The 55138-nt window shown below is 64.1% G+C and carries 58 protein-coding genes and 1 pseudogene (1 of these 59 cut by a window edge); 28 read left to right on the top strand and 31 right to left on the bottom strand.

What is annotated here, in order from left to right:
- Positions 1-824, top strand: partial view of an ATP-binding protein gene (locus AAG821_RS09800; RefSeq protein ID WP_341915392.1) — the 3' portion only. The gene continues 517 nt to the left of window position 1, outside the view; only the last 824 of its 1341 coding nucleotides appear in the window; its start codon lies off the left edge, out of view; the stop codon is at positions 822-824.
- 3 nt (positions 825-827) lie between these two features.
- Here the strand turns inward: AAG821_RS09800 and AAG821_RS09795 are convergent, their stop codons facing one another.
- From AAG821_RS09795 to proC, 5 genes are all read right to left on the bottom strand, one after another.
- Positions 828-1337, bottom strand: a complete 510-nt coding sequence (locus tag AAG821_RS09795; protein ID WP_341915394.1) for a DUF2914 domain-containing protein — start codon at positions 1335-1337, stop codon at positions 828-830.
- On the bottom strand, positions 1318-1656 hold the full coding sequence (locus AAG821_RS09790) for a tRNA-binding protein (protein WP_341915395.1): 339 nt from the start codon (positions 1654-1656) through the stop codon (positions 1318-1320). Before AAG821_RS09790 ends, AAG821_RS09795 begins: the two co-directional genes overlap by 20 nt.
- A gap of 83 nt (positions 1657-1739) precedes the next feature.
- Complete coding sequence (phaP, locus tag AAG821_RS09785) at positions 1740-2177, bottom strand: TIGR01841 family phasin (RefSeq protein WP_341915396.1); 438 nt, start codon at positions 2175-2177, stop codon at positions 1740-1742.
- 122 nt (positions 2178-2299) lie between these two features.
- Positions 2300-2965, bottom strand: coding sequence for a TetR/AcrR family transcriptional regulator (locus AAG821_RS09780; protein ID WP_341915397.1), 666 nt, complete (start codon positions 2963-2965; stop codon positions 2300-2302).
- A 63-nt stretch (positions 2966-3028) separates the two neighbouring features.
- The gene (proC, locus tag AAG821_RS09775; RefSeq protein WP_341915399.1) at positions 3029-3829 is read right to left on the bottom strand and encodes a pyrroline-5-carboxylate reductase; all 801 of its coding nucleotides are present in this window, start codon (positions 3827-3829) and stop codon (positions 3029-3031) included.
- 142 nt (positions 3830-3971) lie between these two features.
- Here proC and AAG821_RS09770 point away from each other — a divergent pair, with 142 nt between their 5' ends.
- Positions 3972-5552 carry a glycosyltransferase family 39 protein gene (locus tag AAG821_RS09770; protein WP_341916259.1) on the top strand — a complete coding sequence of 527 codons (1581 nt, stop codon included), beginning with the start codon at positions 3972-3974 and terminating at the stop codon, positions 5550-5552.
- Positions 5553-5582: 30 nt separating this feature from the next.
- On the opposite strand, the gene AAG821_RS09765 is transcribed toward AAG821_RS09770, so the two are convergent.
- Both AAG821_RS09765 and AAG821_RS09760 read right to left on the bottom strand, forming a co-directional pair.
- Positions 5583-6086, bottom strand: a complete 504-nt coding sequence (locus AAG821_RS09765) for a YbjN domain-containing protein (RefSeq protein WP_341894194.1) — start codon at positions 6084-6086, stop codon at positions 5583-5585.
- A 278-nt stretch (positions 6087-6364) separates the two neighbouring features.
- Positions 6365-6604 carry an accessory factor UbiK family protein gene (locus AAG821_RS09760; RefSeq protein ID WP_341915401.1) on the bottom strand — a complete coding sequence of 80 codons (240 nt, stop codon included), beginning with the start codon at positions 6602-6604 and terminating at the stop codon, positions 6365-6367.
- Positions 6605-6820: 216 nt separating this feature from the next.
- Here AAG821_RS09760 and lysS point away from each other — a divergent pair, with 216 nt between their 5' ends.
- The 12 genes from lysS (at position 6821) to AAG821_RS09700 (ending at position 17201) form a co-directional block, all read left to right on the top strand.
- Complete coding sequence (lysS, locus tag AAG821_RS09755) at positions 6821-8356, top strand: lysine--tRNA ligase (protein WP_341915402.1); 1536 nt, start codon at positions 6821-6823, stop codon at positions 8354-8356.
- The gene (gene lgt / locus AAG821_RS09750; protein ID WP_341915403.1) at positions 8356-9171 is read left to right on the top strand and encodes a prolipoprotein diacylglyceryl transferase; all 816 of its coding nucleotides are present in this window, start codon (positions 8356-8358) and stop codon (positions 9169-9171) included. Before lysS ends, lgt begins: the two co-directional genes overlap by 1 nt.
- Entirely contained in the window at positions 9144-10259 is a 1116-nt protein-coding gene (locus tag AAG821_RS09745) for an SAM-dependent methyltransferase (RefSeq protein WP_341915404.1), read from the top strand. The genes lgt and AAG821_RS09745 overlap by 28 nt, the downstream gene beginning before the upstream one ends.
- Positions 10256-11050: a peptidoglycan editing factor PgeF gene (pgeF, locus tag AAG821_RS09740; RefSeq protein ID WP_341915405.1), complete on the top strand. Its 795-nt coding sequence runs from the start codon at positions 10256-10258 to the stop codon at positions 11048-11050. The genes AAG821_RS09745 and pgeF overlap by 4 nt, the downstream gene beginning before the upstream one ends.
- A 58-nt stretch (positions 11051-11108) precedes the next feature.
- The gene (locus tag AAG821_RS09735; RefSeq protein ID WP_341915407.1) at positions 11109-11993 is read left to right on the top strand and encodes a hypothetical protein; all 885 of its coding nucleotides are present in this window, start codon (positions 11109-11111) and stop codon (positions 11991-11993) included.
- 97 nt (positions 11994-12090) lie between these two features.
- Positions 12091-13023 carry a ribose-phosphate pyrophosphokinase gene (locus AAG821_RS09730; protein WP_341894201.1) on the top strand — a complete coding sequence of 311 codons (933 nt, stop codon included), beginning with the start codon at positions 12091-12093 and terminating at the stop codon, positions 13021-13023.
- Between the two features lie 93 nt (positions 13024-13116).
- Positions 13117-13818: a 50S ribosomal protein L25/general stress protein Ctc gene (locus AAG821_RS09725; RefSeq protein ID WP_341894202.1), complete on the top strand. Its 702-nt coding sequence runs from the start codon at positions 13117-13119 to the stop codon at positions 13816-13818.
- 82 nt (positions 13819-13900) lie between these two features.
- Entirely contained in the window at positions 13901-14494 is a 594-nt protein-coding gene (gene pth / locus AAG821_RS09720) for an aminoacyl-tRNA hydrolase (RefSeq protein WP_341915097.1), read from the top strand.
- A 1-nt stretch (position 14495) separates the two neighbouring features.
- A complete protein-coding gene (ychF, locus tag AAG821_RS09715) occupies positions 14496-15596 on the top strand; it encodes a redox-regulated ATPase YchF (RefSeq protein ID WP_341915098.1) in 1101 nt (366 codons plus the stop codon).
- Positions 15597-15604: 8 nt separating this feature from the next.
- Positions 15605-16048, top strand: a complete 444-nt coding sequence (locus AAG821_RS09710) for a MaoC family dehydratase (protein WP_341915100.1) — start codon at positions 15605-15607, stop codon at positions 16046-16048.
- Positions 16049-16059: 11 nt separating this feature from the next.
- On the top strand, positions 16060-16512 hold the full coding sequence (locus tag AAG821_RS09705; protein ID WP_341915102.1) for a MaoC family dehydratase: 453 nt from the start codon (positions 16060-16062) through the stop codon (positions 16510-16512).
- A 23-nt stretch (positions 16513-16535) separates the two neighbouring features.
- Positions 16536-17201 (top strand): dienelactone hydrolase family protein, encoded by a 666-nt coding sequence (locus AAG821_RS09700; RefSeq protein WP_341915103.1) that lies wholly within the window; start codon positions 16536-16538, stop codon positions 17199-17201.
- Between the two features lie 7 nt (positions 17202-17208).
- Here AAG821_RS09700 and AAG821_RS09695 read toward each other — a convergent pair whose 3' ends face one another.
- The 6 genes from AAG821_RS09695 to petA form a co-directional block, all read right to left on the bottom strand.
- A complete protein-coding gene (locus tag AAG821_RS09695) occupies positions 17209-18063 on the bottom strand; it encodes a VOC family protein (protein WP_341915105.1) in 855 nt (284 codons plus the stop codon).
- Positions 18064-18081: 18 nt separating this feature from the next.
- Complete coding sequence (locus tag AAG821_RS09690) at positions 18082-18612, bottom strand: adenine phosphoribosyltransferase (protein ID WP_341915107.1); 531 nt, start codon at positions 18610-18612, stop codon at positions 18082-18084.
- 20 nt (positions 18613-18632) lie between these two features.
- The gene (locus tag AAG821_RS09685) at positions 18633-19673 is read right to left on the bottom strand and encodes an S-methyl-5'-thioadenosine phosphorylase (protein ID WP_341915109.1); all 1041 of its coding nucleotides are present in this window, start codon (positions 19671-19673) and stop codon (positions 18633-18635) included.
- Between the two features lie 118 nt (positions 19674-19791).
- Positions 19792-20553, bottom strand: a complete 762-nt coding sequence (locus AAG821_RS09680) for a cytochrome c1 (RefSeq protein WP_341915111.1) — start codon at positions 20551-20553, stop codon at positions 19792-19794.
- 25 nt (positions 20554-20578) lie between these two features.
- Entirely contained in the window at positions 20579-21829 is a 1251-nt protein-coding gene (locus AAG821_RS09675) for a cytochrome b N-terminal domain-containing protein (protein WP_341915113.1), read from the bottom strand.
- An 18-nt stretch (positions 21830-21847) separates the two neighbouring features.
- Positions 21848-22381: a ubiquinol-cytochrome c reductase iron-sulfur subunit gene (petA, locus tag AAG821_RS09670; protein ID WP_341915115.1), complete on the bottom strand. Its 534-nt coding sequence runs from the start codon at positions 22379-22381 to the stop codon at positions 21848-21850.
- Positions 22382-22581: 200 nt separating this feature from the next.
- Between petA and AAG821_RS09665 the strand changes: the two genes are divergently transcribed.
- Both AAG821_RS09665 and hemF read left to right on the top strand, forming a co-directional pair.
- The gene (locus tag AAG821_RS09665) at positions 22582-23061 is read left to right on the top strand and encodes a tRNA (cytidine(34)-2'-O)-methyltransferase (protein ID WP_341915117.1); all 480 of its coding nucleotides are present in this window, start codon (positions 22582-22584) and stop codon (positions 23059-23061) included.
- A 13-nt stretch (positions 23062-23074) separates the two neighbouring features.
- On the top strand, positions 23075-23929 hold the full coding sequence (hemF, locus tag AAG821_RS09660) for an oxygen-dependent coproporphyrinogen oxidase (RefSeq protein WP_341915119.1): 855 nt from the start codon (positions 23075-23077) through the stop codon (positions 23927-23929).
- A 560-nt stretch (positions 23930-24489) separates the two neighbouring features.
- Here the strand turns inward: hemF and AAG821_RS09655 are convergent.
- From AAG821_RS09655 to AAG821_RS09640, 4 genes are read right to left on the bottom strand one after another with little or no spacing between them, the layout of a single operon-like run.
- On the bottom strand, positions 24490-25758 hold the full coding sequence (locus AAG821_RS09655; protein WP_341915120.1) for a CCA tRNA nucleotidyltransferase: 1269 nt from the start codon (positions 25756-25758) through the stop codon (positions 24490-24492).
- Between the two features lie 10 nt (positions 25759-25768).
- Positions 25769-26023 carry a hypothetical protein gene (locus AAG821_RS09650; protein ID WP_341915122.1) on the bottom strand — a complete coding sequence of 85 codons (255 nt, stop codon included), beginning with the start codon at positions 26021-26023 and terminating at the stop codon, positions 25769-25771.
- A complete protein-coding gene (locus AAG821_RS09645; RefSeq protein WP_341915124.1) occupies positions 26020-26691 on the bottom strand; it encodes a CoA pyrophosphatase in 672 nt (223 codons plus the stop codon). Before AAG821_RS09645 ends, AAG821_RS09650 begins: the two co-directional genes overlap by 4 nt.
- Complete coding sequence (locus AAG821_RS09640; RefSeq protein ID WP_341916257.1) at positions 26688-27272, bottom strand: DUF1285 domain-containing protein; 585 nt, start codon at positions 27270-27272, stop codon at positions 26688-26690. The genes AAG821_RS09645 and AAG821_RS09640 overlap by 4 nt, the downstream gene beginning before the upstream one ends.
- Positions 27273-27319: 47 nt before the next feature.
- On the opposite strand from AAG821_RS09640, the gene AAG821_RS09635 reads away from it, so the two are divergent.
- From AAG821_RS09635 to AAG821_RS09620, 4 genes are read left to right on the top strand one after another with little or no spacing between them, the layout of a single operon-like run.
- Positions 27320-28318 carry a MoxR family ATPase gene (locus tag AAG821_RS09635; RefSeq protein ID WP_341915127.1) on the top strand — a complete coding sequence of 333 codons (999 nt, stop codon included), beginning with the start codon at positions 27320-27322 and terminating at the stop codon, positions 28316-28318.
- A complete protein-coding gene (locus AAG821_RS09630; RefSeq protein ID WP_341915129.1) occupies positions 28315-29232 on the top strand; it encodes a DUF58 domain-containing protein in 918 nt (305 codons plus the stop codon). The genes AAG821_RS09635 and AAG821_RS09630 overlap by 4 nt, the downstream gene beginning before the upstream one ends.
- Before the next feature lie 2 nt (positions 29233-29234).
- Positions 29235-32012 (top strand): DUF4159 domain-containing protein, encoded by a 2778-nt coding sequence (locus tag AAG821_RS09625; protein WP_341915131.1) that lies wholly within the window; start codon positions 29235-29237, stop codon positions 32010-32012.
- Between the two features lie 5 nt (positions 32013-32017).
- Positions 32018-34120: a hypothetical protein gene (locus tag AAG821_RS09620; RefSeq protein ID WP_341915133.1), complete on the top strand. Its 2103-nt coding sequence runs from the start codon at positions 32018-32020 to the stop codon at positions 34118-34120.
- Here the strand turns inward: AAG821_RS09620 and AAG821_RS09615 are convergent.
- The 3 genes from AAG821_RS09615 to AAG821_RS09605 form a co-directional block, all read right to left on the bottom strand.
- Complete coding sequence (locus tag AAG821_RS09615; protein ID WP_341915135.1) at positions 34117-34500, bottom strand: hypothetical protein; 384 nt, start codon at positions 34498-34500, stop codon at positions 34117-34119. The two genes, AAG821_RS09620 and AAG821_RS09615, sit on opposite strands and share 4 nt — an antisense overlap.
- 1 nt (position 34501) lies before the next feature.
- The gene (locus AAG821_RS09610) at positions 34502-35023 is read right to left on the bottom strand and encodes an N-acetyltransferase (protein ID WP_341915137.1); all 522 of its coding nucleotides are present in this window, start codon (positions 35021-35023) and stop codon (positions 34502-34504) included.
- A gap of 294 nt (positions 35024-35317) precedes the next feature.
- Complete coding sequence (locus AAG821_RS09605) at positions 35318-36289, bottom strand: LysR substrate-binding domain-containing protein (RefSeq protein ID WP_341916255.1); 972 nt, start codon at positions 36287-36289, stop codon at positions 35318-35320.
- A gap of 95 nt (positions 36290-36384) precedes the next feature.
- Here AAG821_RS09605 and wrbA point away from each other — a divergent pair, with 95 nt between their 5' ends.
- Positions 36385-36984 carry an NAD(P)H:quinone oxidoreductase gene (gene wrbA, locus AAG821_RS09600; RefSeq protein WP_341915141.1) on the top strand — a complete coding sequence of 200 codons (600 nt, stop codon included), beginning with the start codon at positions 36385-36387 and terminating at the stop codon, positions 36982-36984.
- A gap of 55 nt (positions 36985-37039) precedes the next feature.
- Positions 37040-37771 (top strand): pirin family protein, encoded by a 732-nt coding sequence (locus AAG821_RS09595; protein WP_341915142.1) that lies wholly within the window; start codon positions 37040-37042, stop codon positions 37769-37771.
- Between the two features lie 12 nt (positions 37772-37783).
- Here AAG821_RS09595 and AAG821_RS09590 read toward each other — a convergent pair whose 3' ends face one another.
- Complete coding sequence (locus AAG821_RS09590; RefSeq protein ID WP_341915145.1) at positions 37784-40225, bottom strand: DUF3772 domain-containing protein; 2442 nt, start codon at positions 40223-40225, stop codon at positions 37784-37786.
- 125 nt (positions 40226-40350) lie between these two features.
- Between AAG821_RS09590 and AAG821_RS09585 the strand changes: the two genes are divergently transcribed.
- From AAG821_RS09585 to AAG821_RS09570, 4 genes are all read left to right on the top strand, one after another.
- Entirely contained in the window at positions 40351-41826 is a 1476-nt protein-coding gene (locus AAG821_RS09585; RefSeq protein ID WP_341915147.1) for an FAD-dependent oxidoreductase, read from the top strand.
- A gap of 21 nt (positions 41827-41847) precedes the next feature.
- Positions 41848-43275, top strand: coding sequence for a HAMP domain-containing sensor histidine kinase (locus AAG821_RS09580; RefSeq protein WP_341915149.1), 1428 nt, complete (start codon positions 41848-41850; stop codon positions 43273-43275).
- 171 nt (positions 43276-43446) lie between these two features.
- Positions 43447-43911 (top strand): hypothetical protein, encoded by a 465-nt coding sequence (locus AAG821_RS09575; protein WP_341915150.1) that lies wholly within the window; start codon positions 43447-43449, stop codon positions 43909-43911.
- A 111-nt stretch (positions 43912-44022) separates the two neighbouring features.
- Complete coding sequence (locus AAG821_RS09570) at positions 44023-45864, top strand: adenylate/guanylate cyclase domain-containing protein (protein ID WP_341915152.1); 1842 nt, start codon at positions 44023-44025, stop codon at positions 45862-45864.
- On the opposite strand, the gene AAG821_RS09565 is transcribed toward AAG821_RS09570, so the two are convergent.
- Positions 45861-47399, bottom strand: coding sequence for a 3-hydroxyacyl-CoA dehydrogenase (locus AAG821_RS09565; protein ID WP_341915153.1), 1539 nt, complete (start codon positions 47397-47399; stop codon positions 45861-45863). The two genes, AAG821_RS09570 and AAG821_RS09565, sit on opposite strands and share 4 nt — an antisense overlap.
- 104 nt (positions 47400-47503) lie before the next feature.
- Between AAG821_RS09565 and AAG821_RS09560 the strand changes: the two genes are divergently transcribed.
- Both AAG821_RS09560 and AAG821_RS09555 read left to right on the top strand, forming a co-directional pair.
- Complete coding sequence (locus AAG821_RS09560) at positions 47504-47968, top strand: Hsp20 family protein (protein ID WP_341915154.1); 465 nt, start codon at positions 47504-47506, stop codon at positions 47966-47968.
- Between the two features lie 24 nt (positions 47969-47992).
- Positions 47993-48241, top strand: coding sequence for a DUF1150 family protein (locus AAG821_RS09555; RefSeq protein WP_341915156.1), 249 nt, complete (start codon positions 47993-47995; stop codon positions 48239-48241).
- 37 nt (positions 48242-48278) lie between these two features.
- On the opposite strand, the gene ptsN is transcribed toward AAG821_RS09555, so the two are convergent.
- The 9 genes and pseudogenes from ptsN to AAG821_RS09510 all read right to left on the bottom strand — a co-directional run.
- The gene (gene ptsN, locus AAG821_RS09550; protein ID WP_341895860.1) at positions 48279-48743 is read right to left on the bottom strand and encodes a PTS IIA-like nitrogen regulatory protein PtsN; all 465 of its coding nucleotides are present in this window, start codon (positions 48741-48743) and stop codon (positions 48279-48281) included.
- Positions 48744-48797: 54 nt separating this feature from the next.
- Positions 48798-49124, bottom strand: coding sequence for a ribosome-associated translation inhibitor RaiA (gene raiA / locus AAG821_RS09545; protein ID WP_341915157.1), 327 nt, complete (start codon positions 49122-49124; stop codon positions 48798-48800).
- Positions 49125-49306: 182 nt separating this feature from the next.
- Positions 49307-49954, bottom strand: a complete 648-nt coding sequence (gene can, locus AAG821_RS09540; protein ID WP_341915159.1) for a carbonate dehydratase — start codon at positions 49952-49954, stop codon at positions 49307-49309.
- A 15-nt stretch (positions 49955-49969) separates the two neighbouring features.
- Positions 49970-51535 carry an RNA polymerase factor sigma-54 gene (rpoN, locus tag AAG821_RS09535; protein ID WP_341915160.1) on the bottom strand — a complete coding sequence of 522 codons (1566 nt, stop codon included), beginning with the start codon at positions 51533-51535 and terminating at the stop codon, positions 49970-49972.
- Positions 51536-51548: 13 nt separating this feature from the next.
- The gene (gene lptB, locus AAG821_RS09530; RefSeq protein WP_341915162.1) at positions 51549-52337 is read right to left on the bottom strand and encodes an LPS export ABC transporter ATP-binding protein; all 789 of its coding nucleotides are present in this window, start codon (positions 52335-52337) and stop codon (positions 51549-51551) included.
- On the bottom strand, positions 52337-53008 hold the full coding sequence (locus AAG821_RS09525; RefSeq protein ID WP_341915163.1) for an LptA/OstA family protein: 672 nt from the start codon (positions 53006-53008) through the stop codon (positions 52337-52339). Before AAG821_RS09525 ends, lptB begins: the two co-directional genes overlap by 1 nt.
- Positions 53005-53688, bottom strand: coding sequence for an LPS export ABC transporter periplasmic protein LptC (lptC, locus tag AAG821_RS09520; RefSeq protein ID WP_341915164.1), 684 nt, complete (start codon positions 53686-53688; stop codon positions 53005-53007). Before lptC ends, AAG821_RS09525 begins: the two co-directional genes overlap by 4 nt.
- Before the next feature lie 11 nt (positions 53689-53699).
- On the bottom strand, positions 53700-54707 hold the full coding sequence (locus AAG821_RS09515) for a KpsF/GutQ family sugar-phosphate isomerase (RefSeq protein ID WP_341915166.1): 1008 nt from the start codon (positions 54705-54707) through the stop codon (positions 53700-53702).
- Between the two features lie 249 nt (positions 54708-54956).
- Positions 54957-55138, bottom strand: a pseudogene (locus AAG821_RS09510) (ribonuclease D); the annotation flags it as partial.

The raw sequence follows: 55138 nt of genomic DNA, 5'->3' as shown, positions 1-55138 counted from the left end.
CCTGGATGGGTGCAGCCACCATCGTACTGATGGGTATCGCCGTGCTGTTCCTGCGCAATCAGATCAAACCGATCCGCCGGCTGGCCGAGGCTGCGGATGCCTTCGGCAAGGGCCGCGAGATTGCCGATTTCCGCCCCACCGGCGCCGAAGAAGTGCGCGCTGCCGCGCGCGCCTTCCTCGCCATGCGCGACCGCATCCGGCGCCATATCCGCGAACGCACCGACATGCTGGCAGGTGTGAGCCATGACCTGCGCACACCGCTGACCCGGATGAAACTGCAGTTATCGCTGATGCCGCAGGATGCAGAACTGGACGAACTGAAGCGCGACATCGACGAGATGGAGAAGATGGTCGGCGCCTATCTCGCCTTTGCACGCGGCCAGAGCGAACAGCCGGCAGAGCCGACTGATCTAAGCAATCTGCTGAGTGAACTGGCCGATGACGTGCGCCGGCGCGGCCGCGAGTTGCAGATCGATATGGAGCAAAGCCTCACCTTGCCGCTGCGCCGACTAAGCTTCAAACGCGCCTTGGCAAATCTGATCGAAAATGCCTTGCGGTTTGGCCGTAAAGTTCGCCTGAGTGTGATCCGGCAGGCCAACCGTGTGGAAATCCGCATCGAGGATGACGGCCCGGGGCTGCCCGAGAAAGAACGCCACAAGGTTTTCCGGCCGTTCTATCGCCTCGACCAGGCCCGGCATGGCAGCGGCAATGTTGGCCTCGGCCTGACGATTGCCCGCGATGCCGTGCTGGCCCATGGCGGCGAAATCGCCCTGGGTGAGTCCCCCCTCGGCGGCCTGATGGTAACGATCAGATTACCGACCTGACGATCAGTTTTCGCCAGCCGGTTTGGGCGGTTCGGCAACGGTGAATCGGCGCTCGGCCTGCAAGCGACCGTCGCTATCCTTCAGCTGCAAGCTCCACTCGCCGGGAAAAATCCGCGACTGTGACCAGATCCGCCAGTTGCGGCTGACATCGACGCGCGCTTTGGATCGGCCAACTTCCTGATCGTTGCGCACCCAGTAGAACCAGAAGGTCTCGCCCGCCCGCACCTGCGTGCAATCAAGTCGGGCAAAACCATAGGCGCGCTCGGTGCCGACGGGGTAATTCGCCTCGATCACCCCCTGCGGCTCAAGATTGCTGACCTGGCTGGTCAGAATGAACTGACGCACCACACAATCATGATCCTGTGCGGCGGCGGGGCCGGCACCGGCAATACCTGCGAAAGCCAGAAGCAGCAGGGCAGTCTTTGCGAAACGCTGATATTTTGTCATTGGGCTGGTCCGTTGGCCGGATTGTCGGCCGAGGCTCGGGCTCGGGTCAATACATACGTCCGCCATTCGGCACTGGCAGGTCAGGTGCAAGCAGCACAACCTGTCCATCCGAATCAGGCAGACCGAGTACCAGAATCTCCGACATGAAGGAGCCGATCTGGCGCGGCGGGAAATTCACCACGGCAATCACCTGGCGGCCGATCAGCTGCTCCGGCACATAGTGCCGGGTGATCTGCGCCGAGGATTTCTTGACCCCGAGAGATGAGCCGAAATCGACCCATAGTTTAATCGCCGGCTTGCGCGCTTCCGGAAAGGCTTCGGCGCGAGTCACGGTGCCGACGCGAATATCGACCTTGTGAAAATCATCGAATGCAATTTCGGCCATCCCGGCCTCCGGCGATCAAAACAAAACGGGCGGGGTTTTGTACCCCGCCCGTCGCCAGTCTGGCAAATCGCCGTTGGCTGTCGTTACTTCGGCATGCCGGCGGGAATGTGCTTCTTGATCTCTTCCATGTTTTCCTGGAGGCGCTTGTTGATCAGCTCGAAGGCCTCGGTATTGGTCTTGGTCATCATCTCGGAGAGTTCGCGCAGATTGGCGAGCGCCTTCTCGGCGGCCTGGCGCACGAAGTCAGCCGACTTCGCCGGGTTGAGGTCCGCTGCAGCCGCCGGCGAGGCGTTCTTCAGCAGGCCGGCCAGCTGTTCCATATTCTCCTTGAAGATCTCGCCCTGGCGCTTGGCCAGTGCCTGGTAACCCTCATAAGCGCGCTTATTGGCGGCGGTCAGGGCTTCCATGTTCTTCTGCTGGGTGGCTGCCAGCGATGCGGGGTCGATACCCGGCAGCTTCATGTCGGCGAACATCTTGCTGAGGTCGAAAGAGGCGAACGGATTGTCAGTGGCTTTGGTCATTTTTGGCTCCCGGGCGTCGGTTTTGGCTGTGTTTAGGATGGGTAAGGCGCCGGCAAAGTAGCGGGGATGATAGCCGGCGTCAATGGATTTTTGTGCAATGCACAATCATACTTTTCAATATGTTAAGAGGTATTCGCGACTTTCTCTCGCATCTGCGAGATGGGGCCGCGGGCGGTGAGCCAGCGCAGGCCCTGGCTCAGTCGCTTGTCAAGGTGAGCCATGGTGGCGGCAAGGTCGCTGCTGTCATCCTTGAGCCAAACCCGCAGAGTGTCGAGATATATTCCACCCAGCAGTTTGCGCCGCACCACCCCCGGCAGACCGCCGGTATCCAGTTCCGCCGCGGCCAGAACCCAGTCGAGCCCCTGGCCCAGCCCGCGATGCAGGAAACAGGCGAGGGCCACCGGATCCGCCGGCAATTCCCGCATCAGGACGCGAATCGCCGGTTTGTGCGGTGTGAGCGCGTCAAAGCGGGCCATGATCACCTCGAACAGCCGGTCCTTTACCCCGATCGCATCGGCAGGCGCCGGGGCCGGCCCGCCCAGGGCTGTCAGCATGGCGGCATCGATCCGTCGGGCATAGGCGGTCAGTAAATCGACTTTGGAGCCATATTGTCCGTAGAGCACGCTGAGCGGCAGGCCGCTGGCCTCGGCGATCCGCCCCAGAGTGACCGCGCGCCAGCCCTGAGCGGCCACCAGGTCCAGCATTACCGCCACCGGATCAACTGACGTGGTGCCAGATGCAGCCTTTGCCGATGCCTTCCCTGTGGCCTTCTTCCCGGTCTGCGCCATGATCGGTCTCCCTATGCTGACCGGACTGATTTGGGGCCCGGACGGCTGAGAACAAGGTTTGACTCAGCCCGCGAGTTCCCGGGAGCGCCTGGTTGCTGCGGCAATCGCCCGTTGCATCAGCGGCTCGACACCATCCGCGGCCATCAGCACATCCAGTGCGGCCTGGGTGGTGCCATTCGGGCTGGTGACATTCTTACGCAGTTGGGCCGGGCTCTCGCTGCTCTGTTTCATCAGTGCGCCTGAGCCAATCACCGTGGCACGCGCCAGACGTGCCGCCAGATCGGCCGGCAGGCCGGCAGCCGTACCCGCAGCGGCCATGCACTCGGTGAGGAGAAAGACATAGGCCGGCCCGGAACCGGATACAGCGGTGACTGCGTCGATCAGGCCTTCATCTTCGACCCAGCCAACCTCGCCAACCGCAACCAGCAGGCTTTCACAGAGCGCGCGCTGCTCTGCCGTCACCGACGGGCTGGCGCAGGCGATGGTAATCCCCTCGCCCACTGCAGCCGGCGTATTGGGAATACTGCGCACCACGGCAGCCGTTCCGCCCAGCAGACCGTTCAGCGTCGCAATCGTCTTGCCGGCAGCAACAGAGAGGAAGCAGGCCCCCGCCTTGGCATACCCGACATAGGCCGGCGCCACGGCATCCATCAACTGCGGCTTCACGGCCAGCAGCACCAGCGCCGGTGCAAAATCTTTAGGCACGGCAGCGGCATCAGCAGCCTGACGCACACCGGCGGGCAGACCGGCAACCGGGGTGGGCTCAACCACCACAACATCGTGCGCGGCAACGCCGCGCTGCAACCAACCGGCGAGCAGCGCGCCACCCATCTTGCCGCAACCAACCAAAAGTATGCCGTTCATGCATCCTCACAGAAATAAATGATAACCCGCCGCAGCAATGTTGCAGATTTATATTGCTGTCGAGGGCGTCACCAACAATAGTCCCGACACTGATAACCGCCTGGGGCAACGGGTAAGGCGGCAGGCTGACTATAGGGGCATCGTGAGCGATAAAAAATATGAATGGCTGTTTGCGGGCGTGGTGTGCCTGCAGGCGGGGGCATGGATTCTGATTCCGTATTTTACCCTGCCGAACCCACCCATTGACGTTCTGGAAGGCTTCGTCTGGAGCCAGAATATTGCGCTCGGCTATCTCAAAGGCCCGCCGCTATTTGCCTGGCTCCTCGGACTCGGCGACGCCCTGCTGCCGGGTAGCCTGCTGCCGCCACTGATCCTCAGCCAGGTCGCCATCGCCATCACCTATTGGGCCGTCTGGCGGCTGGCCAAACGTCTGCTGGGACAGCGCGACGCGCTCGCCGTGCTTGGCCTCACGACGACGATCTACTATTTCGGATATCCATCCCCGGAATTCAATCCAATCATCCTGCAGATGGCCTTTTCGGCGATCACGTGCTCCTTCTACTACACGGCTCTGATCGAGAATCGCCAGCGTGATTGGATCATCGTTGGCCTGGCTGTCGGTGTCGGCGTGCTGTCCCGGTATTCCATCGCCCTCTACCTGTTGCCGATGGCGATCTTCACCCTGCTGCATGCCGAGACCCGCTGGCGCTGGCTAACACCGAGTTTTGCCGCTGGAGCGGTGATCGCCACAGCGATTGCCGCCCCGCATGTCTGGTGGGTATTGCAAAATGAATTGAGCCCCCTGCATTACATCGACCAGCGTGCCGATGTTGTCGAAGGTGCCGGACGTTTAATACGGCCGTTGCGCTTTGCAGGCGCGCAGCTCGCAGCACTGGCGCCGGCACTTATCGTCTTTGTCCTGGCGATCCTGCCGCTGCACCGCAGCCCCCCAGTCTACGCCGGATCGGCAAAACTGCCGCCGTTGTCGCGCAATTATCTGATTGCCATTGCCATTGCACCGGCACTGTTCGTGATCGTGATGGCGATCATTCTGGGCCGCCAGCCGCGCGCCATGTGGGGGGCTGGATTGTGGATATTCACACCGCTGCTCGGTGTTGCCCTGCTGCGCGAATTCTCGTTCACCATTTATCGCCGGCGTCTGATGGCGATCTGGGCCGTTGTCTTCGCACTGCCGGCAGTGGCCTTTGTCATCGCCATGACTCTGTGGCCGACTCTGTCTGGTCGCAACAAGCGCACACATTTCCCCGGTCCGGCATTGGCTGAAACCGTGACCCAGCGCTGGCATGAGATGACCGGCCGTCCACTCACCTATGTCGTGGGCGAGATGTGGTTGGCCGGCAGTACCGGCTACTACTCCATCGACCGCCCACAGGTTTTCCAGAATGGTAGCCAGCGCGAAGCACCATGGATCAGCCTTAACCACCTGAAATCCTGTGGTGCCGTTGTGCTGTTCCACGCCGGCGTTGACGGCGAGTATTTCACTAAAATCTTCACCGAGCTTGGTATGCGATACGAGGAGCAACCGGCAATACAATTGCCGAAGCCGCACTTCGCAGTGGCGTCACAGGCCTATACGGTGAGCTGGGCAATCGCCTGGCCATCGGAAGAGTCCGCTCCGTCAGCCGAGGCTTCCTGTGGGAGGCAATCGCGCCTGCAGAAGATTACCCAAGCCCTGAAAATGAAAACGGGCCGGCCTGTTTAAAAGCCGGCCCGCGGTCGAACTGGGAAGAGATCAGGCTTCGCCCATACATTCAAACATGGCGGCAGCCACGGCATCTTCCGGCGTCCGCCCGCCCCAGACCAGGAACTGGAAGGCCGGATAGAAGCGCTCGCATTCCGACAGGCCGATTTCCATCAGATCCTCGATCTGCTCGGTGGTGGCACCCAGACCGCCACGCAGGAGCAGGGCCTGGCGGAAAACAACCATGCCCTCCTCGACCCAGTAGTCGAAATGGCCGATCAAGGCCTTCTCATTCACATAGGCGAGCAACGAGTGGAGGTCGCGGCGGCGATTGGCCGGCACCTTCATATCGAAAGCGCAGGTGTAACTCAGCGCCCCGAGTTCCTCGCGCCAGGAAAACCACATCTGATGTTCACAGTAGCGGCCGGAAACGCCGACGGTCAGTTCATCCTGGCCCTGGCGGTCGAAGGGCCACTCATGCTCACCGACAATCTGTTCAACAAGGTCGAGCGGGTTGAGACGGCCAGTGGTCTCGCTTTCAATCAGAGTCCGCATGCGTTAACGCTCCCCCTTGCGGTAGGCCGGTCCTCGGCTCGCTAATCCGGAATGGCTCATCTGGTTGGGAATTTGGCCCCATGAGGTGACAGCATCGGCCTTGGCCGAGAATGCCCCCATCGCCTCGGCTGACCATATATGTAGGTGTCGCGACACAGGACACGCCATAGATTTAGAGTATGCGGGGGACATGGGGCACGCAAGGACAGATTTACGAAAAATTCATGAAATTCGCCTGATCCGGGCATGGGTTAGACCGGAACATCGAATCCGCTGTTCTACTTGGATTCGAGGGCGGCCAGGCGCTCGGCGAGGCGGATATTCTCCTCGCGCGCGGCCTCGGCCATGGCCTTCACGGCCTCGAATTCCTCGCGGCTGACCAGTTCCATTTCGGCCAGGGCCCGTTCCAGGCGTTGGCGGAACGCCTGCTCCACCTCGCCTTTGACACCCTGCAGGGCACCGAGGGCACCGGTTGCAATACGGCTGAGATCGTCGAGCAGGCGGTTATCAGTCTGCATGGCGCGACTCCAAGCTGGAAACCCTTATCCGATATGGCCGTGCTATCCGCCACCCGCAAGCACTGCAGACAGGCCAAAACCGCCTTTTCCACAGCTATTGCGCCGCGACTCCGGCCTGTCCACAGGTTAGTGCAGACCAGCCCCGAGCGGTTGGAAAGCCGGGGGGCGGGTGCTAGGGTCCGGCCCCGATATTTCCGTCCTGCCAAGCGAAGTGCCGTGACCGATCAGACCCCTGCCCAGACCGCGCCCGATACCTCCGGAGAGCGCGCCAACCGCGAAGCCAAGCTGCAGCAGCTGCGCCAGCTCGGCCTGGATCCCTATCTGGCGCCAAAATTCCCCAAATCGCACAAGAATGCCGCGGTGCATGAGGCCTTTGCCCATCTGCAGCCCGATGAGCGCGCCGCGGAAACCGTGGCCGTGGCCGGCCGCGTGATGGCGATCCGCAACAGCGGCATGTTCATCGACCTGGTCGACGACACCGTGAAGCTGCAGGTCTACACCGGCAAGGAAGACGTGCAGGGCCGCTTCGCCCCTGTCATGAAGGCGCTTGATCTGGGCGACATCATCGGCGTGCGCGGTCCGGTCCGCCGCACCAAGCGCGGTGAGATCACGGTGGATACGGCAGAGATCGTCGTGCTGGCCAAGGCGCTGGAGCCGCCGCCGGAAAAATGGCACGGCCTGAAGAATGTCGAACAGCGCTATCGCCATCGCGAATATGACCTGATCGGCAACGAGGAAAGCCGCACCACGCTGCGGGCCCGTTTCCGTGTCATCCAGGCCGTGCGCCAGTTCCTCAACGGTGAAGGCTTCCTGGAAGTCGAGACGCCGATGCTGCACAGCATCCCCGGCGGCGCTATCGCCCGGCCGTTCCAGACCCATCACAACGCGCTGGATATCCCGCTGTACATGCGCATCGCACCCGAGCTGCATCTCAAGCGCCTGGTGATCGGCGGCCTCAGCGAAAAAGTATTCGAGATCAACCGCTGCTTCCGCAATGAAGGCATCTCGCCGCGCCATAATCCCGAATTCACCACCATGGAACTCTATCAGGCCTATGCCGATTACGAGGACATGATGGATATCGCCGAGCGCACCATCGCACAGGCGGCGATCACCGCCACCGGCAGCACCAAGGTGAAGTTCGGCGAGCAGGAAATCGATTTCACCCCGCCGTTCCGCCGCGCCACCATGCTTGGCCTGATCGAGGAGCATGGCAAGGTGAAGCTGGAGGGCCTGGACGACGCTGCTGCGCGCCAAGCCGCCAAGCAGGCCGGCGTCGCCGTCGCGCCGGGCGCCAGTTGGGGCAAGGTAGTGGAAGCCTGTTTCGAGCATTTCGTCGAACCGAATCTGATCCAGCCGACCCATGTGGTGGCACTGCCCAAGGCGATCTCGCCGCTGGCCAAGGCCAATCATGCCAATCCCGCCATCGCTGAACGCTTTGAGACTTTCTGCAACACCTGGGAAATCGCCAACGCGTTTTCCGAGCTGGCCGATCCGCAGGAGCAGCGCGCCCGCTTCGAGGACCAGCAGAGCCAGCGCGATGGCGGTGACGACGAGGCCCATCGCATTGACGAGGATTTCCTCAAGGCCCAGTCGGCCGGCATGATGCCCATGGGTGGCCTCGGCATCGGCATCGACCGTATCGTGATGCTGCTGACCAACTCGCCGACCATCCGCGAAGTGATCGCCTTCCCCACCCTGCGCCCCCGTTCCGATGAACCGGGCGGCGCCGGCGACGCTGCGGACGAGTGATGCTGTTCACCACCCTTCCGGTGCTCGCATTCCCGGTGATCGACCCGGTCATCATCGAGATCGGGCCGTTCGCCATCCGCTGGTATGCGATGGCCTATATCGTCGGCCTCGTGCTGGGCTGGCGTATGGCCATGCGCATTGCCGGTCGCCCTGGCAGCACGGTGACGCCGATGCAGGTCGACGGCTTCCTGCTGTGGGCCACGCTCGGCGTCGTGCTGGGTGGGCGGCTGGGCTATGTGCTGTTCTACAATATCGGCTACTACCTGCAGCATCCGCTGGAGGCGCTTGCCGTGTGGCAGGGCGGCATGTCTTTCCACGGCGGCATGCTGGGTGTCATCTTCGCCATGCTGGCCTATTGCCGGCTCAGCGGCATCCGCTTTCTCGCCTTCACCGATGTGATCGCCTGCGTCACCCCGATCGGGCTGTTCTTCGGCCGCATCGCCAATTTCATCAATGCCGAATTGTGGGGCCGCGCCGCGCCGGACTTTGCGTTTGCCATGGTGTTTCCGCATAGCGATGGCGTGCCGCGCCATCCCAGCCAGCTGTACCAGGCCTTCATGGAAGGCATCGTGCTGTTCCTGCTGCTCAACCTGCTGCGCTGGAATACCCGCGCGATCCACCAGCCTGGTACGCTGTCGGGTGTATTCCTGATCGGCTACGGCATGGCGCGTATCATCGGCGAGCTGTTCCGCGAGCCCGATCGGCAGATCGGCTATCTGATCGGTGGCACCACGATGGGGCAGTGGCTGTCACTGCCGATGGTGGTGTTCGGCCTGGGAGTGGTGTGGTGGTCGCGCCGGCAAAAAGCGGCGTAAGCGCCGCGCCGCTGCTCGATATCCTGCGCCGACGGATCGCGGCGGAGGGCCCGATCACGGTCGCCGCCTATATGGCCGATTGCCTGCTGCATCCAGAGCACGGCTACTACCGCAGCCAGGAAGCCATCGGCCTGCACGGCGATTTCATCACCGCACCGGAAATCAGTCAGATGTTCGGCGAGCTGCTTGGTCTGTGGGCGGCCGACTGCTGGCAAAGCCTGGGCGGCCCAGACAAATGCTATCTGGTTGAACTGGGGCCTGGTCGCGGTACGCTGATGCGCGATGCGCTGCGCGCCACCCGCGCCCTGCCGCAGTTCCGCGCCGCACTCACGCCGGTGATGATCGAGGCTTCTACGCGATTGCGTGGACTGCAGGAAGCGGCACTGGCTCACGAGGGCGCCATCTGGCATGAGCAGATTGCTGCGATCCCGAAGGATGCGCCGCTGCTGCTGCTTGCCAATGAATTCCTCGATGCCCTGCCGGTACGCCAGTTCCAGCGCGGCGATGACGGGGCCTGGCATGAACGCTGCGTCGGCCTGGACGAAGCGACCAACGAGTTGCGCTTCCTGCTCGATCCACGCGCCCTGCCCTTCGACGACCTGCTGCCGCAGATCCTGCGCGATTCACCGCCGGGCTCCATCGTGGAATCCAGTCCGCCGGTGCGCGCGGTTGCCGTCGAGATCGCCGCACGCCTCAAACAGCAGGGCGGGGCGGCGCTGTTCATCGATTATGGCTATGCCAGTGCCGGCGTGGGCGAAACACTCCAGGCTGTATGGCGCCACACCTATGCCGATCCGCTGCAGAATCCCGGACTTGCCGACCTGACTGCCCATGTCGATTTCGGCTCGTTTGCACTGGCGGCAAAACGCGCCGGCGCCGCTGTGCATGGCCCGGTCGGCCAGGGCGTGTTTCTCGAGCGGCTGGGCATCGCCGCGCGGGCAGCGAAGCTGAAGCAGAGCAACGCCACCCAGGCCGGCGATCTCGACCAGGCCTTGCGGCGGTTGACCGCCCCGGAGGCGATGGGCACCCTGTTCAAGGCTCTGGCCCTGACCCCGCCGGAGTCGCCGAAACCCGCAGGCTTTGCATGACCGTTCATGTCGCACGTCCTGAAACTGGACCGATCGCGCCCGTCACCGCGGCCGGCCTTGCCGGCCTGCCGCATGGCTTTTTCACCCGGCGCGGCGGCGTGTCGAACGGCCTCTATGCGCAGCTGAACTGCGGACCCGGATCGTCCGACGACCCGGCCGCCGTACAGGAGAATCGCCGCCGGGTGGCAGCGGTGCTGGGTGCACCCCATGGCCTGGTATCGCTCTATCAGGTGCATGGCCGCGAGGTCGTCACCGTGGCAGAGGACTACGACATCACGCAGCGCCCGAAGGCCGATGGCCTGGTGACGCGCCGGCGCGGCATTGCGCTGGGCATTCTGTCGGCCGACTGCGCGCCGGTGCTGTTTGCCGATGCGGCAGCCGGCGTGATCGGTGCCTGCCATGCCGGCTGGCGCGGTGCGCTGGCGGGGGTGACCGACGCCACCATCACGGCCATGGAAGCCCTCGGGGCCCGACCGGCACAGATCCGGGCCGCCATCGGGCCCTGCATCGGCCAGGTTTCCTATGAGGTCAGCGCCCCGTTCCGGGATGAATTCCTCGCTGCCGATGCTGGCAATGCAGCCTTTTTCGCCATCGGCCGGCGCGATGGCCATTGGCAGTTCGATCTGCCGGGCTATCTGTTGCAGCGGCTGCAGCGCAGCGGTATTGCAGCCGAGAATCTTGCACTGGATACCTGCAGCGATCCGGACCGTTTCTTCAGCTATCGTCGCATGACCCTGGCGAAGGAAACCGATTACGGCCGGCAGGTTTCGGCCATCGCCCTGCCGCTGTAGGCCATGCCGCACCTGTTCCTGTTACTCGTCTTTGCGATTCTCTGTCTGATGGTGAGCTGTGTTTTCGGTTAAGCGTTTCCCTCTCCTGATCCTGGCTGCCGCCATCATCGCGGCCTGTCAGCCGTTGCCGCAGCCCTTCCAGGCCGACAGCCGCATCAAGGCCAGCGACACCCTGATCCGTCCGATCGGCGAAGCCAGCCTTTTCATCCCGCCGGTGGGCGGTCTGCCCGATGGCGCCGATGCGGCGCTGGCCGAGGCGCTGGCCAAGGCCCTGAACGCCAAGGACGTGCCGGCAAGTGCCAGTGGCCGCAACCGACTGACCACGCTGCTCAGCGTCCGCCTGGAACCACGCGGCAGCAGCACCGCCTGGCGCTGGGACCAGCGCCTGCCCGACGGCACGGTGCAGGCCGGTGACAGCAGCACGGTAGCGGTAGCGCCCGCCTTGCTGGCGGCCGGAGATGCCGCCGCCCTGAAGCAGGCCGCTATTGCCATGGCCGAGGCGATCGCCGCCCGGCTGAATGAATCCGCCATCGAAACCGTCCAGATCGACACCACGCCGGCCAAGCTGGCGGTCAGGGAATGCGAAGGTGCGCCCGGGGATGGCAACCGGTCCCTGCGCCAGGCGATGCGCGAAATCCTCATCCTGGGGGGCAAAAACCCGCTGCCCGACACGGCCGGCGCCGATTTCGTGATCGGCTGTGTGGTCAAGGTCTGGCAGGACAGCCCCGATTCCGAACGGGTGACCATCGAATGGGTGCTGCTGGCCGCCGATGGCAGCCGTCTGGGCGACGTCAAGCAGGCCAATCGCATCCCCCGTGGCCAACTCGCCCGGGCCTGGGGCACCACCGCCCATATCATCGCCCAGGGCGGCTGGCAGGGACTCAGCGAGATCCTTGAGAGCCGGTCGCGTGCCAGACCCGCGGTTCGACCCGCAAAATCCTGAATTTATTAGATTTTTCGCGGTTTACAGGGGGCACCCCGGCGGCTATAGTCCGCGCGGTTTTTCTCCCCCTGTCCGGCGCATCCACAGAGCTCAGTCCATGAAGGTTTTGGCGGGTAATTCCAATCGTCCGCTGGCGGAAGCCATTGCGGCTTATCTGTCGGTGCCGCTCGCCAAAGCCAGCGTGCGTCGCTTCTCCGATATGGAAGTTTTCGTGGAAATCCATGAGAACGTCCGTGGCGAAGATGTGTTCGTGATCCAGTCGACTTCCTACCCGGCAAACGATCACCTGATGGAACTGCTGGTCTGCATCGATGCGCTCAAGCGCTCGTCGGCCCGCCGCATCACCGCCGTGCTGCCCTATTTCGGCTATGCCCGCCAGGATCGCAAACCGGGTCCGCGCACGCCGATCTCGGCCAAGCTGGTCGCCAACCTGATCACGGCCGCCGGTGCCAACCGCGTGCTGACGCTGGACCTGCATGCCGGCCAGATCCAGGGCTTCTTCGATATCCCGACCGACAACCTGATGGGCGGCCCGGTGCTGACCGCCGACATCAAGCAGCAGCTGCAGGGTGATGACCTCATGGTGGTCTCGCCCGACGTCGGCGGCGTGGTGCGCGCGCGCAACATTGCCAAGCGTCTGGATGCCGATCTCGCCATCGTCGACAAGCGACGCGAAAAGGCTGGCGTGTCGGAGGTGATGAATATCATCGGTGACGTTGAAGGCCGCCGCTGCATCCTCGTCGACGACATCGTCGATTCCGCCGGCACGCTGTGCAACGCCGCCGAGGCGCTGAAGAAGCATGGCGCCAAATCCGTTTATGCCTATGTGACCCATGGCGTGCTGTCGGGCGGCGCGGTCGCCCGCGTAACCGCCAGCCAGCTGGAAGGCCTGGTGATCACCGACTCGATTCTGGCAACCGAAGCGGTCCGCCTGGCGCGCAATATCCGCCAGGTGTCGATTGCCCCGCTGGTTGGCGAAGCCATGCGCCGCATCAGCGAGGAGGCTTCGGTCTCCAGCCTGTTCGATTAAGTTTCAAAGTTTCGGCGCGCGGCACCCCTGGAGGCCGGCGTCGGAAACGGACCCGACATGGTGTTGGGGCCGTATCCAAGCAAGGAGCGCATCATGCGTGAAGTAACCACCATCGCCGCTGAGGCGAGGTCGAGGGCCGGCAAGGGGACCGCCCGTGCAACGCGACTGAAGGGTCGTGTGCCGGGGGTCATCTATGGCGAAAAGCAGACCCCGGAACTGATTTCGGTTGAGAGTCGCGAACTGCTGAAGGAGATGCACAAGGGTAACTTCTTCTCGCGTCTGTTTACTGTTGCTGTCGGCAGCAAGACCGAGCGCGTTCTGGCGCGCGACGTGCAGCTCGACCCGGTCACCGACCGGCCGATCCACGTCGACTTCCAGCGTATCGGCAAGGACTCGAAGGTCCGCATCTTCATTCCGATGCACTTCAAGGACCAGGACCAGTCGCCCGGCATCAAGAAGGGCGGCGTGCTGAATATCGTGCGCCACGAAGTCGAATTCTTCGTCCAGCCCGACAACATCCCCGAGAGCCTGACGATCAGCCTGGCTGGCATGGATATCGGTCATTCGATCCATATCTCTGCCTTCACGCTGCCGGAAGGCATCAAGGCCGTGATCCAGGATCGTGACTTCACCGTTGCGACCATCGCAGCCCCGACCAAGGAAGAAGAAGCCGCACCGAAGGCCGAAGCTGCTGCCGCCGCTCCGGCCGCTGCGGCTGGCGCCAAGGCTGCCGCTCCGGCGGCGGGTGCCAAGGCGGCTCCGGCCGCTGCGGCCAAGCCGGCTGCCAAGAAGTAAACCCTGCTGCAGGCGGCGCATCGCTGGTGCGCCGCCTGTCACTGCCGCCCCTCCTCTTCTCACTGCCGGACGCTGAAACGCCATGCTGCTTCTCGTCGGACTGGGCAACCCGGGCAGCGAGCATAAGCGGCAGCGGCATAATGTCGGCTTCATGGCCATCGATGCCATCGCCGACCGCCACAATTTCCAGCCGTTCAAGAAGCGCTTCCACGGCGAAATCGCCGAGGGTGTCCTGGATGGCATCAAGACCCTGCTGCTCAAGCCGCTGACCTATATGAACCTGTCAGGCAAGTCGGTTGGCGAAGCGGCGCATTTCTACAAGCTGCCGCCGGCCCAGGTGGTGGTGGTGCATGACGAACTGGATCTGGCCGCCGGCAAGATCCGCATCAAGACCGGTGGCGGCAATGCCGGCCATAACGGGCTGCGTTCGGTCGATGCCGCCATCGGGCCGAACTATCGGCGCCTGCGCATCGGCATCGGGCATCCCGGCAAGGACCGTGTGCTTGGCTATGTGCTGCAGAATTTCGCCAGCGACGAACATGACTGGCTCGATCCCCTGCTGGCGGCCATGGCGGCCGAGGCAGGCTTTCTGGCCCGCGATGACGACGCCGGCTTCATGACCAAAGTGGCGCTGGTGCTCCAGCCGCCGAAACCGACCAAACCGAAGGACGCGTAACATGGGTTTCAAATGCGGCATTGTCGGCCTGCCCAATGTCGGCAAGTCGACGCTGTTCAATGCGCTGACGCAGACCGCCGCCGCGCAGGCAGCCAACTATCCCTTCTGCACCATCGAGCCGAATACAGGCCTGGTCGGCGTGCCGGATGAACGGCTCGACGTGCTGGCCAAGATCGCCGGCTCACAGAAGATCATTCCGACCCAGCTCACCTTCGTCGATATCGCCGGCCTGGTGCGCGGCGCCTCGAAGGGTGAAGGCCTGGGCAACCAGTTCCTCGCCCATATCCGCGAGGTGGATGCGATCTGCCATGTGCTGCGCTGCTTTGAGGATGGCGATATCACCCATGTGGAAGGCAAGGTCGATCCGATTGCCGATGCCGAGACGGTCGAAACCGAGCTGATGCTGTCTGACCTCGAAAGCCTGGAGCGCCGCGCCGAACAGACGGCAAAGCGCGCCAAACAGGGCAATGAGGAAGAAAAAGCCCGGTTGGCCGTAATGGAAAAGGTGCTGGTGGCGCTGCGCGAAGGCAAGCCGGCCCGTACCGTGGTGCCGACCGAGGACGAGAAAAAGCTCTATACCGAGCTGATGCTGATCACCGCCAAGCCGGTGCTATATGTCTGCAATGTCGAAGAGGCTTCTGCCGCCGAAGGCAATGCCTTCTCCGAACGGGTGAAGGCCAAAGCCGCCGCCGAGGGCGCCGCCATGGTGGTAATTTCCGCCGCCATTGAGTCCGAAGTGGCCCAGCTCGACAGCGACGAGGAGAAAGCCGCCTTCCTCGCCGATCTCGGCCTCAAGGAAACCGGCCTGACCCGGGTCATCCGCGCCGGCTACGGGCTGCTGGGCCTGCTCACCTTCTTCACCGTTGGACCCAAGGAAGCCCGCGCCTGGACCGTGCGCAAGGGCGCCAAGGCCCCTGAATCGGCCGGCGTCATCCATACCGATTTCGAGAAGGGCTTCATTCGCGCCGAAACCATCGCCTATGCCGACTATGTCGCCGGCAAGGGTGAGGCCGGCGCGCGCGACGCCGGAAAATTGCGTCTGGAAGGCAAGGACTACATCGTGCAGGATGGCGATGTGATGCATTTCCGGTTCAATACCTAAGAGCGGCTATGAAATATCTGGAAGACTTCATCGTCGGACAGGTCGTGGACTATCCGCCCCGCACGGTGAGCGAAGAAGAGATCATCGCCTTCGCGCGGGACTACGATCCGCAGCCCTTCCATCTCGACAAGGAGGCCGCCAAGCAGTCGCTGTTTGGCGGCCTTTGTGCGTCCGGCTGGCATACGGCAGGCCTGATGATGCGCATCCTGGTCGACAACATGATCGGCCAGTCTGCCAGCATGGGGTCGCCCGGCGTCGACCAGCTGCGCTGGGTCAAGCCGGTTTTCCCCGGCGACACGCTGCATCTGCGTGGTGAAGTGGTGGAGGCACGGGTCTCGCAATCCAAACCGGATCGCGGCGTCATCACCTCGCGCTACGAGATGCGCAATCAGAAGGGCGAAACCGTGCTGACCATGCAGGCCAAGGGCATGTATGCCCGCCGGCCGGCGTGACCGGAGCCATCATGCAGTATTACGAGGATATCGAGATCGGTGCGGTGCGCGACTTCGGCAGCCGCACATTCACCGAAGAAGCGATCATCGCCTTTGCCCGACAGTTCGATCCACAGCCCTTCCATATCGACCCGGAAGCCGCCCGCAAGACTGCATTCGGCGGTCTGATCGCCTCTGGCTGGCACACGGCTGCAGTCGTGATGCGCCTGCTGGTCGATTCCGCCATCGATCTGGAGGCCAGCCTGGGCTCGCCCGGCTTCGACGATCTTGCCTGGCTGAAGCCGGTGCGGCCCGGCGACACCATTCGCGGCCGCATGACCTGCATCGACAAGACACCATCGCGCAGCCGGCCCGGCATCGGCTCGGCCCGCTTCATGGTGGAAGCCATCAACCAGAATGACGAGCTGGTGATGCGCTTCACCAGCATCGGCATCATGCGTTTCCGCAATCCTGCCCAGACCTGAAGCCAAGACCCGAGGAGTCCATCATGGGTGCCATGACCAGCCTGACCGCCGCCGACGGCCATCGCCTTGCCGCCTATATCGCCGAACCGAAGGGCACGCCCAAGGGCGGCGTCGTGGTGATCCAGGAGATCTTTGGCGTCAACGGCCATATCAAGGCGGTTGCCGATGGCTATGCCGCCGATGGCTACTATGTCGTGGCGCCCGCCCTGTTTGATCGCGTGCAGGCCAATGTCGATCTTGGCTACAGCGCCGATGACGTGGCTGCCGGTCGCGAGATTCGCGGCAAGATGGTCTGGGATACCGTGATGCAGGACGTGACCGTGGCCTTTGCCGCTGCCGCCCGCGCCGGCCGCGTCGGCACCGTGGGTTACTGCTATGGCGGCGGCGTCACCTGGAAGATGGCGACCAGCCTGCCCGGCCTGGCCGCCTCAGTGGGTTATTACGGCGGCCCGTGGAGCGAATTGAAGGACGAGACGCCGAAGGCACCCTGCTTGCTGCATTTCGGCGCCCTGGACAAGATGATCCCGACCAGCCTGGCCGATGAGCTGAAGGCCAAGCACCCCTTCATCACCACGCATATCTACGATGCTGATCATGGCTTCAACTGCGACCAGCGCGCGACCTATAACGCTACCGCCGCCGTGACAGCGCGACGCAGAACGCTAGCCTTCTTCGAGGCCCTGCTCTGATCGTTTTTTAGGCGCGGCTGGAAAATTCCAGGAAGCAGCCATGGGCCGCCGAGGCTGGTACCAGCACGGTGCCGTCCAGGCTGCGCGCATGCTCGACGCCGGCCGCCCTGAAATACGCCGCGGCCGCTTCCGTGTTGTGAACGCGGAAGCGCAGGCCGGCCACGTAGGGCGCCGGCCGCGACGGATGGGCGAGATCGGGGAACAGGGTGTCGAGATCGTCAGGGGTGACGAACAGGATCGTCTCGCCACCGCTGCGCACCGCCAGCATGCGATCGGTGCGAACGGTATTGCCGGCGCCGACCAGTTTTTCGTAAGCCAGCTCCAATGCCACCGGATTATCGGTCACCACGATCACCGTGCTGATCTGCTCGGCCCCATTGGGATGCACCAACCATTCCGGCTTACGCAGCAGTTCCGGCGTCAGATGCTGGCAGAGGAACATGGACAGCTGCGGTGTCGCCTCGGGTGGCAGATGCACCAGGCTGAAAGCCGGCAGCACGGTGCCCTCGGGCAGTTCCAGTTCGCGCTTCAGATCCTGCGGTGCGGACGGGTTCAGTCCCGAAGCCTTAAGCTCGGCAACCGCCGTGGCGGCATCGTCGATCCCCAGCACCACCTTGTGCACGCCCTCACCCTTGAGCCTGAGCGTGTCTTCCAGTCCGGCGGTATAGCCGCCCGGCTCGGCGATCCCGAGCAGTTCGTGATAGGTGCGCGGGAACATGATGCAATAGTTGCCGGTGGCCCAGCCGATATGGCGGCCGCGCGGTGTGATCGTGAAGCCGAGCCTGCGGTAGGTTTCGCGCGCCGCTTCAAGATCCGTCGTTGCCAGAACCGTATGGTCGAGCCCGGTAATCCGATGTGCCACTGCTCTGCTCCGACGGGCTCAGTGCCCGTCAAACTCGCAAAGCGACAACACCTGCACGCCCAGCGCCTCAAGCCGCTTGCGCCCGCCCAGTTCCGGCAGGTCGACGATGAAGGAACAGCCGACCACATTGCCTTTATGGGCGCGGATCAGCTTGATTGCCGCTTCGGCAGTGCCGCCGGTGGCGATCAGGTCATCAACGATCAGGATATTCTCATTCGGCTGGATGGCGTCGATGTGGATTTCCATCGAGTCCGTGCCGTATTCCAGCTGGTATTCCTGCGACATGGTCTTCCACGGCAGCTTGCCGCGCTTGCGCACCGGTACGAAGCCGATGGAGAGCTGATGCGCGATGGCGCCGCCCAGGATGAAGCCGCGTGCCTCGATGCCCACCACCTTGTCGATGCGGGTGCCAGCCAGCGGCTGCACCATTTCGTCGACCGTCTTGCGGAAGCCGCGTGCGTCCTGCAGCAGCGTGGTGATGTCGCGGAACATGATTCCCGGCTTCGGATAGTCGGGGATGGCGCGGATCTTTTCCTTGATACCCTGCATGGCAGGTCTGTCCTTTATCTTTAGGCTCTAAACATGCGGCCGGCGACCGCATCGAGTTTCTTCTTCATCTTCGGATCGCGCTTTTCCGGCGCGGTGATCAGTGCCGTGTCCAGCACGCGATCACAGCCCTGCGGGCAAAGCTCGGGACGATGACGCAGATGCGGCACCGCCTTGGCGACCAGGCTCTGGCCTTTTTCAGCATTGTCGAGCAGCACGCGGATCACCGCGGCAACATCGACATGATCATGGTCGGGGTGCCAGCAGTCGTAGTCGGTGACCATGGCAACCGAAGCGTAGCAAAGCTCAGCCTCGCGGGCGAGCTTGGCCTCAGGCGCATTGGTCATGCCGATCACGTCGCACCCCCAGCTCTTGTAGAGGAAGCTTTCCGCCTGGGTGGAGAATTGCGGACCTTCCATGCAGAGATACGTACCGCCGCGCTGCACAGTGATGCCGGCATCCTTCGCTGCCGCTTCCAGCGCATCGCCCAGGCGATGGCAGACCGGATGACCGGCGGAAACATGCGCAACAAGCCCGGTACCGAAGAAACTCTTCTGTCGCATGAAGGTGCGGTCGATAAACTGGTCAACGATCACGAAAGTGCCCGGCGCCAGATGCTCCTTGAACGAGCCGCAGGCCGAGACGGAGATCACGTCATGGCAGCCGACGCGTTTCAGGGCATCGATATTGGCGCGATAGTTCACTTCCGACGGCGAATGGACATGGCCGCGACCATGGCGCGGCAGGAAGACCAGTTCGGCACCATCCAGCGTACCGAACAGCAGTTCGTCGGAGGGATCGCCCCAGGGGGTCGAAACCTTGCGCCATTTGGTGTTCTTCAGCCCGGCCATGCCGTAGATGCCGCTGCCGCCCAGCACGCCGATGCGCACCGGATCGCCTGGCTTGGCGACATGCGGCTTGGGGATGCCTGCCCTGGCCGTGGCCGGGCGAGTCGTCTTAGCCGGCTGGCGCTTGGTAGCGATCTTCTTCACGGTCTTTTTGACGGCCTTCTTTACAGGCGTCTTCACAGCCTTCTTCGCCGCTTTTTTCTTCGCTTTTGCCATGAATGATGTCCCCCGGACTCGGGCCGAATGCCGCGCGACTTAAGCAAACCCCCTGTAGCAGTGCAACAAAAAAGGCCGCCCGGACGGCGGCCTTTTCCGTGTCTCGATCAGCTCAAGCCTAGTGCAGCTTGGCCCAGATGCGCTTCTTGGCCATGAAGAACAGGCCGGTCAGCACGACCAGGAAGATCATCACCTTGAAGCCCATGCGCTTGCGCTCTTCCAGCTTCGGTTCGGCGGTCCACATCAGGAAGGCCGAAACGTCATGCGCCATCTGTTCGACCGTTGCCTTGGTGCCGTCGGCATAGGTCACCTGGTCCGCATTCAACGGCTGCGGCATGGCGATCTGGTTGCCCGGGAAATAGGCGTTGTAATGCAGGCCTTCGCCCAGGGCGAAGCCGGCCGGGGCAGCGGTATAGCCGGTCAGCAGGGCCTTGAGGTAATCCGGGCCGTTCACGCGCGCCTTGGCGATCAGCGACAGGTCGAGCGGATACGCGCCGCCGTTCGAGGCCCGCGCCGCCTTCTCGTTGGCGAAGGGCGACGGGAACTTGTCGGACGGCAGGGCCGCGCGCTTGAACATATCGCCCGCATCGTTCGGGCCGTCGGTCACCTCGAAGGTGGCCGCCAGCGCCTTCACTTCGGCCGCAGTGAAGCCCGGGCCGCCCGGATCGGCGAGGTTGCGGAACGCCACATACTTCATGGCGTGGCAGGCCGCGCAGACTTCCTTGTAGACCTGATAGCCGCGCTGCAGCTCGGCACGGTCAAAGGTGCCGAAGGGGCCGTTGAAGCTCCACTTCTGCGCCGGCGGCGTTGCGGTATCGCCCGCAGCCAGGGCCGGGGCGGCAAAGCCAATCACCACCGCGGCAAGGATCGTACGCATCATTGTCGTCTTCATGGTCCGATCCCCCTTACGCCTTGCTGCCGGCAGCGCCGGGCTCGGTCTTGAGCACAGCCTCACTGATTGAGGCAGGCAGCTTCAGCGGCTTCTCGAACCAGCCGACCAGCGGCATCAGGATCAGGAAATGCGCGAAGTAATACACCGTGCAGACCCGGCCGATCACCAGGGCCAGGCCCTCCGGCGGCAGGCCGCCGGCATAGGTCAGGCCGACGCAGGCGAGCAGGAAGACCCAGAACAGCTGCTTGTAGATCGGGCGGAACTTGGCCGACCGCACCTTGCTGGTATCCAGCCAGGGCAGCAGGAACAGGATCAGGATGGCGCCGAACATCAGCAGCACGCCGCCCAGCTTGTCGGGCACCGAGCGCAGGATCGCGTAGAACGGCAGGAAATACCATTCCGGCACGATATGCTCCGGCGTCACCAGCGGGTTGGCCGGAATGTAGTTATCCGGATGGCCCAGGAAGTTCGGGGCGTAGAACAGGAAGAAGCTGAAGAAGATGAGGAAGGCGCCGACGCCGACTGCATCCTTGATGGTGTAGTAGGGATGGAACGGGATGCGGTCCTGCGGGCCCTTGGTATCGATACCCAGCGGGTTATTCGAGCCATGCTGGTGCAGGGCGAGAATATGCAGGATGACGATGCCGACGATCACGAACGGCAGCAGGTAGTGCAGCGAGAAGAAGCGGTTGAGCGTCGGGTTGTCGACGGCGAAGCCGCCCCACAGCCAGGTCACGATCGGCTCGCCGACCACCGGAATGGCCGAGAACAGGTTGGTGATCACGGTGGCACCCCAGAAGCTCATCTGGCCCCAGGGAAGCACGTAGCCCATGAACGCGGTGGCCATCATCAGCAGGAAGATGATGAGGCCGAGGAACCACAGGATTTCGCGCGGCGCCTTGTAGGAACCGAAATACAGGCCGCGGAAGATATGGATGTAGACCACGATGAAGAACATCGAGGCGCCGTTGGCATGCATGTAGCGCAGCAGCCAGCCGTAATTCACGTCGCGCATAATGTGCTCGACCGCATCGAAGGCCATCGAGGTATGCGGGGTGTAATGCATCACCAGCACGATGCCGGTGATGATCTGGATCACCAGGCAGAGGCCGGCCAGCGAGCCGAAGTTCCACCAGTAGTTCAGGTTCTTCGGCGTCGGATACTGGGAACCGACCATATGGTCGAGCGTGGAGAAGACCGGCAGGCGGTATTCGATCCACTTGACGAGCGGGTTGCTCATGAAACCGGAATTGTTGTCAGCCATGGGTGCTGGTCCTTAGCCTTAGCCGATACGGATGCGGGTATCGTTGAGGAAGGCGTATTCCGGAACCGGAAGATTCGCCGGCGCAGGGCCTTTGCGGATGCGGCCCGAGGTGTCGTAGTGCGAGCCGTGGCAGGGGCAGAACCAGCCGCCGAACTCACCCTTCTGGCCGAGCGGCACGCAGCCAAGATGGGTGCACACGCCCATCATCACCAGCCATTCCGGCTTCTTCACGCGATCGGCATCCTTGGCCGGATCCGGCAGCGTCGCGGCGTCGTCCTTCTGCGCCTGCTCGATCTCGGCGGCCGTACGATGGCGCACGAAGACCGGCTTGCCGCGCCATAGGATGGTGACGCTCTGGCCCGCGGCGATCTGGCTCAGATCGACTTCGGTGCTCGACAGCGCCAGCACATCGGCCGACGGGTTCATCTGATGAATGAACGGCCATACCGCCGCCGCCGCTCCCACCGCGGCGAAGGCACCGGCGGCGACGACGATAAAGTCGCGCCGGGTCGGCTCGGTCGTACCGGCCGGTTGGGTCGCTGTCCCTGCCATAGATCCCTCGAAGATAATAAGACTTGGAAACGTGTCGCGATATTTCTCACTATATGTTGGCGAAGTCCAGCACTTAGCCCGACGGATGCGACAGGTTGCCGCAGGGGTCTTGTCCTTGGAATCACCTCGGGAAACCGCGAAAAAAATGCCCCTCTTGCCCCCTGCCCGGTAACCCGATTCAGAACCCCCATTGGAAGGCCATGCGGCTCGCGCTTTTTGAACCTGACATCCCGCCGAACCTGGGCACGATTCTGCGCCTGGGCGCCTGCCTGGAAACGCCGGTCCATGTGATCGAGCCCTGTGGTTTCCCCTTCTCGGTGCAGGCCGTGCGCCGCAGCGCCATGGATTATCTCGAGCATGCCGAGATCCACCGGCACTTAAGCTGGGAGCATTTTCTGGCCGAACGGCCAGTCGGCCGCCTGGTGCTGATGACCACCCGCGCCGCCGTTCCCTATACGGAGTTCCGTTTCGCCCCCGACGACATCCTGCTGTTCGGCCGCGAGAGCAAAGGCGCGCCGGATTACGTCCATGCCGCCGCCGATGCGCGGCTGCTGATCCCGATCCGGCCCGGCCTGCGCTCGATCAATGTCGCCACCGCCGCCGCCATCGTCCTTGGCGAAGGCCTGCGACAATGCGATGCCTTTCCACGCAGCGCCGCTGCCGCGCCGCCGGCGCAATAAGGAGTACAGCCCCATGAGTGACGCCGTCATCGCCCAACGTCAGGCCCAGGCCCAGCACTGGTTTGAAACGCTGCGCGACCGAATCTGCGCCGCCTTCGAGACCCTGGAAGATGATCTGAACGGCCAGCTGCGCGACCGCCCCCCCGGCCGCTTCGAACGCACCCCCTGGGAACGGCCCGGTGGCGGCGGCGGCGTCATGAGCGTAATGCGCGGCCGGGTGTTCGAGAAGGTCGGCGTGAACATCTCGACCGTGCATGGCGAATTCAGCGAGGAATTCCGCAAGCAGATCCCCGGCGCCGCGGCCGATGGCCGGTTCTGGGCCTCAGGCATCTCCCTGGTGGCGCATCTGCAGTCGCCCAAGGTGCCGGCGGTGCATATGAACACCCGCTTCATCGTCACCAGCAAGGCCTGGTTCGGCGGCGGCGCCGACCTGACCCCCATGGTTGCCGATGAAACCGACACCGCCGCCTTCCATGCGGCGCTGAAGGGTGCCTGCGACCGTTTCGATCCGGGCTACTACCCGCGTTTCAAGCAATGGTGCGATGAGTATTTCCATCTGCCGCATCGCAACGAGCCGCGCGGCGTCGGCGGCATCTTCTACGATCAGCTCGACAGCGGCGATTGGGAACGCGATTTCGAATTCACCAAAGCGGTCGGCGAATCGTTCCTCGAATCATATCCAAAAATCGCCCGCAAACACCTCGATGAGGCATGGTCGGAGGCCGAAAGAGAGCATCAACTGGTCCGTCGTGGACGCTATGTCGAGTTCAATTTGCTCTACGATCGCGGCACAACTTTCGGCCTGAAAACCGGTGGCAACACGGAAGCAATTCTGATGTCGATGCCGCCGAGCGTGAAATGGCCGTGATTAAAAAACACCAGATTTCATGCGGCTTTTTTGCATGTTGTAATACTCGCAAGTCATCGCACGCGTTTTACTTGAGCGATGCTTTTTCGTTCGTGCCGCGTGCACGATTCCGATATCGGATTGGGAATGCGCTTAACCATTTTTTAAGCGCGCGCAAGATTTAGTGGTTAATACTGCAGCGTTGTGCTACAGATATACGTGTTCGGGAAACATTTCCCGAAAACTTCGTTGCGGTGAAAACCGCACTCTAATCCATGGAGGAGAAACTCATGGCTGCGAAGAAAAAGGCCGCTAAGAAGAAGGTGGCGAAGAAGGCTGTGAAGGCTAAGAAGGCCCCGAAGGCCAAGAAGAAGGCTGCCAAGAAGAAGGCCGCCAAGAAGAAGTAAAGTTAGAGTTTTAGTATGTGGTCTTGAGCTCCACGTCGGCGACCGGGTTTACGGCGCCGACGTGGAGCTCAAGCTCTTTTAGGGCTGTAGTAATTCCGTGCTGACTACAGTCCCATCCCTGCCCAGGCAGGCCGCGTCGGAATCAAAATAAAATAAAATCAAATATTTAGCGCGTTAACCCTCGTCTTCCGGGGTCAGACGCACGCGATCGCCCAGGCGCTGCAGGCAGGCCTCGCGATTGGGGCGGAATCCTTCATCCGCCCACCAGGATTCCAATTCGTTGAGCAGGGCACTGACCGTCGGACCGGGGGCGAAACCGGCGGCCAGGATGTCGGCACCCCGCAATGGAAAGACCGGGCGCTGCCAGGTCGTGCTGGCAATCGACCGGGCCACGGCAAGGTCGCCATCGACCTGCTGACGGCTCGCCGCCAGCAGGATGCCATCGCGGCACCGCTCTGCCCCCAGGCGATAGAGCATCAGCCGAAACGCCGATTCGTCTTGCAGCATCGCCGCATCGATCGGCGGCAGCGACAGCAGGCCCTCGAGGCGCAGACGCTGTGCGTTCGACAGGCGCAGACGATCGCCCATCGCCATGCCGGCCGCGCTATCGCCCGCAAGCAGGAGGGCCAGGCGCGGCCAGACCTCGGGCTCGGCCTGGCTGCCGGCGGCGACAGCCGTCTGTAGGGTAATCAGCCGTCCGAGGGTCGCCGCGTCGAAGCGCGCTTCAGGCAACACGGCGGCCAGCACGCCGCTCTGCTGCATCAGCAGCAGCGCATCGGCGGCATTGGGCAGGCCCAGGATTTTCAGCAGCTCGTCGCGAATCCGCTCCCCCGACAGGCGGTCCAGCCGGTCGGCCGCCGCGGCGCAGGCGGCCAGCGACGCAGCATCCGGCGCGCCCCGCCCAAAGCGCGCATGGAAACGGAAAAACCGCAGCACCCGCAGGTAATCCTCGGCCACGCGGGCAGCCGGATCGCCGATGAACCGCACCAGGCCGGCCGCAAGATCGGCGCGGCCATCGGTATAGTCGTACAGCCGGCCATCGGCATCGGCGTAGAGCGCGTTGATGGTGAAATCGCGCCGCGCGGCATCCTCGGCCCAGTCGGTACCGAAGGCCACGGTGGCATGGCGACCGTCGGTGGCGACATCGCGGCGCAGGGTGGTGACCTGGAAGGTGGCCGGAGGCACCACGGCGGTGACGGTGCCATGGTCGATGCCGGTGGGAACGGCTTTCAGCTTCGCCTTTTGCAGCCGCCGGATCACAACCTCGGGCGTTTCCGGGGTGGCGAGATCGATATCGGCAGGCCGCAGGCCCAGGATGGCGTCGCGCACACAGCCGCCGACAAAACGCACCGGCGCGCCGCCGGCACCCAGCGCCGCCAACAGGCTGCGGGTCGGCGCCGCCGTCATCCAGTCGACGGGCGGAATCGAGTCCGGCAGAGTCACGGCCGCCGCCTCACTGGCCGATCCGGCCCGGCACAATGCGACCGTCTTCAAACCGCGCCGGCGCGTAATCGCCGGTCTGTCCACCGAAGACCAGATCGTAGCCCAGGAAGCTGAGTGTCATGAGCACCAGGCCGATGGCGGCCAGCCAGAACCAGGGCGTCGCCTCCGGGCCGTCCTTGCCGCTGCGCTTCACATGCCAGATGTAGAGGCCATAGAGCAGGAACGGCAGGATCAGCGGCAGCAGATGAACAATCAGGCGGCTCATGCGTCAGGCCCCTTCGCCAGCAGGTCGTGCAGGTTGCGCAGCATGCCCGCCGTGGCACCCCAGATGTAATAGTCGCGGTAGGGCATCGCCCACCACTGCCGTTCGACGCCGTTGAATACGCCTTTGTGCCGCTGGTGATTGCGCGGATCCATCAGGAAGCCGAACGGCACCTCGAACACCTCGGCCACCTCATGCTGGGCCAGGCTGAGGGCAAAGCCCGGTCGCACCAGGCCGACCACCGGCACAACGGCAAAACCGGTGCCGGTGACATAGGCATCCAGGGCGCCCAGCACGCTGATATGGCTGCGGTCCAGCCCGATCTCTTCCTCGGTCTCGCGCAGCGCCGTGGCGATCACATCGGGATCCTCGGCATCGACACGGCCGCCGGGAAAGCTGATCTGGCCGGCATGGTTGGACAGATGCGCGGTGCGCTTGGTCAGGATCACCCGTTCGCCGTCTTCATAGGCCACCACCGGCACCAGCACGGCAGCCGGATTGAGCGGCCCAGCCCGCAGCGGCGTAAAGCCCGGGTTGAGCTGGAAGTCGCCTTTCGCCGCCAGCGTGAAGTCGCGCGGGATCGCATCGAAGCTCGGCACCGGCTGCAGATGGGTGCGCAAACGCTCGACGGCAGGCGTGCTGTCGATAATTAACGGCACGGCAGCATTCACGGCATTTCCCCTAACGCAAAAAAGTTGCCGGCGCTCTGCACGCCCAGCATGGTCTTGCCATCGACAACGCGCTCCTCCGCCATCTCGACCAGCTGATAATAGACCGGACGCGCGATCAGCGCTTCCAGCCGGTCTCGCACTAACACATAGGGCGATGGCTCGCCGGTCTGCGGATTCACCGCGATGCGCAGCGGATGCTCGGCATCCAGCGGCACGATGTCATCCACATTGGTGCGAAACGCGATCAGGCGTGCATCACCCTCATCGGCAACCGTCGCCTCGACGGCAACGAAGGGCGCGTCATCGACTCGGATGGCGCATTTCTCCACCGGCGTCACCAGAACGTAGCTGTCATCCGGCTCCCGCCGCAGGATGCTGGCGAATAACTTGACCATGGCCGGTCGCGGAATCGGCGAACCCATATAGTGCCAGCTCCCGTTCCGGGCGATCCGCATATCGATCTGCCCGCAAAATGGCGGGTTCCACAGATGTACCGGCGGTTTTTTACGCAATCCATCCTCGCCACCGAACCGGGCGATCACTTCCTTGAGACTGGGGCCTTTTGGCGGGGTAGCGGACATATAAGGCATCTGGGCTTTCGTTTCGCTTCTACTATATACTCATTCCCATGCACAATTTGAGCGATACCGCCGAACATATCCTCCCAGAGATCGAACGGGTCGGCGGCCGTCTCGTAACCGCCCGCGATGCGGTCGGCCGGGTGATCTTCGGTCAGGGCGATGTGGTGGAGGAAACTCTCATCACTTTACTGGCCGGCGGCCATGCCCTGCTGGTCGGCGTGCCGGGTCTCGCCAAGACCAAACTGGTCGAGACACTGGCCAAGGTGCTCGGCCTCGATGCCCGCCGCGTGCAGTTCACCCCCGACCTCATGCCGGCCGATATCGTCGGCTCCGAGGTGCTGGAGGAAAGCGAAACCGGGCGGCGCTCGTTCCGCTTCATTCCCGGCCCGGTCTTCTGCCAACTGCTGATGGCCGATGAAATCAACCGCGCCAGCCCGCGCACGCAATCCGCACTGCTGCAGGCCATGCAGGAGCGTCAGGTGTCGGTGGCGGGCCAGCGCCACGAACTGCCTGCACCCTTCCATGTGCTGGCGACGCAGAATCCGCTGGAGCAGGAAGGCACCTATCCGCTGCCGGAAGCCCAGCTCGACCGCTTCCTGCTGCAGATCGATGTGCGCTATCCCGACCGCGAGGCCGAGCGCCGCATGCTGTTCGCCACCACCGGCGCGGCGGAAGAATCGATCCCCACCGTGCTGAATGCCGCCGACCTGATGGCCGCCCAGCGCCTGGTCCGCCGTATCCCGGTGGGCGAGAGCGTGGTGGAAGCCATCCTCAACCTGGTCCGCGCCGGCCGCCCGGAGGAAACCGACATTCCCGGTCTGGCCGAGCTGGTGGCCTGGGGTCCCGGCCCCCGCGCCAGCCAGGCCCTGATGCTGGCCGTGCGCGCCCGTGCCCTGCTGCAGGGCCGCCTCGCACCCTCTATTGAAGACGTGCTGGCGCTCGCCGGCCCGATCCTGCGGCATCGCATGGCCCTCACCTTCGCCGCCCGCGCCGAAGGCGTCACCGTTTCCGACGTCATCGCAAAGCTGACCGCTCCCTTGCGATGACAGCGGCCGCAGCGGCTGGAACAACCGCTAACGCCCGGCGCCAGCGCGCCGAACACTTTGCCGCATTCCTGCCACCGCTGCTGGTGGCCGCTGAACGCGTCGCCGCGACCGTGGAGCAGGGCGTGCATGGCCGCCGCCGCGTCGGTCCCGGCGATGCCTTCTGGCAGTTCCGCCGCTACAGCCAGGGCGATGCCCTGACCCGTATCGACTGGCGCCAGACCGCCAAGCGCCAGGTCGCCTTCATCCGCGAAAACGAATGGGAAGCTGCCGAAAGCGTGTGGCTGTGGCGCGATCCCTCGCCCTCCATGCGCTGGAAATCCAACCTCGGCATGGAACAGAAGGACGAGCGCGGCGATCTGCTGCTGCTGGCACTCGCCAGCCTGCTGCTGCGCGGCGGCGAGCGGGTCGCCCTGCTCGGTCATCCGCAGCGGCCGGCCTCGGGCCGCATGGTGATGGAACGCATCGCCGAGCGCCTGATCCGCTCGCGTTTTGAGACCGCTGAGGCCAGTCTGCCGCCACAGCAGGTGCTGCCCCGCTATGCCCATGTCGTGCTGATGGGCGATTTCCTGTATCCGGTGCCGGAAATCGCCGCGCGGCTGCGCCAGTATGCCGATATGGGCGTGAAGGGCACGCTGCTGCGTCTGGTCGACCCGGCCGAGGAAGACTTCCCCTACAAGGGCCGCACCCGCTTCCTCGGGCTGGAAGGCGAAGACCCGCTGCTGGCGCCGCGTGCCGAAACCATGGCCGATGAATGGCGCAGCACCTTTGCGGCGCACCAGCATGAACTGGCCGAGGTCTGCGGCCGGTTGGGGTGGCGCCACATCAAACACCGCACCGACCGGCCGGCGCAGACGGCGCTGCTGACGCTGTATCAATCCCTGCAGGGTGAACGTGCCCTGCCAGCGGGGCGCTGAGCATGCTGTCGCTTGGCGCACTGGCTTTCGCCACGCCCTGGGCGCTCGCCGCCCTGGCCAGCCTGCCGGTGCTGTGGTGGCTGCTGCGCATCACGCCGCCACAGCCCAAACTGGTGACCTTCCCGCCGCTGCGCCTGCTGCTCCTGTTGCGCCCCAAGGAGGAAACCCCGGCCCATACGCCGCTCTGGCTGCTGCTGCTGCGCCTGCTGATTGCCGCCCTGGCGATCCTGGCCCTGGCCGAACCGATCCTCAATCCGCAGGCCGTGCAGCGCGATGGCGAAGCGCTGGTGCTGGTGATCGACGATGGCTGGACCGCGGCGCCGCGCTGGCGTGAAAAGATCGCCCGCGCCGATGCGCTGCTGGAAAGCGCCGAACGCGACGGTCGCCCGGCCCTGCTGATCACCACTGCCGCGCCGGCCAATGGCGAGGCGATGCAGCCGAGCCAGTTGATGCCGGCCGGCGACCTGCGGCCGCTGATCGCAACCCTGCAGCCCAAGGCCTGGGCCAGCGACCGTGCCGCCCTGGTGCAGGCCCTGCAGCAGGCGCGGCTGCCCGACAGTGCCGATGTGGTCTGGCTGAGCGACAGCCTGCGCGACGACGAGTCCGGCGAAGGCACCTACACTCTGGCCGAATGGCTGCTGCGCCTGGGTCCGGTCAGTGTTATCACCGCGCCCGACGATGTGGCGCTCGCCCTGTTGCCGCCGGTGACCACCGCGCAGGGCGACAACATCATCGTGCGGCGCAGCGGCAATGCAACCGGCGACCAGACCGTGACGCTGCGTGCCGTCACCGATCAGGGCCGCGTGCTGGCGCGCGACTCCCTCAGCTTCAGCGGCCGCGCCGAAACCGCCAGCCACAAGCTCGATCTGCCGAGCGAATTGCGCAACCAGCTCTCGCGCCTCGAGATCGAGGAACAGCCCAGCGCTGGCAGCGTGCAGTTGCTGGATGACCGCTGGCGTCGCCGCCCGGTCGGCCTGGTCACCGGCGGCGCGGTCGAGACCCGCCAGCCGCTGCTGGGCGACCTGTTCTATCTGGAGCGCGCGCTGACCCCTTATGCCGAGCTGCGATCCGCGCCGGTTGGTGAACTGCTGCAGCGTGAGATCGCCGTGGTGGTGCTGGCCGATGTGGCCCAGGTGGTGGCTAGCGAAACCCGTCAGCTGGAACAGTGGATCGACAAAGGCGGCGTGCTGCTGCGTTTTGCCGGTCCGCGCATGGCCGAGGCCACCGATGCCCTGCTGCCGGTCAAATTGCGCCAGGGCGCACGCCAGCTGGGCGGTGCACTGTCCTGGTCGCAGCCGCAGCGGCTGGGCGCCACGCCGGAAACCAGCCCCTTCTATGGCCTCGCCGGCAGCAACGAGGTGAGCGTCAGCCGCCAGGTGCTGGCCGAACCGGAAGCGCAACTGGGCGACAAGACCTGGCTGCGGCTGGAAGACGGCACGCCGCTGGTCACCGCCACCCAGCGCGGCAAGGGCTGGCTGATCCTGGTGCACACCACCGCCAATACATTGTGGTCTGATCTGGCACTGAGCGGGTTCTATGTGGAAATGCTGCGCAAGGTGATCGATCTGTCCCAGGGCATTACCGGAACCGGCGAAGCGGCTGATACGCCGCTGCCGCCGCTGAGCGTGCTGGACGGTTTCGGCCGCGCGGTCGAACCCGGCCCGGCCGTGCAGCCGATTGCGCCGCGCAGCCTGGCCTCGACCAAACCCAATCCGCGCCATCCGCCGGGCTGGTATGGCCGCCTCGACAGCCGGCAGGCGCTCAACACCGCCAATGCCGAAACTAAATTGCTGCCGGTCACCAACTGGCCGTCGGCTGTGACCCAGCTGCGCCTGGATGCCACCTCGCGCGAGATGCATCTGCTGCCCTGGCTGCTCGGCGCCGCCCTGTTGCTGTTCCTGGCCGACTGGCTGATCGGCCTGGGCCTGCGCGGCCTGCTGCCGGCGCGGCTGTCTGGCTGGCGCAAACCGGCGACGACCATGCTGGCCATGGCCCTGCTGCTGGCCTCTGGCGTTGTTGAGGCCCAGCCACGCCGCAATACCAATCCGCTGTCGGCGAATGACGAGTTCGCGCTGAAGGCCTCGCTCGACCTGCGGCTGGCCTATGTGGTCACCGGCCAGGCCGATGTCGACCAACTCAGCCGCGCCGGCCTCTATGGCCTGACTGAAGTACTGTTCCGTCGCACCTCCATTGAGGCTGCCGAACCGATCGGCGTCAATCTGGAAGCCGACGACATTTCTCTGGTGCCGTTCCTCTATTGGCCGATCACGCCGCAGCAACCGCAGCTGTCGGATGCGGCGCTGCGTCGCCTCGACCTGTTCATGAAGACCGGCGGCATGATCCTGTTCGACACCCGCGACCAGGCCATGGGCCTGAGCGGCACGGCGGCCAGCCCGAACACCGACAAGCTGCGCCAGCTGCTGGCCCGGCTCGATATTCCGCCGCTGATGCCGGTGCCCGACGACCATGTGCTGACCAAGGCGTTTTATCTGCTGCAGGATTTCCCTGGCCGCTATAGCGGTGGCACGCTGTGGGTCGAACGCAATCCGGGTGGCGACAAGGATGGCGTCACGTCCATCGTGATCGGCAGCCATGATTTCGCCGCCGCCTGGGCGATCGATGCCAATGGCCGGCCACTGGCCGTCACCGTGCCGAACGTGCCGCGCCAGCGCGAATATGCCTATCGCTTCGGCGTGAACCTGCTGATCTACACGCTGACCGGCAATTACAAGGCCGACCAGGTGCATGTGCCCGCCCTGCTCGAAAGGCTGGGTAACTGACCGGCATGAACAGCGCCCTTACCCTCGATTTCGCTCCGCTGGTGCCCTGGCCGCTGCTGCTGGCCTGTACCGTGGTGGCGCTGATGCTGACCGGCATGGGCCTGTGGCGGCGTGCGCGCGGCACATTGCTGCGCGCACTGGTCGCCATCCTCGCCATCGGCACGCTGGCCAATCCGGTTGCACGCAAGGAAGAGCGCAGCACGCTGCCCGATATTGCCGTGGTGGTACTGGACGAAAGCCCGAGCCAGAGTATCGCCGACCGCCAGCGCCAGGTCGAACAGGCCGAAGCCGTGCTGCGTGAAAAACTCGGTGCCGTCGAGAATCTGGAACTGCGCGTGGTGCGTGCCGGCAAGCCGGCGGCCGAAACTGCCGATCGCGATGAGGGCACCCGGCTGTTCTCGGCACTGACGCTGGCCTTAAGCGACCTGCCGCGCCATCGCCTGGCCGGCAGCATCCTGGTCACCGATGGTCAGGTGCACGATATGCCGGCCGAGATCGCGGCTGCGCAGGATGTGACCGGTGCGCCGGTGCATGTGCTGCTGACCGGCCGCCCCGATGAACGCGACCGCCGGCTGGTGGTGCGCAATGCGCCCACCTTCGGCATGGTCAACCAGGATCTGAACGTCACCCTGCGCGTCGATGATACCGGCGCAGCACCGAACGAGATGGCGCAGCTGCGCTTCCGCCAGCAGGATGCCGGCGAACAGACGCTGTCCGTGCCGGTCGGCCGCGATGTCACCGTGCCGTTCAAGCTGCCGCGGGCGGGCCGCAGCCTGCTGGAATTCGATGTGGCTCCGATCCCGAACGAACTGACGCCGCTGAACAACCGCGTGGCGCTGTCGGTGAACGGCGTGCGCGATCGCCTCCGCGTACTGCTGGTCACCGGCGAGGTGCATGCGGGCGAACGCGTCTGGCGCAACCTGCTGAAGGCCGATCCGAATGTCGATCTGGTGCATTTCACCATTCTCAGGCCGCCGGACAAGCAGGACGGCACGCCGATCCGCGAACTGTCGCTGATCGCCTTCCCGATCCGCGAGCTGTTCGAGATCAAGCTGTATGATTTCGACCTGATCATCTTCGACCGCTACCGGCGGCGCGGCATCCTGCCGACGTCGTATTACGAGAATATCGCCAGGTATGTCGAACGCGGCGGCGCCTTCCTCGAGGTTTCCGGCCCGGCCTATGCCACGCCGCTCAGTATCTACCGCACGCCGCTGGCCGATAGCTTCCCGGGCCGGCCAACAGGCACGGTGCGCACCGAGCCCTTCACGCCGCAGCTGAGCGCCACCGGCAAGCGCCATCCGGTGACGGCCGGCCTGCCCGGCTCGGTGGGCGAGAACGGCCAGCCGACCTGGAGCCGCTGGTTCCGTGTCGTGAATGTCGATGTGGCGCGCGGCTACAGCCTGCTGGAGACACCGAACCGCGAGCCGCTGTTGATGCTCGACCGCATCGACAAGGGCCGCATTGCACAGTTCTATTCCGACCATATCTGGCTGTGGTCGCGCGGCTTCGAAAACGGCGGGCCGCAGGCCGAGGTCTTGCGACGCCTGGCCCACTGGCTGATGAAGGAACCCGATCTGGAAGAAGAGGCACTGCGTGCCGAAACCAAGGGCGGCCGGTTGGAAGTCGAGCGCCAGAGCCTGAAAGAGAGCCGCGAACCGGTCACCGTCGTTCGGCCGGATGGCAGCGAAACCAAACTGGAGCTGCAGGAACGCGGCAATGGCATTGCCGGCGGTCAGTTGCCGGTCGACATGCCGGGCATCTACCGCGTGCGCGACGGCGCACGCGAGACGGTAGCCACCATGGGCGCGATCAACCCGCGCGAATTTGCCGATCCCCGTGCCACACCGGCGATCCTGAAGCCGCTGGCCGATGCCAGCCGCGGCAGTGTCAGCTGGCTGCGCGACGGCCTGCCAGAGATCCGCATGGTCGAGAAACCGACCCGCAGCGCCGTGCGCGAACAGGCCGGCCGCGGCTGGATCGGGCTTTATCGCCAGAATGATTTCGTGGTCACCGGTCTGACCCTGACGCCGCTGGCCCTGCCGCTGGCAGTGCTGACCGCCTTGCTGCTGGCGATGCTGCTGATGTGGCGGCGCGAGAGCCGTTAACGCGACAGGCGTTTCACAGCGTCAGAAACCGACAGCCCCGCCTGCCAGCCCGCCGCCTGCCCCGCGGCATTCGCCCGCGTCAGCACGCCATGCGTCCAGCCATCGGCTGCGTCGCCGATGCGGGCCGAAGCATGGCTGTAGGCCGCTGCCGGATAGGGCAGCATATCAAGGCCGGCCACGCCGGCATCATCCTTGCCGAAGCCGGCATCATTGAGGAAACAGCCGCGCAACGGCACCGCGATGGCGAACTGCGCCGCACTGACACCGCCATGGCTGCCAGAGACCACCAGCCAGCCGGCGTCCTCACTGCGGATTTCCGCGATGCTGTCGAGCAGAAGGACATGACCGCCATTGCCATCGGGCAAGACGGTGCGCGCCATCTCAGGCCGCCGCCTTCTTCTTGCTCTTCACCGGCTTGCCGACCATGCCGCTGACACCCTGCAGCGCGCCAGCCGCCAGTTCCATCACCTGGAAGCGCTCGCGTTCGACCCAGCCCGGCATCTCCAGGCCACGATCGGCGGCACCGACAAAGCCGAAGGGTTCGTAATAGGGTTTGTCGCCCACCAGGATGCACAGGCCATGGCCGAGCCGGGTGGCCGTGTAGAGGCTGTGCCGGATCAGCGCGCGGCCGATGCCCTGGCCCTGGTAATGCGGATGCACCGTCACCGGGCCGAGCATGATCGCCGGTGTCGCCGCTTCGCCGATGGCGACCGGCCAATAGCGGATCGAGCCGAGCACCACGCCATCCTCGTCGCGCACCACGAAGGCGAGCGCCTTCACATGCGCCACGGCCTCACGCAGCCGGTACACGGTCTTGCGGGTGCGATCCGAACCGAAGGTGAGGTCCAGCAGGGTATCGATCTGGGCGGCGTCGGACGGCCGCTCGGGCAGAATGGGGTACATGAGTTTGCTTCCAGCAACGATTTCGGACACCAGAGGCGGACGGGTGGCCTTAGCCTTCCGTCCGGTTGGCCGGTTCGTGCTCATGGTGGAAGCAGATGTCAGTCGGAGATCAGACGGCGACAATGACCCAGCTTCAGCGCGCACAAACGGCCGTTACGCACCGCTTTCGCATCATTTGCGCTTGCGGTGCGCTCATACGGGCTCGTCGATGTCGCCACTGGCGGGTCATGACACAAAGTCCTGTTTGGTCGCGAAAGTCGATTAGCATAGCCGGCCGGGGGCGTAAACCCGGTTTCACAGGGATTTCATATCTCCGGGTGCACTCTTGGGCCGGGCTGTGTCGGCCAGAACACACTCCCAGGGCGGCTCGGGGCCAAACCGGCTGGCATAGAAGTCGATAAAGGCCCGCACCTTGGGCGTCAGATAACGCTGGGCCGGGTAGACCGCATAGATGCCCAGCGGTGCCGGTTCATAGGCTTCCAGCAGCGGCACAAGCCGACCGGCCGCGATATCGGGCCCAACGATGAAGCTGGGCAGCCGGGCGACACCATGGCCAGCCATCGCGGCATTGCGCAGCGAGTCGCCGTTGTTGGTCGTCAGCCGGCCCGACACCTTCACCGCATAGGGCCCGCCCGGCCCCTCGTAGCGCCAGGTCTCCGGCTCCGGCAGGTATTTGTACAACAGACATTCATGCTGGCGCAGGTCGTCGGGTTTCAGCGGCACACCGGCCTTGCGTAAGTATGATTCGGCTGCACAGGTGATCGGTCGCACCGGGGCCAGACGTCTCGCCGTCAACGTGGAATCAGACAAGTTGGCGCCGATGCGAATGGCCACGTCGACCTCTTCTTCCAGCAGGTCGATGGTGCGGTCGTTGAAGGTGAGATCCACCTTCAGTTCCGGGCAGAGCGCCAGCAGTTCTGGCAACAGTGGCGCCACATAGGCCAGGCCGAAGCTCATCGGCAGGTTCACGCGCAGCAGGCCGCGCGGCAGGGCCTGCAGATTCTGCACGGCGGCATCCACGGCTTCCGCCTCCAGTAATACGCGCTGGGCATGATCCAGCACGATACGGCCGGTCTCGGTCAGTGACAGTTTGCGGGTGGTCCGCTGCAGCAGCTGCGTTCCCAACCGCTGCTCCAGCCGGGATACCTGCTTGGAGACCGCCGATTTCGACCGCGCCAGCGCCGCGGCCGCGGCGCTGAAACTCTCCAGCTCCACCACCCGGGCGAAGACGGCCAGATCGGCCAGATGATCCATATTGTTTCCCATGGGAAACAATCATATTCCAAAGGCGATATTGTTTCAATTCAAGAAAGGCTTACTTTCGCCTCAACACCAACCCACCCCTAACTGGAGAAGCGACGATGACCAAGGTTCTGGTGCTTTATCATTCGATGTACGGCCATGTTGAGAAGATGGCCGAGGCGGTCGCCGCTGGCGCCCGGGAGGTTCCCGGCGCCCAGGTCACGATCAAGCGCGTGCCCGAGACCATGCCGGAAGAGGCCTTCAAGAAGGCCGGAGGCAAGTGGGACCAGGCCGCCCCGATCGCCGACCCGGCCGAGCTGGCCGATTACGACGCCATTATCTTTGGCACCGGCACCCGCTTCGGCAACATGACCAGCCAGATGCGCAGCTTCCTCGACCAGACCGGCGGTCTGTGGGTGAAGGGCGCGCTGGTCGGCAAGGTCGGCAGCGTCTTCGTGTCCACCGGCACCGGCGGCGGCAACGAAACCACCGTGAGCAGCTTCCACACCACCCTGCTGCATCATGGCCTGGTGATCGTCGGCCTGCCCTATGCCATTCCGGAGACGATGGATATCAGCGCGGTGAAGGGCGGCTCGCCGCTCGGTGCCGGTACCATCGCGGGTCCGGATGGCAGCCGCCAGCCGAGCGAGGTTGAACTCAAGACCGCCCGCTTCCAGGGCAAGCATGTGGCGAACATCGCCGCCAAGCTGAAGGCTTAACTCTACTCACTGCGGCGACGGCTGGTATCATCAGCCGTCGCCGATGGAGGTTTCCATGATCCATGTTGTTCCTTTCGATGATCTCGGTCGCATGAATGTCGACTGGCTGAACAGCCGGTTCCATTTCAACTTCTCCGGTGTCGAGGCCCCGATGGGCTACGGCTTCGGGCCGCTGCGGGTGTGGAACGATGACGAAATCGCGCCGCATTCGGGCTTCCCGATGCATGGCCACCGCGACATGGAGATCATCACCTATGTCACCAAGGGCGCCATCAGCCATGAAGACAGCCTGGGCAATAAGGGCCGCACTCCGGCCGGCGACGTTCAGGTGATGTCTGCCGGCACCGGCATCATGCATTCGGAATACAATGCCGAGGATGAGCTGACGCATCTGTTCCAGATCTGGATCCAGCCGCGTCAGACCAGACTGAAGCCGCGCTGGGACCAGGCGCAGTTCCCCAAGGGCGACCGCGCCAACAAGCTGGTGCCGCTGGCCTCGGGTGAGGAGCCCGTGCTGTCGGCCAATCCCGGCACGCTGCTGATCCACCAGGACGCCACCCTGTTCGGCGCCTTCATCGACAAGGGCGCCAGCGTCGCCTACGAGCAGAAGCCCGATCGCATGGGCTATCTGGTGGTCGCCAATGGCACGGTAACGGTGGATGGCCAGCAGGTTGCCACCCGCGCCGGTGCGGCACTGGTGGGTGACGGCAAAATCGAGATCACGGCCGCCGACGGCGCCGAGATCCTGCTGTTCGATCTGCCGCGGCCGACCGGACGCCCGAACTGACCTCGGGTCAGATTACTCCTGAGACTTTGGGCGGCCCTGTTCCGACAGGCCGCCCAAAGCTTTTTCAAGCCGGTCGATATCGGCCAGATGCATCATGGCCGGCGCACCATAAGGCAGGCCAACACCACTTTCCTTGAGGCATTTATGGATCGCAAAGCGCAGGTCGCTTTCGATCATGTGCCGCTTCTCTACATCAGCAATATGGCCGCGCAGCGCGAACAGCAGCGTGCCGGACCCGAAATCGCGGAAGATCACCTGCGGCGCCGGCATGCTGAGAATATCCGGATGGCTGGTCAGGCAGTTCAGCAGCACCTCGCGCGCCTTCTCGAGGTCGGCGGCATAGGACAGGCTGACGGCAACATCGACGCGGCCGAGCCGGTTGCGATGCGTCCAGTTCATCACCGGGCTGGAGATCAGCTCCGAATTGGGGATGATCACCGAGGCGCGCGGGAAGGTCTCGATCTCGGTAGAGCGCACATTGATGCGTCGCACATAGCCTTCGCGGTCACCGATCACCACCCAGTCGCCCACCTTCACCGGCCGTTCGATCAGCAAGATCAGGCCGGAGACGAAGTTGTTGACGATATTCTGCAGGCCGAAACCGATACCGACCGACAGCGCACCGGCGATGATCGCAAGGTTGGACAGATCAAGCCCGACCACGCCAATGCCGGCGACGATGGCCAGCAGATAGCCGACATAGGTCAGCCCGGTGACCATGGAATTGCGCACACCGGGATCGATACCGGTCTGCTGTTCCAGCCGCGTGTTGAGCCCGCCGCTGAGAAACCGGGTCAGGCCGATGCCGATCACCAGCACCACCATGGCGGCAAGGATATTGCCGAGTGAAATCGTCACCGGACCGATGGAGACGCCGTAGAACAGTTCCAGCGTGTAGCCGATCAGCGTCGCGCGGCTGACGCCCCAGGCAAACGCCAAGCCGATCAGCAGCAACATGAACAGTACGATATCGGCCAACAGGCCGAACAGCAGCTGGCTGGTCGTGCTGAGCGGACCACTCAGGCCCAGCGTCTGGCGCCAGCTGCGGAATCGGCTTTCCGGATTCTCGGCCAGATTGGCAAGGCCATCGCGCACCGCGCTGCGCACCAGCGTGTAAGCCCCCAGGGTGAGCGATGAACCAAGCAGTCCGTAGGACAGGAAAGCGGCGGCACCGTAATAGCCAAGTAGCAAGCCAGCGAGCGACACCAGGTTGAGACCGAAGATCAATGATGCGAACAGCCGCAACGGCCGCATCTCATCGCTCAGCGGCCGCCACAGCCGCGGATCTGAAAATGCCAGGTTGGTGATGACCAGGAACAACGCCACGGCAGCGATCACCATATCGCGGCCGGCCGTGCCGAAATCCGGCACGCGCGACGGGGCGACTAGGGCGGCCACCAGCACCATGCCGATGGAAAAAGCGGTGACCCGCCGCTGCAGTCGATTGCGCTCCAGCTTGGGCAGCGGGATCAGCGCCCAGGCCGGATGCTGCGGCGCCAGCGTCGCCTGTGCCAGGCCGCGCGCCAGCAGAGCAATGCTGATCGCCTGCATCAGAATGAACATGATGCGCCCGATCAGGCCAGTCGCCCAGTCATTGCCGACCAGCACGCCGTAGGTTGCCCACAGCGTCACCAACGGCATAGCCGTCTGGCCGATCAGCACTGTGAAAGACGCCATCGTGCGGCGGCCTGCCGAGGGCTCGCCCTCACTGTCAGGACGGATACCGTAGGTCTGGTATAGCCAGCGTTGCAGCGGAATCAGCAGCACGACGGTGAGCACCGCCACCATGATGATCTGCAGCAGCGTGGTATGGCCGGAACGGCGGTTGTCATCGGCCTGCCACCACTGCTCTGGTGCCGCCAGCACCTGGGCGGAAATGCCACGGATATCCTCGATGCCATTGCGCCAGAAATTCGGGCTGAAGGGCGAAGCGCCGCGATAGAGCAGTTGCCGGGTGAACTGGCGCCGCGCTTCGTCGGCCACCTCGTCCTGCAGGGCGATGATGCGGGTCAGCGCCAGCTCGGCCTGCTTCGCGCTGTCCTGCACCGATTGCAGGCGCACGGCGAGCTGCCGGCGCGACTCCGTCACCGCCGGGGCCTCGCGCGGCTGGCCGGTTGCCGGTGCGGGCCCCAGGGCATCAAGCTGCGTCTGCGTACCTGTCACCGCCTGGCGAAACTGGTCACGTTCGATACTGGCATTGACGCGCAGGCGATCAAGGTCGGCACGCAGGGCGGCAAATCCGTCGTCGTCCATGCGCGGATCGCGCAACTGGCGCGTGACAGCCGACAAGGCTGCATTCCAGTCGGTCGCCGTCAACGCGCCGGAAGTGCCGGACACGCCCCCACCAGGCTGCGCCTGGACCGAGGCAAAAGTGACAAGGACGAGGCATAGCACCAGCCCAAGGCGACGCAGATACGGGCGGCACAGGATCGGCAGGATGAGGCGAAGCGGCATGGCGACTATGGGGAACAGGTTCAGGAAAAGCGGCACGAGACCGCCACAGCTATAGCGTAAATAGGGGTTAATTGCTCTCTTTGCCGCCCCATTGCGGCAAAAACGGGGCGGCAGGACGCCTCGGCATGCCGAGTCGCTCGCTTGACTTCGCCCGCCCCGCTGTCTTTGCTGGTGGCATGACCGAGCGGATCGAATGCGATATCGCCGTGGTTGGCGCTGGCACTGCCGGCATCACCGTGGCTGCCGGCGGCGCCCTGCTCGGTGCCAAAACCGTTCTGATCGAACGTGATCGCATGGGCGGTGCGCGGCTATATGGCGAGCTGCCGCTGCAGGCGCTGGCCGCTGCCGCCCGCCACGCCACCGACTGGCAGCATGCGGCAAAGCTTGGCATCCGCTTTGACGAACCCGATATCGACATCCTGGCTGTGCTGCGGCATGCCAATGCCACGATCGCCGCCGCTGCGCCGAATGATTCGGCTGAGCGGCTGGGTGCTCTGGGCGTTACGGTGCTGCAGGGTGAAGCGCGATTTGCCGCGCCTGATACACTCAATGTTGGCAGCACCCAGGTTACGGCACGCCGCTTCGTGATCGCCAGTGGCGCAAAACCGGCGATGCCCGCCATTCCCGGTTTGACGGATATCGCCTGCCTGACTCCGCAATCGATCTTCGATCTGACAGAGCGCCCGCTGCATCTGCTGGTCATCGGCGGCGGCGGCACCGGCATTGCATGCGCGCAGGCCTTTCAGCGTCTGGGCGTGCGGGTGACGCTGGTCGAGCGCCAGCAATGCCTCGCGCGCCACGATCCGGAACTGCGCGACCTGGTCGTCGATGCCCTGCGCCGCGACGGCGTGACGCTGCATGAGCAGACCACGATCACCCTGGCGGAAAATTCCGCCACCGGTATCGTGCTGACCCTGCACCATGCCGATGGCGGCACCGACCGCATCGCCGGTTCACATCTGCTGCTGGCGACAGGCTGGCAGGCCGATCTTGACGCCCTTGACCTGCGACAGGCCGGCATCACCACAGGGCCGCGTGGAATCGCGGTGGATGGCACCCTGCGCACCAGCAACCACCATGTCCATGCCATCGGGGCCGCGGTCGATCCTCAGGCCACAACTGCGATCGCCGTGCATCACGCCACTGTGGCGCTGAAGAATATCCTGCTGCGGCTGCCCCTGCGCGCCGACCGCCGCGCGGCGGCCGATCTGGTCGCCTGCGATCCGGAACTCGCCTGTGTCGGCCTGAGCGAAGCCGCCGCGCGCGCGCGCCATGGCCGCATCCACATCCAGCGCCGCCCCTTCATCCTCAACGAGCGCGCCCTGGCCGAAGGGCGCAGCGAAGGCCTGCTCAAGGTGATGACCACCTCCACCGGTCGCATTCTCGGCGCCGCCGCGGTCGGGCCGCAGGCCGCCGAAATCCTGCATCCCTGGGCGCTCGCCATTGGCAAGGGACTGGGCATCGGCGCAGTCCAGGCCATGATTGCGCCCTTTCCGGCCCGTGGCAGCAGTGCCCTGCAGGCGGCTGCCGATTTCTACCGTCCCAAACTGTTCAGTCCGCTGACCCGGCGGATCGTCCAGTTCCTCGCCCGGTTCGGCTGACGCGCTATACTATCCTGTATCATGACCGCCGAGCCCCTCGCCTCGACCGATTCTTCGCACCCGCCACGCCCGCCTGGCGTCGCCAGCCTGTCTGGCCGTCTGCTGGTGCTGACGATTGTCTTCACCATGCTGTCGGCCGTGCTGATCTACCTGCCGGCGATGAGCCGGTTTCGCATCAGCTATTTTGAATCGCGCATCGAACTGGCCGACCAGGCCGCGCTCGCCCTGTTGGCTGCACCGAACGGCATGGTCAGCGCCGAACTGGAAGATGAGTTGCTGCGCAATGTCGGCGGCAAGCTGGTGGCGATGCGGCGCAAGGAATCGAATGCCCTTATCCTGAGCGACCGCCAGGAATTGCCGATGCTCGGCAAGCCCGTCGATCTCACCACCCAGAAATGGTGGGAAGGCATCATGAATGCGGTGATGGTGATGACCAATCCGGCCAACGACTATGTCCGCGTGCTGGGTCCGTCGCCGCGCGATCCGCAGACCCGTATCGAGGTGGTGCTGCCGACAGCACCGCTGAGTGATGCGCTGCGCGATTTCTCCTGGCAGGTGCTGTGGGTGGCGCTGATCATCTCGGTCATCACCGGCGCCCTGGTCTATCTGAGCCTGCAATGGCTGCTGGTGCGGCCAATCCGCCGCCTGATCGTCAGCATCGTGGGTTTCCATGCCGCACCGGAAGACGCCCGGCAGATCATCCGCCCGACGCAGCGTCGCGATGAAATCGGCATGGCCGAACGCGAGCTGCAGATGATGCAGCAGGATCTGCGGCAGGCATTGACCCAGCGCGCGCGCCTGGCCCAGCTTGGTATCGCCGTCAGCAAGATCAGCCATGACCTGCGCAACATGCTGGCCTCGGCCCAGCTGGTCTCCGACCGCCTCGCCACCTCGGCCGACCCCACCGTGCTGCAGGTCGCCCCCCGCCTGGTCGGCTCGATCGACCGCGCCATCGCGCTCTGCGCCCAGACCCTGCGCTATGGCAAGGCGGAAGAGCGTGCTCCGGAACCCTGCCGCATTGCCCTGCGCGATTTCGTCGACGATGTCGCCGCCGCGCTGGGCCTGCCGGATGGAACCAACATCCGCTGGCACAATGCCGTACCGGAAACCCTGCTGCTGCAGGCCGACAGCGAGCATTTGTACCGCGTGCTCAACAACCTGGTCCGCAACGCCGCCCAGGCGATGCCCGATGGCGGCGACATCCGGGTGGCTGCAGCGCTTGCCGAAAATGGCGTCGTGATCGAAGTGGCCGACAGTGGTGGCGGCCTGAGCGAAGCGGCCCAGACCCATCTGTTCGAGCCCTTCCGCGGCGGTCGCAGCGGTGGAACCGGCCTTGGCCTTGCCATCGCCCGCGAATTGATCCGCGGTCATGGCGGCGACCTGGAACTGGCCCGCACCGGCCCGCTCGGAACCACCTTCCGCATCCGACTGCCGCAGCCCACCGCCTGAAACGGCCCACTTCGGCAGGCCACCATCCCTTATGGCTAACGCGTTTTAACCATATTGCTTAACTGGATATTCAAACGGCGGGGCGCGATAATGCTTGGCCAGAATGGCTGAACGGTGTCCAGATGGATGCCGCACGCAGGAGAGAAGCCCATGCGTATCATCATCCGCAGTTTGCTGCTGCCGCTGTTCCTGACCGGCTTGCTGTCGGCCTGCGCAGATCAACGCAAAGACTTTACACCCTTCGCCCAGAGCACCGCCGTCGGAGTCGGTTATGAGGTTTTTAAGGCTCGCGTTGAGCGTCGCCTTGAAATGACCTGCAATCTCGAAAACCTGGTCGTCGATGGCAAATATTGCGTCAGCAATTTCAAGCCGACTGATCGCCAGGAAGTGTTCTGCTTCAAGACCCTCGGTGGTGTCGACTGCTATGCGGAGCCAGATCCCTATTCGCTGGAAGGCCGCCAGTTGCCCGGACCGCCGCGCGCGCTGGCCGATCCCCGCATGCCGATGACCCCGCCCGGCCGCCGTCCGCAGCCGCAGCTGCCCACCGCCCCCTATGACCAGCGGGCAGAGGAAATTCCGGCAGAAGCCATGCTCGTCACCGAGCCAGCGCCTGACCCGGCCGTCAAGCCGATGTGATGCTGGCTCGCCTCGTGGCCGTGTCTGCCGGCGCCTGAACCCGCTGATTTCTGTGACCGGCATCAACCGCCGGCCTCTTGCCAACCACCGCATCGTGCTAGTTTCTGCCACATGCAGAAACTGCACGACCGCACATGGACCTGGGATCTGCCGGCGCCGCCGGCCGCGCTCTGGCCCTATCTCTCAGACACCGCCCGCTTCAACGAGGCCGCGGGCACACCGCGCTATGCGGTGGAGGAAATCACGCAGCCCGATGGCTCAGTGCGCCGCCGCGCTACCGCGAGTTACAAAGGCGTTGCCGTCGAATGGGACGACCCGCCGTTCGAATGGGTGTTCGAGCGCGAATTCCGCCAGATGCGGATATTCCAGCGCGGCCCGCTGCAAACCCTCGGCCCCGCGCTGAAGCTGGAAGCCGGCCCGAATGGCGGCAGCCGTGTCACCTACCGGCTCAGCGGCACGCCACGCGGCATCCTAGGGCATCTGCTGTTCGCCACCGGCCTGCTGGACAAGATCGGCAAGAGCCTTGAAGAGATGGTGCGGCAGGCCGCCAGCTTTGCCGCGGGCCAGGCCGACATGCCCTTCCTCTACACACCGCCTGAACCGGCGCCGGAACAGCGCGAACGGCTCGCCGGCCTGACCCGGCAGATCGCCGCCGGATCATATCATCACCACCTGGCCGACCGGCTGGCCAGCCATATCGCCACGGCACAGGAGGTCGACCTGATCCGCATCCGGCCGCGCAAGCTGGCGCGCGACTGGCAGGTGCCGGTCCGCCACGTTGCCGAGCTCTGCCTGGAAGCGACACGCCTCGGCCTGCTGGGACTATCGTGGAACCTGCTCTGCCCACGCTGCGGCGGCGCCAAGGCGACGGCAACGACGCTCGACCAGTTGCCCAAACAGGCGCACTGCCCCTCCTGCAACATCGCCTATGACGGCAGCTTCACCAGCAATATCGAGATCAGCTTCCGCCCCGCCCCAGCAATCCGCAGCATTGGCGAAGGCGAGTTCTGCATGGGTGGGCCGCATGTGTCGCGCCACATTCTGGTGCAGCAGATTCTGCAGCCGGGCGAGCAGCGGCGCATCATGGTGGCCCTGCCGGCCGGCGAATACCGCCTGCGTGCCCTGGAACCCGGCGGCGAATGCGTGATCGTGCATGATGGCGGTGCCTTCCCGACCATGATTGCCGAAGATGCTGCCGCGCCGGAATTCACCATCCGTGGCGCCGCCGGCGATACCATTGGTGGCCTGGTGTTACACAATCTCAGCAGCCGGCAACTGACCTTTGTGATCGAGTCGCGCGCCTGGCGCAGCGACGCGCTGACCGCTCATGAGGTGACGACCCTGCAGGCTTTCCGCGACCTGCTGCCGGCGCAGGTGCTGCGCGAGGGCGAGGATGTCGGCATCGACAGCATCACGCTGATGTTCACCGATCTGGAAGGGTCCACCGCGCTCTACGAACGGCTCGGCGATGCAGCAGCCTATCGCCTGGTGCGCCGGCATTTCGGCTTCCTGGCCGAGTCGATCCGCGAACATGACGGCGCGCTGATCAAAACCATCGGCGATGCGGTGATGGCAGCGTTTGCCACGCCCGAACAGGCCGTGCGCGCCGCCCTGGAAATCCGCGACCGCATCGGCGCCTTCAACCGCGACTATCAGGCGGAACTGGCCGCCGAGGGTCTGCCCGCGGAGACCGCCATCGGTTTGAAGATGGGTCTGCATGGCGGACGCTGCATCGCCGTGACCCTGAACGAGCGACTGGATTACTTCGGCAGCACAGTGAACATGGCCGCCCGCCTGCAGGGCCGCAGCCGGCGTGGCGAAGTCGTGCTGTCGGCGCCACTGGCCGCCGATCCGGCCGTGATGCCATTGCTGGACGGCCGCACCCTCAGCCATGAAAGCGCCGAGCTGAAGGGGTTTGTAAAACCGGTTCCCTTCGTGCGGCTGACGGCCTAGTCCTCGGTGAGTGCCGACAACCCGAGCTGTGCACGGCGGCGCAGCCACAGGCTGGGCCGGTAGCGGTCGTCGCCGGTGATGGCCTGCAGCTGGGTCAGCACCGTATGCACGGTTTCCAGCCCCATGGCGTCGGCCAACGCCAGCGGCCCGAAGGGATAGTTCAGCCCCAGCGTCATCGCCTTGTCGATATCGGGCGGGCTGGCGACACGGATCTGCGCCATCTCACAGCCCAGATTGGCCACCATGGCCGCAATGCGCTGGCCGATGAAACCGGGACTATCGGTGATCGACGTAACGGCCCGGCCGGCAGAGTGCAACCGCGCCACCAGAGCATCAACAAGATCACGCCGCGCACCTGGTGCGCGCATCAGCGTCAGGCGCTTGTCCAGCTTGCCGGCGATATCGAGGCCGAACAGGCGGCGGTGATCCAGCTTCATGCGGGCCGCATAACTGGCCACATCCTCACCTAGCGGCGCGCAAAGAATGGCGCTGTCGCCATCATCAAACCCGCTGACCTCAAGGTCGAAGCTGCGCAGCAATGCACCCAGGGCTTCATCATCGGCATCGGCCAGTACGACCCGGCTGGCCGGTTCTGCCGCCGAGGTCGCATCGGCTGAGGGCACCACGCCCTTGTCGGCCTCGTCATAGGCAAAAAAGCCCTGTTTGGTCTTGCGGCCGAACTGGCCACTTTCCTTCAGCAACTGGTGCAGCGGTGCCGTGGCCAGCCGGCGGTCATAGAAATAGCCTTCGTGGATGATCTGGCTGACCGGGAAATTAACGTCGATGCCGGTCAAATCCATCAGCTCGAAGGGCCCCATCTTGAAGCCCCAGTTGTCGCGCATCACCGCATCGACCTGCGCCGGCGTCGCCACGCCTTCAGAGACGATGCGCAGTGCCTCCTGCGTATAGGCACGCCCCCCCAGATTGACCAGGAAGCCCGGGCTGTCCTGCACCACCACCGGCAGCCGGCCCATGCGTTCACCCACTGCAACCAGGCTGGCAATCGTGGCATCTGAACTGCCCGGCGCGCGGATCACTTCCACCAGTTTCATCAGCGGCACGGGATTGAAGAAATGCAGGCCGGCAATACGGTCGCGCTGCTGGCAGGCAGCCGCAATGCTGGCGATGCGCAATGACGAGGTATTGGAGGCCAGCAGGCAATCGGGCCGCACGATCGCTTCCAGCTTGCGGAACACCTCCTGCTTGACCCCGAGATTCTCGACAATGGCTTCCACCACCAGATCGGCAGGGGCCAGCGCTTCCAGCGTATCCACCACGCTCAGACGAGCCTTGGCTGCCGTCGCGGCTGACTCCTCGAGCCGGCCTTTGGACACCATCTGGTCAAGCTGGGCAAAGATCGCCTCGCGCGCCTTGGCGGCTGCGCCGGTCATGGCATCGAACAGCAGAACCGCCATGCCGCCGGTCATGCCCACCTGGGCAATGCCGCGGCCCATGGCGCCAGCGCCGATAACGCCTACAGTTTCAATCTTTTGCCCAGTTTCAGCCACAATATGCCTCCGTTTTGGCGGCAACATCCTGCCTATACAGGCCTTGATCCGCAAGCCATCGCACCCCACATCTTCGGTGTTCGGATGCCTTTAAGGGTCCGCGCGCTGCTCGCTTTTATAAGGAGTATGGAATGACCCGCGTATCGATTTTCTCCAGCCCCCTGCTGCTCGGCTTCGACCATGTCGAACGCATGATCGAGCGCGCCACCAAGGCGGGCTCGGAGGGCTATCCACCCTATAATATTGAACAGACCGGCGAAAACGATCTCCGTATCAGCCTGGCACTTGCAGGTTTCAGCGCGACCGATCTCGCCATCACGGTGGAAGACAACCAGCTTGTCATCCGTGGCAAGCAGAGCGACGACAAGGAACGCATCTACCTGCATCGCGGTATCGCGGCGCGGCAGTTCCAGCGCAGCTTCGTGCTGGCCGATGGCATTGAGGTTGTGGGCGCAGAGCTGCGCAACGGCCTGCTGCATATCGACCTGCACCGGCCGCGGCCGGAATCACAGATTCGCAATATTGCGATCAACACGACGGATGGCGGCCGCAGCGATACGCTGGGCGTTACCGGCAAAACCGGCGGCTCTCGTTAAGTTCGCGCCGGAAGGAGAAAACACATGGCCCTCCCCAACGATCACGATACCAAACATGACAACGTCGCGGGCTCACAACCGCCGATGACGGAAGAAACCTTTGCCAACCTCGGCGCGCCTGACCTGGCCTATATACGGCTGGTGCAGATTCCAGAAGGTGCGGTCTGGGGCATCTACTCCGCCAACGGCACCCAGTTAGGCCTCGCGCCGCAACGCGAACTTGCCTTTGCTGCAGCAGTGCAGAACGACCTGATGCCCGTCAGCGCGCACTGACGGAACAGATCTGACGGTTACGGCCAGTCTACGCCGATCAGGCGGCGTGGCTGGTCGGGCTGTCGGTGAGCAGGGCGTAGATGGCGTCGGCGCTCTCGGCGCCGCGCAGCTTCTCGCAAACCGCCTTGTCGCGCAGCAGGCGCGACACGCGCGCCAGTGCCTTCAGGTGGTCGGCGCCGGCCGATTCCGGGGCCAGCAGAAGAAACACCAAGTCCACAGGCATCTCGTCGATCGAATCGAAATCGATCGGACGCTCAACACGGGCGAACAGGCCATAAAGCTTGTCCAGTCCGGGCAGGCGGCCATGCGGAATCGCAATCCCATTGCCAACACCCGTGGTACCGAGGCGCTCACGCTCCAGCAGGGTATCGAAAATGGCGCGCTCATGCTGGCCAGTGATTTTTGCGGCGCGGGCAGAGAGTTCCTGCAGCGCCTGCTTCTTGCTGTTGGCCTTGAGGTTGGCGATCACGCCATCAGGGCTCAAGAGCTGAAAGATTTCCATCTGGAATCGTGCCTCCGCGGCTTCTGACGGTATGAGTCTGGTCTCAATCGAGACTCAGGCCACATCTCCGACCTGGGGGAGCCGCTGGTGATGATTACGCCGCTTGCGTTTGTCGCGCCGGACCTGTTTAGCCAGCTTCTCCAGAGCCTGGTCGAAGCTGAGATAGATTTCGTTACCCTCCGCCGCTGCCGTCATGGCGATGCCTGCACCGACATGCACCGTGCATACACAATGGAACATCGAGCCGTCGCGCTTGAACACGACATTGGCCTCGATGGCATTGTCCATGTACTTGGACACCGCTGCGGAAAGATGTTCCTCGACATAGGCGCGCAAAGAGTCGCCGAGGTCGAGCTGCTGTCCGGAAGTCAGGATTTTCATCTGTGTCGAAATCCGAGTTCGATCGGTCAGGGCATGAGTGTAGTACGGCGGCCAACGCCCGTCATGCGCGGCGGACCATAGAGAAGGCCTTTTTCCCTGTCAACCACGTGGAAATCCGTTAACCCATTGATTTAAAAGATATCCACAGCCGTCCGGCTACGGTTTACCTTTGATCACAAGGGCTAAGGCGCCAACCGGTCCGGTTCGGTACGAAAGATTCGGTCGACGGCTTCCGCACCGGATATGGTGACGCCGAGATCGCGGATCAAGCCATTTGATATTCCGTATACCCAGCCATGCAGGCTGAGATCCTGGCCGCGATGCCAGGCATTCTGCACGATGGTGGTCTTGGCCAGATTGTGCACCTGCTCGCGCACGTTCAGTTCGCACAGCAGATTGACGCGCTTGTATTCCTCGACCACGTCCTGAAGCTCAGCCTCGTTCCGTGCGTAGACATCGCGGATCGGCCGCAGCCAATGATCGATCAGGCCCAGCTGCTGCGGCTGCATTGCCGCGCGCACGCCGCCACAGCCGTAGTGGCCGGTGACGATGACGTGCTTCACCTTCAGGAATTCAATGGCGTATTGCAGCACTGCCAGGCAGTTCATGTCGGCCGGATGAACCAGGTTGGCGACATTGCGGTGCACGAACAGCTCGCCGGGATCGAGACCGACGATTTCATTCGCCGGCACCCGGCTGTCGGCGCAGCCAATCCAGAGATAGGCCGGATTCTGCTGATGCGCGAGCCGGTCGAAAAAACCCGGATCGGCATTGAGCTTGGAAATCGCCCAGGCCCGGTTGCTGTCAAACAGCGGCGCGATGTCAGCCATGTTTCCGCCCTCGCCTCACCCGGCCTTGAGCAGGCCGGCCTTTTTCAGGCGGCGGCGCTCGACCGATGAAGGAATGTTCATTGCCTCGCGGTATTTCGCCACGGTGCGGCGGGCGATATCGACACCCTTGCCGGCCAGCATCTCGACGATCTTGTCGTCCGACAACACATCCTCGGCGCTTTCGGCATCGATCAGCGTCTTGATGCGGTGACGGATCGACTCTGCCGAGAAGGCTTCGCCGCCATCGGTGGCCGCGATACTGGCAGTGAAGAAATACTTCATCTCGAAAATGCCGCGTGGCGTCGCCATGGTCTTGTTCGAGGTGACGCGGCTGACCGTGCTTTCATGCATCTCGATGGCCTCGGCCACGGCGCGCAGGTTCAGCGGTTTCAGATGCGACACGCCATGGCGCAGGAAGGCGTCCTGCTGACGCACGATCTCGCTGGCGACCTTCAGGATGGTCTGGGCACGCTGGTCGAGCGACTTGACCAGCCAGTTAGCCGAATTCAGGCAATCCGACATATAGGTCTTGGTCTGCTTCTGCTGGACATTCGGCGTCGCGCCATTTGTCGCCGCCTTTTCCGCCTTGGTCACCCGGGCATAATAGCGGCTGTTGACCAGCACGCGCGGCAGGGTGTCGCTGTTCAGCTCGACCAGCCAGCTGCCGTCATTGCCCCGGCGCACATAGACATCGGGCACCAGCGTCTGCACCGGCTCACCACCGAACAGCAGACCCGGCTTGGGATTGAGTGCACGGATTTCCTGCACCATGTCGGCGACATCTTCCTGATCCACGCCACAGATGCGCATCAGGCCGGGGATATCGCGCTTGGCCAGCAGTTCCAGGTTATCGAGCAGAGCCTGCATGGCCGGATCGAGGCGGTCGCGTTCGCGCAGCTGCAGCGCCAGGCATTCCTTCAGGCTGCGGGCAAACAGCCCTGCCGGCTCGATGGTCTGCAGATCCAGTAGCACGGCCTCGACCTCGTCGGCCTCGATACCCAGCCGGGTCGCCACCTCTTCCAGCGGTTCGGTGACATAGCCGGCTTCGTCCAGCGTATCGATCAGAGCCTGGCCGATCAGGCGGTCGGTCGCATTGGCCGGCATCAGCAGCCAGTGTTCCTGCACATGCTCGCGCAGGCTGAGCGTCTCCGACAGGGTCTGTTCCAGGCCACCGCCCTCGTCGTCAAACCGCCCGTCGCCACCACGCCCGCTGATATAATTGCTGCTCAGCCCCATATCGGCATTGGCGCCGTCATAGCCACTGTCGTTGTTGAAGGTATTGTCGCCATCGGGATCGACATCCATGGCTTCGCGCGCCTTTTCGGCGATGCCATCGGAACTCAGATCCAGGCGTTCGGCCGGCGCATCGCCATCGGCGACTTCAAAGGAATCGCGGGTATCCTCGGCACCGGGCGCGTCGCCGTCGATCCGTTCGAGCAGCGGATTGCGCTCCAGCTCCTGCTCGACATAGGCCATCAATTCGAGATTGGAGAGCTGCAGCAGCTTGATCGCCTGCTGCAGCTGCGGCGTCATAACGAGCGCCTGGCCCTGCCTAAGCTCGAGACGGGGACCCAAGGCCATGCTTATGCGCCCATCACCAGCTGAACCGCTCGCCGAGATAAACCCGCCGGACATTCTCGTCGGCGACGATTTCGCTCGGGCTGCCCTCCATCAGTACCTTGCCATCATGCAGGATGTAGGCACGGTCGATGATGTCGAGTGTCTCGCGGACATTGTGGTCGGTGATCAGCACGCCGATGCCGCGATCCTTCAGATGCGACACCAGCTGGCGGATTTCACCTACCGCAATCGGATCGATGCCGGCCAGTGGCTCGTCCAGCAGCATGAAGGAAGGCTGCGTTGCCAGCGAGCGGGCGATTTCGCAGCGCCGGCGCTCGCCGCCGGACAGCGCCAGCGCCGGCGTGCGCCGCAGATGCGTGATCGAGAATTCAGCCAGCAGGTCGTCCAGCATCGCCTCGCGGCGATCAGCCTCGGGCTCGACCAGTTCAAGCACGGCGCGGATATTCTGTTCCACCGTCAGGCCGCGGAAGATCGAGGCTTCCTGCGGCAAGTAGCCCATGCCGAGCCGCGAGCGGCGATACATCGGCAGGCCGGTGATATTGTGGCCATCCAGTGTGATGCTGCCATGATCGGGCCGCAGCAGACCGGTCATGATGTAGAAGGTCGTGGTCTTGCCGGCGCCGTTGGGGCCCAGCAGGCCAACGGCTTCGCCACGCTGCACATACAGCGACACATCGCGCAGCACCGGCCGCTTCTTGAAGCTCTTGCCCAGGCGATGCGCTGCCAGCCCGGGATACGGATTCTCGGCAACCAAGCGCAGGCCGTCGCCTGCCGGATCAAGCTTGTCGCCACTGGCAGTCATCAGCGACGGCCTCCCTGTGCAGGCGCCGGATCGGCCGGCTTGTCGCCGCCTTCGGGAATGATCACCGCCCGTACCCGTGTGCCCTGGGCCGGATCGCAGGTACTGCGGCCGGTATCCTGATACATCACGGCGCGCGCACAGCGCAACGTGCTGTTGTCGCTGGTCATCAGCACATTGCCGGTCAGGGTAATAGTCTTCTTTTCCACGTCATACACGCCGAAATCGCCCTGGGCGCGTTCCTTCGGCGTCGAGACGAAGACACTGCCTTTCGCCTCGATCTTGCTGATCGAGCTGGAATCGGGACCGCCGGGTGCGGCCGGTGCGGCAGCCGGGCGTGCGGCAGGCTGCTGGCGCGGCGTCGTACTGCCCGCAGCAGCGCCGGCTGCCGGCGCGCTGCGGTCGCGGTAATACACGAACAGCTCTTCCGAACGCAGCCGGGTATCGCCTTGCACCACATCGACCTTGCCCTTGAAGATCGCCAGCTGCTTGTCCTGCTGCACTTCCAGGGTATCGGAAGAAATCTCGATCGGCTGGTTGCTGTTCTGCTTGCTGTTGAGGTTCAACTGGGCGGTCGCATCGGCAGCGAACAAGGCAAGCGCCGCGGCAGCCAGAAACGCCGGGCGCAGCCCGAACGAGCGGGCGAACAGATGGGGGAGTCGTAATACCGTCATCCCTGCTTCCCTCGCGGAAGAATCGTCGTCTTCACGCCATTGATGAAAACGATGACCCGCCCCTTGTCGTAGACCCGCATACCATTGGCGCGGATCTGGCCGAATTCCGCCTGCCCCCACACCTTCTCGTCGCTGGATATCACCTTGGTCTGCAGATTGACCTCGGCGGAATGGCCATGCATCTCGCTGCCACGGTCACCATAGACATTGATGTTGCCATACAGGTCAAGCAGATGGGCGGTGCCATTATACAGCCCTGTATCGGCGGTCAGGGACCACCATTCGCCACTGCTCATGGTGATATCAGCCTGCACGCGGTCCAGCGTCACATGCTTGTCATCCTTCGGGTCCTGGATGGCGCGGTCGGCCGTTACCACATAGGGCTGGCCATTGGCATCCGAGCCGCGGTATTTCGGATTGTTCATCACCAGCGCCGCACTGGCAGAGTCCACATCGCTGAAGCTCAGCGACAGGGTGTTATGCCGCTTAGACAGCTGCGGCCAGGCGATCACCGCCGCCACAGTGCCGAGCGCGATCAGCGGCAGGATGAATTTCATGAAACGGACGAAACCGCGCCGGCGTGGCAATGCCGACAGGATGCGCGCACCATCGCGCGGCGCGAAATCGGCATTGCGGCGGGTTTTCTGGGTGCCTGGCTGGCTGAGATCGGCTGTCATCATGGCGCCATGCATCAGGTAATACCTGCACGCACGCAATCGTGCATGTGCAGGATGCCTACGGGACGACCGTTCTCGACCACGAAGAAGGCGGTAATGCGGCGGCGGTTCATCTCGCCCAGCGCCTCGCCGGCCAGCTGATTGGGGCCGATGGTGATCGGCTTCCTGGTCATCACCGTTTCAACTTTCTGCGCCAGCAGATCGCCCTCGATATGGCGGCGCAAGTCGCCGTCGGTGATGATGCCGAGCAGCTTGTCCTTGTCGCGGCCGCCCTTGCCGATAATGCCGATACAGCCAAAGCTGCGGCCGGCCATCGTGACCAAAGCGTCGCGCATGCCGGTGCCGACCGTCACCATCGGCATTTCCGCGCCGGTATGCATGAGGTCTTTGACCTTGACCAGCTGGCGGCCGAGCTTGCCGCCGGGATGGTAGATACGGAACTGGTCCTTGGTGAAGCCGCGCCGCTCCATCAGGCCGACGGCGAGCGCATCGCCCAGGGCCAGCATCATGGTGGTGGATGTGGTGGGCGCCTGCGCGATCGGACAGGCCTCTTCCACCGGCGGGATCAGCAACACGACATCGGCCGCCTCGCCCAGTGCCGATTTGGCCTTCTTGGTCATGGCAATCAGGGGAATGGCAAAGCGCTTGGCATGGGCGATGACATCGGCCAGCTCATGGGTTTCGCCGGAATTCGACAGGCAGATCACCACATCGCCCGGCATGATCATGCCAAGGTCGCCATGGCTGGCCTCGCCGGGATGGACGAAACTGGCTGGCGTGCCGGTCGAGGCAAGCGTGGCCGCGATCTTGCGCGCCACATGGCCGCTCTTGCCCATGCCTGAAATAATGGCACGCGCATGAGCGCCCTTGCGGCTCACCGTCATGAGAATGTCGAGCGCCTTGCCGAAACTGCTGTCCAGATTGGCCGCCAGAGCGGCCAGACCGTTGGCTTCCATCAGCAGAACGCGGCGGCCGACCTCGATATCGGGACTGGCGGCCGGACGCCGTGCGGCAACCTGCACGACTTTTCCCGCACTGGACTTTACCGTGCTGGGCTTTGCCGCGCCGGGCCGGGTCGGGGCTTTCGCACGTTTCTTTCCGGCGCGCTTAACACGCGCGGCGGATGGTGCGGACGTCATGGGCTTCCACCGCTTGCGAGACACTAACAAGAATCGTGCCAAGTATGGAGAATCACCCCCGGAATTGCAAACCTGATGACCGGTTCGCAGCCAATTTCAGAGACTTGGCCGTTTGCGGGATAAAGGCCCGGATTAGTGGGCGAAAATATCGTCCTCGGGCCAGCCGGCCAGATCCAGCGCCGCACGGGCCGGCAGGAAGCCGAAACAGGCCTCGGCGAGCGCCATGCGACCCTCCCGCACCAGCATGCCGTCCAGCACGGTCTTCAACTGGTGCAGGTTCAGCACGTCGGAGGCGGCATAACGCTGCTGCGCCT

It is taken from the genome of Ferrovibrio terrae (assembly GCF_943372915.1).
Taxonomy (GTDB): Bacteria; Pseudomonadota; Alphaproteobacteria; order Ferrovibrionales; family Ferrovibrionaceae; genus Ferrovibrio; species Ferrovibrio terrae_A.
Note: the sequence above shows the minus strand (reverse complement) of the source record. Positions and strands in the feature narration are given on the sequence as shown.

What these genes read in the sequence shown, in the direction of transcription:
- AAG821_RS09555 (WP_341915156.1), top strand. Translation starts at nt 47,993, where the DNA reads ATGGCCCTCCCCAACGATCACGATACCAAACATGACAACGTCGCGGGC.
- AAG821_RS09730 (WP_341894201.1), top strand. Translation starts at nt 12,091, where the DNA reads ATGAAGGTTTTGGCGGGTAATTCCAATCGTCCGCTGGCGGAAGCCATT.
- pth (WP_341915097.1), top strand. Translation starts at nt 13,901, where the DNA reads ATGCTGCTTCTCGTCGGACTGGGCAACCCGGGCAGCGAGCATAAGCGG.
- AAG821_RS09710 (WP_341915100.1), top strand. Translation starts at nt 15,605, where the DNA reads ATGAAATATCTGGAAGACTTCATCGTCGGACAGGTCGTGGACTATCCG.
- pgeF (WP_341915405.1), top strand. Translation starts at nt 10,256, where the DNA reads ATGACCGTTCATGTCGCACGTCCTGAAACTGGACCGATCGCGCCCGTC.
- rpoN (WP_341915160.1), bottom strand. Translation starts at nt 51,535, where the DNA reads ATGGCCTTGGGTCCCCGTCTCGAGCTTAGGCAGGGCCAGGCGCTCGTT.
- AAG821_RS09680 (WP_341915111.1), bottom strand. Translation starts at nt 20,553, where the DNA reads ATGATGCGTACGATCCTTGCCGCGGTGGTGATTGGCTTTGCCGCCCCG.
- AAG821_RS09640 (WP_341916257.1), bottom strand. Translation starts at nt 27,272, where the DNA reads ATGTCCGCTACCCCGCCAAAAGGCCCCAGTCTCAAGGAAGTGATCGCC.
- raiA (WP_341915157.1), bottom strand. Translation starts at nt 49,124, where the DNA reads ATGAAAATCCTGACTTCCGGACAGCAGCTCGACCTCGGCGACTCTTTG.
- AAG821_RS09795 (WP_341915394.1), bottom strand. Translation starts at nt 1,337, where the DNA reads ATGGCGGACGTATGTATTGACCCGAGCCCGAGCCTCGGCCGACAATCC.
- AAG821_RS09565 (WP_341915153.1), bottom strand. Translation starts at nt 47,399, where the DNA reads ATGTTGCCGCCAAAACGGAGGCATATTGTGGCTGAAACTGGGCAAAAG.
- AAG821_RS09590 (WP_341915145.1), bottom strand. Translation starts at nt 40,225, where the DNA reads ATGCCGCTTCGCCTCATCCTGCCGATCCTGTGCCGCCCGTATCTGCGT.
- AAG821_RS09790 (WP_341915395.1), bottom strand. Translation starts at nt 1,656, where the DNA reads ATGGCCGAAATTGCATTCGATGATTTTCACAAGGTCGATATTCGCGTC.
- phaP (WP_341915396.1), bottom strand. Translation starts at nt 2,177, where the DNA reads ATGACCAAAGCCACTGACAATCCGTTCGCCTCTTTCGACCTCAGCAAG.
- lgt (WP_341915403.1), top strand. Translation starts at nt 8,356, where the DNA reads ATGCTGTTCACCACCCTTCCGGTGCTCGCATTCCCGGTGATCGACCCG.
- AAG821_RS09685 (WP_341915109.1), bottom strand. Translation starts at nt 19,673, where the DNA reads ATGGCAAAAGCGAAGAAAAAAGCGGCGAAGAAGGCTGTGAAGACGCCT.
- AAG821_RS09665 (WP_341915117.1), top strand. Translation starts at nt 22,582, where the DNA reads ATGCGGCTCGCGCTTTTTGAACCTGACATCCCGCCGAACCTGGGCACG.
- AAG821_RS09705 (WP_341915102.1), top strand. Translation starts at nt 16,060, where the DNA reads ATGCAGTATTACGAGGATATCGAGATCGGTGCGGTGCGCGACTTCGGC.
- wrbA (WP_341915141.1), top strand. Translation starts at nt 36,385, where the DNA reads ATGACCAAGGTTCTGGTGCTTTATCATTCGATGTACGGCCATGTTGAG.
- AAG821_RS09625 (WP_341915131.1), top strand. Translation starts at nt 29,235, where the DNA reads ATGCTGTCGCTTGGCGCACTGGCTTTCGCCACGCCCTGGGCGCTCGCC.
- AAG821_RS09765 (WP_341894194.1), bottom strand. Translation starts at nt 6,086, where the DNA reads ATGCGGACTCTGATTGAAAGCGAGACCACTGGCCGTCTCAACCCGCTC.
- AAG821_RS09725 (WP_341894202.1), top strand. Translation starts at nt 13,117, where the DNA reads ATGCGTGAAGTAACCACCATCGCCGCTGAGGCGAGGTCGAGGGCCGGC.
- AAG821_RS09580 (WP_341915149.1), top strand. Translation starts at nt 41,848, where the DNA reads ATGACCGCCGAGCCCCTCGCCTCGACCGATTCTTCGCACCCGCCACGC.
- AAG821_RS09760 (WP_341915401.1), bottom strand. Translation starts at nt 6,604, where the DNA reads ATGCAGACTGATAACCGCCTGCTCGACGATCTCAGCCGTATTGCAACC.
- petA (WP_341915115.1), bottom strand. Translation starts at nt 22,381, where the DNA reads ATGGCAGGGACAGCGACCCAACCGGCCGGTACGACCGAGCCGACCCGG.
- AAG821_RS09650 (WP_341915122.1), bottom strand. Translation starts at nt 26,023, where the DNA reads ATGAGCCGCCTGATTGTTCATCTGCTGCCGCTGATCCTGCCGTTCCTG.
- AAG821_RS09615 (WP_341915135.1), bottom strand. Translation starts at nt 34,500, where the DNA reads ATGGCGCGCACCGTCTTGCCCGATGGCAATGGCGGTCATGTCCTTCTG.
- AAG821_RS09560 (WP_341915154.1), top strand. Translation starts at nt 47,504, where the DNA reads ATGACCCGCGTATCGATTTTCTCCAGCCCCCTGCTGCTCGGCTTCGAC.
- ychF (WP_341915098.1), top strand. Translation starts at nt 14,496, where the DNA reads ATGGGTTTCAAATGCGGCATTGTCGGCCTGCCCAATGTCGGCAAGTCG.
- hemF (WP_341915119.1), top strand. Translation starts at nt 23,075, where the DNA reads ATGAGTGACGCCGTCATCGCCCAACGTCAGGCCCAGGCCCAGCACTGG.
- lptB (WP_341915162.1), bottom strand. Translation starts at nt 52,337, where the DNA reads ATGACTGCCAGTGGCGACAAGCTTGATCCGGCAGGCGACGGCCTGCGC.
- AAG821_RS09585 (WP_341915147.1), top strand. Translation starts at nt 40,351, where the DNA reads ATGCCGAGTCGCTCGCTTGACTTCGCCCGCCCCGCTGTCTTTGCTGGT.
- AAG821_RS09700 (WP_341915103.1), top strand. Translation starts at nt 16,536, where the DNA reads ATGGGTGCCATGACCAGCCTGACCGCCGCCGACGGCCATCGCCTTGCC.
- AAG821_RS09570 (WP_341915152.1), top strand. Translation starts at nt 44,023, where the DNA reads ATGCAGAAACTGCACGACCGCACATGGACCTGGGATCTGCCGGCGCCG.
- AAG821_RS09620 (WP_341915133.1), top strand. Translation starts at nt 32,018, where the DNA reads ATGAACAGCGCCCTTACCCTCGATTTCGCTCCGCTGGTGCCCTGGCCG.
- AAG821_RS09635 (WP_341915127.1), top strand. Translation starts at nt 27,320, where the DNA reads ATGCACAATTTGAGCGATACCGCCGAACATATCCTCCCAGAGATCGAA.
- lptC (WP_341915164.1), bottom strand. Translation starts at nt 53,688, where the DNA reads ATGATGACAGCCGATCTCAGCCAGCCAGGCACCCAGAAAACCCGCCGC.
- AAG821_RS09780 (WP_341915397.1), bottom strand. Translation starts at nt 2,965, where the DNA reads ATGGCGCAGACCGGGAAGAAGGCCACAGGGAAGGCATCGGCAAAGGCT.
- proC (WP_341915399.1), bottom strand. Translation starts at nt 3,829, where the DNA reads ATGAACGGCATACTTTTGGTTGGTTGCGGCAAGATGGGTGGCGCGCTG.
- AAG821_RS09630 (WP_341915129.1), top strand. Translation starts at nt 28,315, where the DNA reads ATGACAGCGGCCGCAGCGGCTGGAACAACCGCTAACGCCCGGCGCCAG.
- AAG821_RS09595 (WP_341915142.1), top strand. Translation starts at nt 37,040, where the DNA reads ATGATCCATGTTGTTCCTTTCGATGATCTCGGTCGCATGAATGTCGAC.
- AAG821_RS09610 (WP_341915137.1), bottom strand. Translation starts at nt 35,023, where the DNA reads ATGTACCCCATTCTGCCCGAGCGGCCGTCCGACGCCGCCCAGATCGAT.
- AAG821_RS09525 (WP_341915163.1), bottom strand. Translation starts at nt 53,008, where the DNA reads ATGACGGTATTACGACTCCCCCATCTGTTCGCCCGCTCGTTCGGGCTG.
- can (WP_341915159.1), bottom strand. Translation starts at nt 49,954, where the DNA reads ATGGCTGACATCGCGCCGCTGTTTGACAGCAACCGGGCCTGGGCGATT.
- AAG821_RS09605 (WP_341916255.1), bottom strand. Translation starts at nt 36,289, where the DNA reads ATGGGAAACAATATGGATCATCTGGCCGATCTGGCCGTCTTCGCCCGG.
- ptsN (WP_341895860.1), bottom strand. Translation starts at nt 48,743, where the DNA reads ATGGAAATCTTTCAGCTCTTGAGCCCTGATGGCGTGATCGCCAACCTC.
- AAG821_RS09690 (WP_341915107.1), bottom strand. Translation starts at nt 18,612, where the DNA reads ATGCAGGGTATCAAGGAAAAGATCCGCGCCATCCCCGACTATCCGAAG.
- AAG821_RS09675 (WP_341915113.1), bottom strand. Translation starts at nt 21,829, where the DNA reads ATGGCTGACAACAATTCCGGTTTCATGAGCAACCCGCTCGTCAAGTGG.